Annotated in this window: 52 protein-coding genes and 1 pseudogene (1 of these 53 only partly in view); 35 read left to right on the forward strand and 18 right to left on the reverse strand. The window is 68.2% G+C overall.

Translation table 11 applies throughout. The features are described 5' to 3' along the window. The 4 genes from GV792_RS18930 to GV792_RS18945 all read right to left on the reverse strand — a co-directional run. On the reverse strand, positions 1-1,220 hold the 5' portion of the coding sequence (locus tag GV792_RS18930) for a non-ribosomal peptide synthetase (protein WP_163825482.1). Its footprint begins 11,953 nt before the window's first position; the window shows 1,220 of its 13,173 coding nt (coding positions 1-1,220); it begins with the start codon at positions 1,218-1,220; its stop codon lies beyond the left edge, outside the window. Between the two features lie 203 nt (positions 1,221-1,423). Further along, on the reverse strand, positions 1,424-1,882 hold the full coding sequence (locus GV792_RS18935; protein WP_163825483.1) for an AMP-binding protein: 459 nt from the start codon (positions 1,880-1,882) through the stop codon (positions 1,424-1,426). Between the two features lie 156 nt (positions 1,883-2,038). Next, positions 2,039-3,085, reverse strand: a complete 1,047-nt coding sequence (locus tag GV792_RS18940) for an ABC transporter substrate-binding protein (protein ID WP_375154335.1) — start codon at positions 3,083-3,085, stop codon at positions 2,039-2,041. A 69-nt stretch (positions 3,086-3,154) separates the two neighbouring features. Then, on the reverse strand, positions 3,155-3,958 hold the full coding sequence (locus GV792_RS18945; RefSeq protein ID WP_163825484.1) for a VOC family protein: 804 nt from the start codon (positions 3,956-3,958) through the stop codon (positions 3,155-3,157). 298 nt (positions 3,959-4,256) lie between these two features. Between GV792_RS18945 and ctaD the strand changes: the two genes are divergently transcribed. From ctaD to GV792_RS18995, 10 genes are all read left to right on the forward strand, one after another. Next, a complete protein-coding gene (gene ctaD, locus GV792_RS18950; RefSeq protein ID WP_138447082.1) occupies positions 4,257-5,996 on the forward strand; it encodes an aa3-type cytochrome oxidase subunit I in 1,740 nt (579 codons plus the stop codon). A 152-nt stretch (positions 5,997-6,148) separates the two neighbouring features. Further along, positions 6,149-7,366, forward strand: a complete 1,218-nt coding sequence (gene serB, locus GV792_RS18955; protein ID WP_163825485.1) for a phosphoserine phosphatase SerB — start codon at positions 6,149-6,151, stop codon at positions 7,364-7,366. A gap of 6 nt (positions 7,367-7,372) precedes the next feature. Further along, positions 7,373-8,182: an aminoacyl-tRNA hydrolase gene (locus GV792_RS18960; protein WP_163825486.1), complete on the forward strand. Its 810-nt coding sequence runs from the start codon at positions 7,373-7,375 to the stop codon at positions 8,180-8,182. A gap of 65 nt (positions 8,183-8,247) precedes the next feature. Beyond that, positions 8,248-9,081, forward strand: a complete 834-nt coding sequence (locus GV792_RS18965; protein ID WP_163825487.1) for an ABC transporter ATP-binding protein — start codon at positions 8,248-8,250, stop codon at positions 9,079-9,081. 44 nt (positions 9,082-9,125) lie between these two features. Further along, positions 9,126-9,329: a hypothetical protein gene (locus GV792_RS18970; RefSeq protein WP_163825488.1), complete on the forward strand. Its 204-nt coding sequence runs from the start codon at positions 9,126-9,128 to the stop codon at positions 9,327-9,329. A gap of 8 nt (positions 9,330-9,337) precedes the next feature. Next, the gene (locus GV792_RS18975) at positions 9,338-9,646 is read left to right on the forward strand and encodes a type II toxin-antitoxin system PemK/MazF family toxin (RefSeq protein WP_175584546.1); all 309 of its coding nucleotides are present in this window, start codon (positions 9,338-9,340) and stop codon (positions 9,644-9,646) included. Between the two features lie 33 nt (positions 9,647-9,679). Continuing rightward, on the forward strand, positions 9,680-10,489 hold the full coding sequence (locus GV792_RS18980; protein WP_163825490.1) for an NUDIX hydrolase: 810 nt from the start codon (positions 9,680-9,682) through the stop codon (positions 10,487-10,489). Positions 10,490-10,522: 33 nt separating this feature from the next. Beyond that, complete coding sequence (locus tag GV792_RS18985) at positions 10,523-11,299, forward strand: enoyl-CoA hydratase-related protein (RefSeq protein ID WP_163825491.1); 777 nt, start codon at positions 10,523-10,525, stop codon at positions 11,297-11,299. A 71-nt stretch (positions 11,300-11,370) separates the two neighbouring features. After that, positions 11,371-12,348, forward strand: coding sequence for a class I SAM-dependent methyltransferase (locus tag GV792_RS18990; protein WP_163825492.1), 978 nt, complete (start codon positions 11,371-11,373; stop codon positions 12,346-12,348). Then, positions 12,348-13,640, forward strand: coding sequence for a class I SAM-dependent methyltransferase (locus tag GV792_RS18995; protein WP_163825493.1), 1,293 nt, complete (start codon positions 12,348-12,350; stop codon positions 13,638-13,640). The genes GV792_RS18990 and GV792_RS18995 overlap by 1 nt, the downstream gene beginning before the upstream one ends. A 14-nt stretch (positions 13,641-13,654) precedes the next feature. Here GV792_RS18995 and GV792_RS19000 read toward each other — a convergent pair whose 3' ends face one another. Beyond that, positions 13,655-14,203: a DUF1697 domain-containing protein gene (locus GV792_RS19000; protein WP_163825494.1), complete on the reverse strand. Its 549-nt coding sequence runs from the start codon at positions 14,201-14,203 to the stop codon at positions 13,655-13,657. A 39-nt stretch (positions 14,204-14,242) separates the two neighbouring features. After that, positions 14,243-14,983: an acyltransferase gene (locus tag GV792_RS19005; protein ID WP_175583100.1), complete on the reverse strand. Its 741-nt coding sequence runs from the start codon at positions 14,981-14,983 to the stop codon at positions 14,243-14,245. A 245-nt stretch (positions 14,984-15,228) separates the two neighbouring features. On the opposite strand from GV792_RS19005, the gene GV792_RS19010 reads away from it, so the two are divergent. Beyond that, positions 15,229-16,518 (forward strand): outer membrane protein assembly factor BamB family protein, encoded by a 1,290-nt coding sequence (locus GV792_RS19010; RefSeq protein WP_163825496.1) that lies wholly within the window; start codon positions 15,229-15,231, stop codon positions 16,516-16,518. A 9-nt stretch (positions 16,519-16,527) separates the two neighbouring features. Here the strand turns inward: GV792_RS19010 and GV792_RS19015 are convergent, their stop codons facing one another. From GV792_RS19015 to GV792_RS19025, 3 genes are read right to left on the reverse strand one after another with little or no spacing between them, the layout of a single operon-like run. Further along, entirely contained in the window at positions 16,528-17,790 is a 1,263-nt protein-coding gene (locus GV792_RS19015; protein WP_163825497.1) for a glycosyltransferase family 4 protein, read from the reverse strand. Then, positions 17,787-19,325 carry a 1,4-alpha-glucan branching protein domain-containing protein gene (locus GV792_RS19020; protein ID WP_163825498.1) on the reverse strand — a complete coding sequence of 513 codons (1,539 nt, stop codon included), beginning with the start codon at positions 19,323-19,325 and terminating at the stop codon, positions 17,787-17,789. Before GV792_RS19020 ends, GV792_RS19015 begins: the two co-directional genes overlap by 4 nt. Further along, positions 19,322-20,086: a class I SAM-dependent methyltransferase gene (locus GV792_RS19025; RefSeq protein ID WP_163825547.1), complete on the reverse strand. Its 765-nt coding sequence runs from the start codon at positions 20,084-20,086 to the stop codon at positions 19,322-19,324. The genes GV792_RS19020 and GV792_RS19025 overlap by 4 nt, the downstream gene beginning before the upstream one ends. A 244-nt stretch (positions 20,087-20,330) precedes the next feature. Between GV792_RS19025 and GV792_RS19030 the strand changes: the two genes are divergently transcribed. From GV792_RS19030 to GV792_RS19040, 3 genes are all read left to right on the forward strand, one after another. Continuing rightward, positions 20,331-21,116 carry an electron transfer flavoprotein subunit beta/FixA family protein gene (locus tag GV792_RS19030; RefSeq protein ID WP_163825499.1) on the forward strand — a complete coding sequence of 262 codons (786 nt, stop codon included), beginning with the start codon at positions 20,331-20,333 and terminating at the stop codon, positions 21,114-21,116. 35 nt (positions 21,117-21,151) lie between these two features. Next, complete coding sequence (locus tag GV792_RS19035; protein ID WP_163825500.1) at positions 21,152-22,108, forward strand: electron transfer flavoprotein subunit alpha/FixB family protein; 957 nt, start codon at positions 21,152-21,154, stop codon at positions 22,106-22,108. Positions 22,109-22,258: 150 nt separating this feature from the next. Then, the gene (locus GV792_RS19040) at positions 22,259-23,188 is read left to right on the forward strand and encodes an aminoglycoside phosphotransferase family protein (protein ID WP_163825501.1); all 930 of its coding nucleotides are present in this window, start codon (positions 22,259-22,261) and stop codon (positions 23,186-23,188) included. Between the two features lie 16 nt (positions 23,189-23,204). Here GV792_RS19040 and GV792_RS19045 read toward each other — a convergent pair whose 3' ends face one another. Further along, complete coding sequence (locus GV792_RS19045) at positions 23,205-24,062, reverse strand: LysR family transcriptional regulator (protein WP_163825502.1); 858 nt, start codon at positions 24,060-24,062, stop codon at positions 23,205-23,207. A 133-nt stretch (positions 24,063-24,195) separates the two neighbouring features. On the opposite strand from GV792_RS19045, the gene GV792_RS19050 reads away from it, so the two are divergent. The 4 genes from GV792_RS19050 to GV792_RS19065 all read left to right on the forward strand — a co-directional run bounded on the left by GV792_RS19050 (position 24,196) and on the right by GV792_RS19065 (position 28,461). After that, positions 24,196-25,500 (forward strand): NAD(P)/FAD-dependent oxidoreductase, encoded by a 1,305-nt coding sequence (locus GV792_RS19050; RefSeq protein WP_163825503.1) that lies wholly within the window; start codon positions 24,196-24,198, stop codon positions 25,498-25,500. Positions 25,501-25,687: 187 nt separating this feature from the next. Further along, a complete protein-coding gene (locus GV792_RS19055) occupies positions 25,688-26,515 on the forward strand; it encodes a GNAT family N-acetyltransferase (protein ID WP_163825504.1) in 828 nt (275 codons plus the stop codon). After that, positions 26,512-27,444, forward strand: coding sequence for a lysophospholipid acyltransferase family protein (locus tag GV792_RS19060; protein ID WP_163825505.1), 933 nt, complete (start codon positions 26,512-26,514; stop codon positions 27,442-27,444). Before GV792_RS19055 ends, GV792_RS19060 begins: the two co-directional genes overlap by 4 nt. A gap of 75 nt (positions 27,445-27,519) precedes the next feature. Continuing rightward, positions 27,520-28,461, forward strand: coding sequence for an alpha/beta fold hydrolase (locus GV792_RS19065; protein ID WP_163825506.1), 942 nt, complete (start codon positions 27,520-27,522; stop codon positions 28,459-28,461). A 124-nt stretch (positions 28,462-28,585) separates the two neighbouring features. Here the strand turns inward: GV792_RS19065 and GV792_RS29105 are convergent, their stop codons facing one another. Then, the gene (locus GV792_RS29105) at positions 28,586-28,960 is read right to left on the reverse strand and encodes a hypothetical protein (RefSeq protein ID WP_175583097.1); all 375 of its coding nucleotides are present in this window, start codon (positions 28,958-28,960) and stop codon (positions 28,586-28,588) included. A gap of 240 nt (positions 28,961-29,200) precedes the next feature. Here GV792_RS29105 and GV792_RS19075 point away from each other — a divergent pair, with 240 nt between their 5' ends. The 9 genes from GV792_RS19075 (at position 29,201) to GV792_RS19115 (ending at position 39,704) form a co-directional block, all read left to right on the forward strand. Next, on the forward strand, positions 29,201-30,427 hold the full coding sequence (locus GV792_RS19075) for a cysteine desulfurase family protein (RefSeq protein WP_163825507.1): 1,227 nt from the start codon (positions 29,201-29,203) through the stop codon (positions 30,425-30,427). Next, positions 30,427-31,527 (forward strand): tRNA 2-thiouridine(34) synthase MnmA, encoded by a 1,101-nt coding sequence (gene mnmA / locus GV792_RS19080; protein WP_163825508.1) that lies wholly within the window; start codon positions 30,427-30,429, stop codon positions 31,525-31,527. Before GV792_RS19075 ends, mnmA begins: the two co-directional genes overlap by 1 nt. Before the next feature lie 91 nt (positions 31,528-31,618). Then, entirely contained in the window at positions 31,619-32,662 is a 1,044-nt protein-coding gene (locus tag GV792_RS19085) for a methionine synthase (protein WP_163825509.1), read from the forward strand. A 243-nt stretch (positions 32,663-32,905) separates the two neighbouring features. Next, complete coding sequence (ligA, locus tag GV792_RS19090; RefSeq protein WP_163825548.1) at positions 32,906-35,017, forward strand: NAD-dependent DNA ligase LigA; 2,112 nt, start codon at positions 32,906-32,908, stop codon at positions 35,015-35,017. A 55-nt stretch (positions 35,018-35,072) separates the two neighbouring features. Further along, positions 35,073-35,657: an MFS transporter gene (locus GV792_RS19095; protein WP_163825510.1), complete on the forward strand. Its 585-nt coding sequence runs from the start codon at positions 35,073-35,075 to the stop codon at positions 35,655-35,657. Positions 35,658-35,904: 247 nt separating this feature from the next. Next, on the forward strand, positions 35,905-37,383 hold the full coding sequence (locus tag GV792_RS19100; protein ID WP_163825511.1) for an FAD-dependent oxidoreductase: 1,479 nt from the start codon (positions 35,905-35,907) through the stop codon (positions 37,381-37,383). Between the two features lie 146 nt (positions 37,384-37,529). Next, positions 37,530-38,774 (forward strand): AAA family ATPase, encoded by a 1,245-nt coding sequence (locus GV792_RS19105; RefSeq protein ID WP_163825512.1) that lies wholly within the window; start codon positions 37,530-37,532, stop codon positions 38,772-38,774. 37 nt (positions 38,775-38,811) lie between these two features. After that, positions 38,812-39,159, forward strand: a complete 348-nt coding sequence (locus tag GV792_RS19110) for a hypothetical protein (RefSeq protein ID WP_163825513.1) — start codon at positions 38,812-38,814, stop codon at positions 39,157-39,159. A gap of 38 nt (positions 39,160-39,197) precedes the next feature. Then, complete coding sequence (locus GV792_RS19115; protein ID WP_163825514.1) at positions 39,198-39,704, forward strand: GNAT family N-acetyltransferase; 507 nt, start codon at positions 39,198-39,200, stop codon at positions 39,702-39,704. Between the two features lie 17 nt (positions 39,705-39,721). On the opposite strand, the gene GV792_RS19120 is transcribed toward GV792_RS19115, so the two are convergent. Further along, positions 39,722-40,372 carry an amino acid-binding protein gene (locus GV792_RS19120; protein WP_163825515.1) on the reverse strand — a complete coding sequence of 217 codons (651 nt, stop codon included), beginning with the start codon at positions 40,370-40,372 and terminating at the stop codon, positions 39,722-39,724. Positions 40,373-40,788: 416 nt separating this feature from the next. On the opposite strand from GV792_RS19120, the gene gatC reads away from it, so the two are divergent. After that, entirely contained in the window at positions 40,789-41,088 is a 300-nt protein-coding gene (gene gatC / locus GV792_RS19125) for an Asp-tRNA(Asn)/Glu-tRNA(Gln) amidotransferase subunit GatC (RefSeq protein ID WP_163825516.1), read from the forward strand. After that, positions 41,085-42,611 (forward strand): Asp-tRNA(Asn)/Glu-tRNA(Gln) amidotransferase subunit GatA, encoded by a 1,527-nt coding sequence (gatA, locus tag GV792_RS19130; RefSeq protein ID WP_256671607.1) that lies wholly within the window; start codon positions 41,085-41,087, stop codon positions 42,609-42,611. Before gatC ends, gatA begins: the two co-directional genes overlap by 4 nt. Before the next feature lie 87 nt (positions 42,612-42,698). Here gatA and GV792_RS19135 read toward each other — a convergent pair whose 3' ends face one another. The 3 genes from GV792_RS19135 to GV792_RS19145 form a co-directional block, all read right to left on the reverse strand. After that, positions 42,699-43,142, reverse strand: a complete 444-nt coding sequence (locus GV792_RS19135) for an SRPBCC domain-containing protein (protein WP_309138585.1) — start codon at positions 43,140-43,142, stop codon at positions 42,699-42,701. A gap of 42 nt (positions 43,143-43,184) precedes the next feature. Then, the gene (locus GV792_RS19140) at positions 43,185-44,567 is read right to left on the reverse strand and encodes an alpha/beta-hydrolase family protein (RefSeq protein ID WP_163825518.1); all 1,383 of its coding nucleotides are present in this window, start codon (positions 44,565-44,567) and stop codon (positions 43,185-43,187) included. Positions 44,568-44,786: 219 nt separating this feature from the next. Beyond that, a complete protein-coding gene (locus GV792_RS19145; protein WP_256673849.1) occupies positions 44,787-45,587 on the reverse strand; it encodes a hypothetical protein in 801 nt (266 codons plus the stop codon). A 162-nt stretch (positions 45,588-45,749) separates the two neighbouring features. Here GV792_RS19145 and GV792_RS19150 point away from each other — a divergent pair, with 162 nt between their 5' ends. The 3 genes from GV792_RS19150 to GV792_RS19160 all read left to right on the forward strand — a co-directional run bounded on the left by GV792_RS19150 (position 45,750) and on the right by GV792_RS19160 (position 50,289). Continuing rightward, the gene (locus GV792_RS19150) at positions 45,750-47,003 is read left to right on the forward strand and encodes a sensor histidine kinase (RefSeq protein ID WP_163825519.1); all 1,254 of its coding nucleotides are present in this window, start codon (positions 45,750-45,752) and stop codon (positions 47,001-47,003) included. Positions 47,004-47,083: 80 nt separating this feature from the next. Next, positions 47,084-47,749: a response regulator gene (locus GV792_RS19155; protein WP_163825520.1), complete on the forward strand. Its 666-nt coding sequence runs from the start codon at positions 47,084-47,086 to the stop codon at positions 47,747-47,749. A 143-nt stretch (positions 47,750-47,892) separates the two neighbouring features. Continuing rightward, a complete protein-coding gene (locus GV792_RS19160; RefSeq protein WP_163825521.1) occupies positions 47,893-50,289 on the forward strand; it encodes a serine/threonine-protein kinase in 2,397 nt (798 codons plus the stop codon). A gap of 97 nt (positions 50,290-50,386) precedes the next feature. On the opposite strand, the gene GV792_RS19165 is transcribed toward GV792_RS19160, so the two are convergent. The 3 genes from GV792_RS19165 to GV792_RS19175 all read right to left on the reverse strand — a co-directional run bounded on the left by GV792_RS19165 (position 50,387) and on the right by GV792_RS19175 (position 53,988). After that, entirely contained in the window at positions 50,387-52,879 is a 2,493-nt protein-coding gene (locus GV792_RS19165; protein ID WP_163825522.1) for an FtsX-like permease family protein, read from the reverse strand. Next, positions 52,876-53,583, reverse strand: a complete 708-nt coding sequence (locus GV792_RS19170; RefSeq protein ID WP_163825523.1) for an ABC transporter ATP-binding protein — start codon at positions 53,581-53,583, stop codon at positions 52,876-52,878. The genes GV792_RS19165 and GV792_RS19170 overlap by 4 nt, the downstream gene beginning before the upstream one ends. Positions 53,584-53,667: 84 nt before the next feature. Next, entirely contained in the window at positions 53,668-53,988 is a 321-nt protein-coding gene (locus GV792_RS19175; RefSeq protein ID WP_163825524.1) for a hypothetical protein, read from the reverse strand. A 205-nt stretch (positions 53,989-54,193) separates the two neighbouring features. Between GV792_RS19175 and GV792_RS19180 the strand changes: the two genes are divergently transcribed. From GV792_RS19180 to GV792_RS30460, 3 genes and pseudogenes are all read left to right on the forward strand, one after another. Next, positions 54,194-55,585, forward strand: a complete 1,392-nt coding sequence (locus GV792_RS19180) for a sensor histidine kinase (protein ID WP_163825525.1) — start codon at positions 54,194-54,196, stop codon at positions 55,583-55,585. A 29-nt stretch (positions 55,586-55,614) separates the two neighbouring features. Continuing rightward, positions 55,615-56,265 (forward strand): response regulator, encoded by a 651-nt coding sequence (locus tag GV792_RS19185; protein ID WP_163825550.1) that lies wholly within the window; start codon positions 55,615-55,617, stop codon positions 56,263-56,265. 78 nt (positions 56,266-56,343) lie between these two features. Beyond that, a pseudogene (locus GV792_RS30460) lies at positions 56,344-57,192 on the forward strand (serine/threonine-protein kinase); the annotation flags it as partial. Positions 57,193-57,671: the final 479 nt, after the last annotated feature.

Raw genomic sequence — 57,671 nt, forward strand, 5'->3', positions numbered from 1 at the left:
TCGATGTGGGTGCTCTCCCCGCCGACACCTGGATACAGGTTGACGAACAGGTCGTCGATCAACCCCGAGGTGAGCACATGCAGCCTGCCGACGACGGCGCCGAGCGCGATCCTGGTGTCGGCCATCATCAGGTTCACCGTCGGCCCGAACGACACGGCCTCATCCATGGACCAGCCGAGATCGCGGATGATGTCCTCCTGCCGGTAGCGCTGCCGTCGCAGCGCACCGGTCAGCTCGCTCTGCGCGGCCAGGATCGCGGCGCCGACGGTCATCGTCGGCGGCAGGGTCAGGCGCAGCGGGACGACATTGGCGATCATGCCGCCCGACCGTCGCAGGGCGGCGGTGATGCGCGCGGAGACCGGCAAACTCAGCACCACCTCGGGCGCGCCGGTCATCGCCGCCAGGTAGGCGGCGAACGCGGCGACCACCGTCGGCGCCATCCCGGAGCCCGCCGCCTCGGCGACATCATCCAGCTGTGCGGACGTCTCGGCGGGCAGCGCGCCCGCGACCCGCGTCGGATGTGCGTCGACGTCGGCTGTCCGCCCGGCCAGATTCACCGGGTCTGCCATGCCTGCCAGGTGCTCGCACCAGTAGTCGCGGTCGGCGGTGAACCGATCCGAGCTGCGGTAGGCCAGATCGGCGTCGACAATCTTTCGGAGGTCCTGCGCCTTGGCCTGCGGCGGCTGTTTGTCCTCGATCGCCGCGTTGTAGAGCTCGGCGGTGCGTTGCACCATCGCCAGCGCACCCATGCCGTCGAGCACGATGTGGTGGATCCGCGAATACCAGAACCAACGATCGTCGCCCAACCGCAGCATCGCCATCCGCACGAGACGGTCGCGAGCCAGATTCAGCGGCGCGGAGTACTCGGCGACCATCCAGGCATGCGCCGCCGCCTCCGGGTCCGGTTCCCTCCGCAGATCGAGTTCGATGATGCTGTCGTCCAGCGTGGCGTCGACGACCTGGAACGGATGCCCGTCGACCTCGACCAGCCGCAGATACCCGGTACCGAACTCGCGCCCCGCCTGCCGGGCGGCGGCGGCCAGCGCAGTCGCGTCGACCTGCCCGGCCAGTTCGATGTACTGGGCGATGGAGATCGGTGTCTCGCCCGCGACATGCTGGGCGAACCAGATACCGCGCTGCGCGGCCGAGAGCGGGAACGCCTCGGCGGGCAGGCCGGTGTCGGTGTCGGTGTCGGTGGGTGACGGTGATGGCTGTGGCATGGAAGTCCTACGTTCCGACCGCGCTGTAGCCGACCGAGGCAGTCGCCCCCCGTAGCTACCGCGGTGGTGGTAGTACTCGCCGCGCAGCAACAACACGGCAAGTCCAGTGTGAACCGGCGCGGCGTGCGCCGTGGGCGTATCGGCCACACTGCGCTACCCGTTTTTCCGGGACCGGGTAGCGCAGGTGGCGGTGAAACCGCAGATCAGGCCGATCGTGCGATGACCGCGAAGTCGGCCTCGGTCAGCGGGTCATCGGACCCTGCCAGATAGCGCTGCAGAGTCGAGCGGTCATCGAGGACCAGCCAGTTGATCCGGTCGTCGAGCTGCGGCCGCTCCTCCTTGGTGGTGACGCCGATTCCGGTGCCGAAGACCGTCGAGTCGCCGGTGTTCATCGGCATCGGGACACCGCCGATCTTGACGATGGCGCGTTCGGCGACCACGGCCTCCACCGGCTCGTCGACGGCGATCGCGACGCGGATGCCCGGACCCGCGCCGAGCTGCAGCAGCAGCCGGGCCAGCCGATTCGACCAGCTGTCGAGCTCGGCGTAGGACAGCGAGACATCGGCGGCCGACACCACAACGGCCTGCGGGTCGACCGCGGCGGGCCGAGCCACCGGCAGCACGGCGATGTTGTCGGTCTGCGGTGCGGCGGGAGTGTGCATGCTGTCGATCTCCTCGGGAGCGAAATGGAAGGCGCTGTTCTTTGTTCTTCCACTGTCGCGGTCACGAGGGCGCGGCGGCAGTAACCCAAGGCGCTGGCCCGGGCACTCCGAGGGTGCCGGTTTGCCCACCCCAGGGTGCGTCGACCGGTCTCGCGGTCAGTCGGTGACGTAGGCGTTGAGGGTATTGCGCAGGTCGGTGACCACGGCGCGCGCGGCAGTGAGGCCGCGGGTGTGCCATATGGTGTCGTCGACGGCGAAGACGCGGCGGTCGGTGGCGGCGCCGAGCTCCTTCCACGCATCCGAGCGCAGCACGGATTCGCCGTGCTCACGCCCCTCGGGTCCGGCGAACATGACGTAGATCAGATCGCCCTCTACCGGCAGCAGCTCGGACTCGTCGACATCGAACGAGCCCTCCCGCTGCGCGGTGGGACGGTGGGCACCGGTGGCAGCGAGGACCTGCGCGGCCATGGTGTCGGTACCGAGGACTCGGGTGCCGTCGGCGGTGAACCGAACGATGGAGGCCTGAGTGAGGTTGGCCGACACCGCGTTTCCGGCATCGGCCGCCTCGGTCCGGTAGTTCTCCAGCGCCGTCTCGGCCGCTCCGGCGCGACCGAGACTCGCCGCGACGGCGGTGAATTCGTCCTGCCAGCTGCCCTCGCGACCGACCAGCACGGTGGGTGCGATTCCGGACAGGGCGCCGAAATCCGCGCCTGTCGCGGGAACGTCGCCGATGATGAGGTCGGGGTTCAACGCCGCGATCAGGGCCGGGTCGGGCTGGGTCACCGGGCCGACGCCAGGGATCTCGGCGATCCCCGTCCCGAGGTAGCCGGGCTGCGGACTCGGTCCGTCGACGGTGGCCGCACCGACGACGCTTTCCCACGACCCCACCGCGCACACCGCGTCCAGCGCCGCGGTGCTGAGCACAACGATGCGCTGAGGGTCGGCGGGAACCTCGGTGACACCGAAGGGGTGGGTGATGGTGCGGGTGGCGCCTGCGGCCGGATCGGGCGCGGTGGGCAGGCTGCACGCCTGCGCGGTGTCGCGCTCGATCCCGACCACACCCGCGCCCGCGATATTGGTGGTGGTGCGGACGATCGAGGCCGAATCATCGGCAGGCGTCGAACAACCCGCGACGACGAGCGCCGCGCAGCCGACGACGACGGCACCCATGATCGTGCGGATTCGGGTGCGTCCATGAACCATCGCGCTCACCGGCATGCCGGTGAGGGTACATGCGCGCACCCTCGATCCGCAGGTGAGGTCGGCCGGTGCTCAGCCCTTGTCGCCCCCGAGACTGAAGCGCGCGCCGTTCGGGTCGATGATCGTGGCCATCCGGCCGTAGGGGGTGTCCTCGGCGGGTGCGGTCACCGACGCGCCCAGTTCCACCGCCTTCGCGATCGTCGTGTCGACGTCGTCGGCGCCGAAATACACCGACCAGCCACCCGGCGAGCCCTCCGGAAGGAAACTCGAACCATCCATGACGCCACCGAGCATCGGGCTGGTGGAGTGCAGCGTGCTGTACCGGAACTCTGGTGAGTCGGAGATCGGGAACAGGTCGTTCCAGCCGAACACCGCACGATAGAAGTCGACCTCGCCGGTGAAGTCGCGGGTGGTCAGTTCGAACCACGACGGTGCGCCGTGGTGATCGCGCCACTGCCCGCCTTCGACGAGCCCGGCGGTCTCGAACCCGCCGAAGGTGCCGGCTTGCCAGATGCCGACGCCCGCACCCGCGGGATCGCCGAGGATCGCCATCGACCCGAGATCATCGACCTCCATCGGCGGTACGACGACCTGCCCGCCGCGGGCGGTGGCGGCGTTCGCGGTGGCCTCCGCATCGTCGACCGCCAGATAGATGGTCCACTGATCCGGACTGTCCGGATCGTCGGGCATGCGGCCCATCCCGCCGCCGACGGCCTTACCGTCCTTGCGGAAGGTGATGTAACCGCCGAAGTCCTCGTTGCGTTCGGCGGTCCAGCCGAACAATTCCCCGTAGAAGGCGATCGTGCGATCAGGGTCCGAGCTGTAGACGTCGACCCAGCAGGGATCGCCGACCCGGTGCGCTGCGTTCTGTGCCATGAGCGGTCTCCTCCGCGCCTGTGCCACCGCCGGAACGGGCAGCGGCCTCATCGATGCAGACGAGGGCGGCGAACAGAACTCATCGGTGGCCGCCCGGGCCGACACACCACGCCGAGGCAGCGAAAACGAGTGTCGGCGGGCCGCGAATACGACACAGAGTAGGACCCGCTCGGTCCGCTGCGGCAGCACGGTTTACGATTCGAAGAGCGCAAGCTAACCGTCGTCTGTCCGGACGCCCCCGGACCGATGCTGACAGTGGAGCCTGCGGAGCGACCTAAAGGCACCTTCAGGAGGATCAGTGACTGCCGTAGAGCCCCAGCCAGTCCCTCAATTAGAAGCGACTCGGCCTTTTCCGGCGCGGACCGGTCCCAAGGGGTCGTTCATCTACAAGATGGTCACCACGACCGACCCGAAGGTCCTTGGCGTCATGTACCTGACGACGTCTATGGTCTTCTTCCTCATCGGTGGCCTGATGGCGCTGATGATGCGTGGCGAGCTGGCGCGACCGGGCCTGCAGTTCCTCTCGCCCGAGCAGTTCAACCAGCTGTTCACCATGCACGGCACGATCATGCTGCTGTTCTACGCGACCGCGATCGTGTTCGGCTTCGCCAACATCATCCTGCCGCTGCAGATCGGCGCCCCCGACGTCGCCTTCCCGCGCCTGAACGCCTTCAGCTACTGGCTGTACGCGTTCGGCGCGACCATGGCGACCGCGGGCTTCATCACCCCGGGTGGTGCCGCGGACTTCGGTTGGACGGCCTACGTGCCGCTGACCGACATCCTGCACTCGCCGGGCGTCGGCACCGACCTGTGGATCCTCGGCCTCGCCGTCTCGGGTCTCGGCACCATCCTCGGTGGTGTCAACATGCTGACCACCGTCGTCTGCCTGCGCGCACCGGGCATGACCATGTTCCGGATGCCGATCTTCACCTGGAACATCGCCGTCACCAGCGTCCTGGTCCTGCTCGCCTTCCCGCTGCTGACCGCCGCCCTGTTCGGCCTGGCCTACGACCGCCACCTGGGTGGCCACATCTACGACCCGGCCACCGGCGGCATCCTGCTCTATCAGCATCTGTTCTGGTTCTTCGGCCACCCCGAGGTGTACATCATCGCGCTGCCGTTCTTCGGCATCGTCTCCGAGATCTTCCCGGTCTTCAGCCGTAAGCCGATCTTCGGTTACACCACGCTGGTCTACGCCACGCTCGGTATCGCCGCCCTGTCCATCGCGGTGTGGGCGCACCACATGTACGCCACCGGCGCCGTGCTGCTGCCGTACTTCTCGTTCATGACCTTCCTGATCGCGGTCCCGACCGGTGTGAAGTTCTTCAACTGGATCGGCACCATGTGGAAGGGGCAGCTGACCTTCGAATCACCGATGCTGTTCTCCATCGGCTTCATCGTCACCTTCCTCTTCGGTGGTCTGTCCGGTGTCATCCTGGCCAGCCCGCCGCTGGACTTCCACGTCACCGACTCCTACTTCGTGGTCGCGCACTTCCACTACGTGCTCTTCGGCACCATCGTGTTCGCCACCTACGCGGGCATCTACTTCTGGTTCCCGAAGATGACCGGACGCATGATGGACGAGCGCCTGGCCAAATGGCACTTCTGGACCACCTTCATCGGCTTCCACACCACCTTCCTGGTGCAGCACTGGCTGGGCGCCGAGGGCATGCCGCGTCGTTACGCCGACTACCTGCCCAGCGACGGCTTCACCACGCTGAACACGGTCTCCACCATCGGCGCGTTCGTGCTCGGTGCCTCGATGCTTCCGTTCCTGTGGAACGTGTTCAAGAGCTACCGTTACGGCGAGGTCGTCACCGTGGACGATCCGTGGGGCTACGGCAACTCGCTGGAGTGGGCCACCACCTGCCCGCCGCCGCGGCACAACTTCTACGAACTGCCGCGGATCCGGTCCGAGCGTCCGGCCTTCGAGTTGCACTATCCACACATGGTCGAGCGGATGCGGGCCGAGGCCCACGTCGGCTGGGGTTCGGGCAAGCATGCCACCGAAGTGCATGAAGGCGCCCTGACCAAGTAGACGGCGGAAGACAGCATTCCGGATGAGTGTGCACCTGCTGGGGTGACCAGCGGGTGCATGCGCACCGACCATTCGTAGTTGCGGCGTCGGCGGCCCCCTCGGGGTGATCCGTTGTACGCCGCTTCTGCGTTGCACAGACTGGAGCGCAGGTTTTGGCAGACACCACAGTTCTCGTCACCGTCACCGGTCCCGACCGGCCCGGTGTGACGTCGGTGCTACTCGCGGCGTTGTCGCGACACGAGGTCAGCCTGCTGGACGTGGAGCAGGTCGTCATCCGAGGTCGGCTGACCCTCGGCGTGCTCGTGACCTGCCCGAACGATCCTGAGGAACTGCAGGACGAGCTCGAAGAGGCGATGAACACCGTCGGCATGCATGTCGACGTGGACATCGACGCCGAGCCTGTCCGCGCGCCGGTCCCCACTCATGCGGTGGTGATCCTCGGTGCCCCGGTGACCGCCCGTGCGTTCAGCGCCGTCTCGAGCCAGCTCGCGGCACTCGGCGCGAATATCGACGCCATTCGCGGTGTCGCCGACTACCCGGTGACGGGTATGGAGCTGATGGTCTCCGCTACCGACACCGGCGACGACACCGATTCCCGCCTGCGCACGGCACTGGCCGACGTCGCGGTCGCCGAGGAAGTCGACGTCGCGGTGGAGCGGGCCGGGCTGGCGCGGCGCGCCAAGCGGCTCATCGTGTTCGACGTCGACTCCACGCTGATCCAGGGCGAGGTCATCGAGATGCTGGCCGCGCACGCGGGCGTCGAGGACGAGGTCCGCAATGTCACCGAGGCGGCGATGCGCGGCGAGATCGACTTCGGCGAATCGCTGCGCCAGCGGGTGGCGACGCTGGCCGGTCTCGACGAGTCGGTCATCGAGGAGGTCGCCGAACGCATCGAGCTGACCCCCGGTGCCCGCACCACTATCCGCACCCTGCGCAGACTCGGTTTCCGCTGTGGCGTGGTCTCCGGTGGATTCCGCCAGGTCATCGAGCCGCTGGCGCACGACCTGGAACTGGACTTCGTCCAGGCCAACACGCTCGAGATCGTCGACGGCAAGCTCACCGGACGGGTCGTCGGCGATATCGTCGATCGGGCCGCCAAGGCTACGGCGTTGCGTAAATTCGCCGCCGAGGCGGGGGTGCCGATGGAGCAGACCGTCGCGGTGGGTGACGGCGCCAACGACATCGACATGCTCAATGCCGCCGGGCTCGGTGTGGCGTTCAATGCCAAACCCGCGTTGCGGGAGATCGCCGATGCGGCGCTGTCGCACCCCTACCTGGACGCCGTGCTGTTCATCCTCGGCGTCACCAGGGACGAGGTCGAGGCCGCCGACGCCAAGGACGGACTGCTGCGTCGCGTACCGCTGGGCTGAGGCGCGATGACGAACGCTCAGGAGTCCGTCGACCCCGTTGACGCTGCGGACCCGGTACCCGCCGAACCGGTTCGGGTGACCGACGGCGACTTCGCCGCCAGGCATGCCGAACTCGCCGCCGGATACGGCGGAAACGGCGATCCGGACGATCCCACACAGGTGCAGGCCATGCAGATGGTGCTGTATCTGCCCAAAGCCGATCCACCCGCCCGCAGTGCGCTGCTGGCCGCGGCCGCTGCCTCCGCCGTGGCGTTGTGCCTGGATCCGCGGGTCGGTGCGGGCGGGGAGTGGGAGCCGCGATATCTGACGTGGAAGCGGTCGCGGATCCGCAAGGTCGCCCGCCGTGCGCGTGGCGCGCAATGGGCCGCGGCCAACGAGGTCGATGGCGTCACCGTCGAGCTCGACGGCGCTCAGGCGCGCGCATTGGTGCCCGGTCCGGTCGGCGAGATCGATCAGCGGATTCGCAAACTCCAGATCGGCGGCACCGACCTCGACCACGACGACCCCGGCCCGCCCGCTCCCGAACTGCCTGTGCTGTGGGTCAATTCGGCGCTCGGTATGACGCTCGGCAAGGCCGCGGCGCAGGTCGGGCACGCGAGCATGCTGCTCGCGGGTGCGCTGCCGGCGCGTGCTGCGCGAGTGTGGGCCGAGCACGGTTTTGCCTGTGCGGTACGAGAATCGGGCCCCGAGCAGTGGGCCGAGCTCAGCCGTGCGGTCGCGACGGGAACCGCCGTCGCGGTGCGTGACGCCGGATTCACCGAAGTGGCACCTGGTTCGATGACGGTGATCGCCACCCCCGGCCTGCTCACGCGCTGAAGGGGCGGTATCTGTCACCGCGGGTACGCGGGCCGGTCGTACGCGTCGCCGAGTTTTGAGCCAAGATGGAGCGCGTGCCGCAACCGGATCCCGATCTGCTCATCGACTTCACCGACGTCACCATCCGCCGCTCGGGGCATACCCTCGTCGGCCCGGTCACCTGGCAGGTCGAGCTCGACGAACGCTGGGTCGTGCTCGGCCCCAACGGCGCGGGCAAGACCTCGCTGCTGCGGATGGCCGCCGCGGAGGTGCATCCGACCTCCGGTCACGCGCATCTGCTCGGAGAAATACTCGGCAAGGTCGACATCAACGAACTGCGGCCGCGCATCGGTTTGTCCTCTGCCGCAGTGGCCGGCCGGGTGCCGCGCGACGAGAAGGTCAGTGACCTGGTGGTCTCGGCCGGATACGCGGTGCTCGGTCGCTGGCGTGAGCGCTACGACGATATCGATACCGACCGCGCCATCGACATGCTGGAAAGCCTCGGTGCCGAACATCTGGCCGACCGCACCTACGGCACCCTGTCCGAGGGCGAGCGCAAACGAGTGCTGATCGCCCGCGCGCTGATGACCGACCCGGAACTGCTGCTGCTGGACGAACCCGCCGCCGGGTTGGACCTGGGGGGACGTGAGGAGCTGGTGGAGCGGCTCGGTGATCTGGCCGCCGATCCGGACGCGCCCGCGACAGTGCTGGTTACCCACCACGTCGAAGAGATCCCGCCCGGGTTCACCCATGGTCTGCTGCTCAACGAAGGCGCCGTCATCGCCCAGGGGCTGTTGTCGGACGTGCTCACGGCAGAGAACCTGAGCGAGGCCTTCAGTCAATCCATCGCGCTCGATCGCGTCGACGGGCGGTATTTCGCGCGGCGAGCCCGCCGCTTCGGCAGTCACCGCTCGCGCTGAGCGGGAATAGAGCGGTTGCGTTTAACGAATGTTAAACTTGCTGTATGGGCACGATTGCATTCCGGGCGACCGAAGCCGACCAGGCGCTCGTTCAAGAGCTGGCTCGTGAGGGCGAAACGACCAGTGATGTGTTGCGGCGTGCGCTACGGGTTCTGGAACGGGAGCGCTGGCAAGCCAATATGCAGGCCGATGCGGATCGGATCGAAGCCAAGGGCGAGGACCTCAACGCCGAACCTGATGCCTGGTGATCCGGGGAATGGTGTACCGAGTCGATCTGGGGGACGCCAAGCGCGGACATGAACAGCGCGGCCGACGCTATGGCGTAGTGCTGTCGCGCACCAACTGGTCGATGGTGACCATCGTTCCGACATCGACAAGCGCGGCCGCGTCTCGATCGCGAGTGGAGGTCGATGTGGCGGGCCGGTCGACGCGGCTACTTGTCGATCAGATCAGGTCGATCGACGCCGGCTACCTGGTTGGCGACCCGGTCGGATTTCTGAGCGTCGAGGACATGCAGCGCCTCGACGCGACCATCTGTCACTATCTCGGACTCGGGCGGCCGTAACAGGCGCAACCAAGCGGGCGTTAGGGTGCAGGAATGAGTGATGTGGTGCTGCCAAAGGACGCTTCGACGGTGATGCTGGTGCGCGACGGGGCCGCCGGTCCCGAGGTGTTCCTGCAGCGCCGCGTGGGAGCCATGGCCTTCGCCGCGGGAATGACCGTATTCCCCGGCGGCGGGGTCGACCCGTCCGATGCCACCGCCGATATCGCCTGGGCCGGTCCGGAACCGGCCTGGTGGGCCGAGAAGTTCGGCACCACCGAACCGCGCGCGCAGGCGTTGGTCTGTGCGGCCGTGCGCGAAACCTTCGAAGAGTGTGGGGTTCTGCTCGCCGGACCCGCCGCCGACCAGGTCGTCGCCGATACCACCAGCTACCGCGACGCCAGGGGCAAGCTGGAGCGGCGTGAGCTGTCGCTGGCCGAATTCCTGGTCCGGGAGAACTTGGTCGTGCGCGCGGACCTGCTACGGCCGTGGGCCAACTGGATCACTCCGGTCGTGGAGCCGCGCCGCTACGACACCCGTTTCTTCGTCGCGGTGCTGCCCGAGGGCCAGCTGGCCGACGGCGCCACGACCGAGGCCGCCGAAGTGCAGTGGCGCACGCCGGCCGAAGCGCTCGACCGCTGGCGGGCTGGCTCCGACATCCTGCTGCCGCCCACCTGGGCCCAGCTCGACGCGTTGGCCGGATTCGCCGACACCGCCGAGATCCTCGCCGCCGAACGCGCTATCGATCCGATCGAGCCCGTCTTCAGCGCCGCCGAGGGTAAGAAGGCGCTGAGCTTCCCCGACGCCGCGCGCTACTTCGACGACCTGCCCGATCAGCGCAAACTGCAGGGCTCCACGCGCGAATGAGAGATCCGGCGCGCACCCGGTAGCGTGCCAGCCATGGCCGAATTCGTGACCGTGGACGAGCTGGACGGCGAGACCGAACGCCGGGTGGCGGTACTGCGTATCGCCCGCGCCCCGATGAACCTGCTGAACATCCAGGTGGCGCGGGAGCTGGCCGCAGCGGCCGCGGCGGTGGCCGAGGACTCGCGGATCGCCGCGGTGGTCGTCTACGGCGATGAGCGGGTCTTCTGCGCGGGCGACGATCTCGCCGAACTGGCGGCGCTCTCACCCGAGCAGGCCACCGCCGTCGCCGCGGACCTGCAACACGCGCTCGGCTGCCTGGCACGGCTGCCGCAGCCGACCGTGGCCGCGATCAGCGGCTATGCGCTCGGCTCGGGCCTGGAACTCGCGCTGGGCGCCGACCGCCGCATCATCGGTGACAACGTCAAGTTAGGGCTGCCGCAGATCAAGGCGGGGCTGATCCCGCTGGCCGGTGTCCGGCGGTTGACCGCGCTGATCGGACCGGGCGCGGCCAAGGATCTGGTGTTCACCGGGCGCTTCGTGGAAGCGGACGAAGCGCGCACACTCGGTCTGGCCGACGAGGTCGTCGCACCCGATGACGTCTACACCGCGGCGCTGCGTTGGGCGCGCGGCTTCGTCGACGGCCCGGCCCGTGCCCTGGCTGCGGCGAAAGCCGTTTTCGAGGCGGGCCCGCACGGCCATGATCGGGCTCGGATCGAGTGGTCGGAGCTGTTCCGCACCGAAGATCGCCTGATAGGAACACGTTCTAGTTTGGCCGACGGTCCCGGCTCCGCGGAGTTCGTCGGACGCTGAGTCCAGAGGCACCGGGGTGATCGCTACCCTCTGGTATGAACAGGCAAGATCGGGCATTAGGCTAGGCGACCATGACGGTACGCCACGACGACCCCGCGCCGAACCCGCATGCCACCGAGGCCGAGGTCGAAGCCGCGCTCAAGGACACCAAACTCGCCCAGGTGCTCTACCACGACTGGGAAGCCGAGACCTACGACGACAAGTGGTCGATCTCGTATGACGAACGGTGTATCGAGTACGCGCGCGGCCGCTTCGACGCGGCCGTCGGGCCGGCGCCGCTGCCGTACGGCCGGGCGCTGGAGCTGGGCTGCGGTACCGGCTTCTTCCTGCTGAACCTGATGCAGGCCGGGGTGGCAAAGAGCGGCTCGGTGACCGACCTGTCGCCGGGGATGGTGAAGGTCGCGCTGCGCAATGCGCAGAACCTCGGCCTCGACGTGGACGGTCGCGTCGCCGACGCAGAGACCATTCCCTACGAGGACAACACTTTCGACCTGGTCGTCGGCCATGCCGTGCTGCACCACATCCCCGATGTCGAACTCGCGCTGAAGGAATGCCTTCGCGTGCTCAAGCCGGGCGGTCGTCTCGTCTTCGCGGGTGAGCCCACCACCGCGGGCAACTTCTACGCCCGCTGGCTCGGACGCATCACCTGGGGCGCCACCACCAAGGTCACCAAGCTGCCAGGTCTGGCGAGCTGGCGGCGTCCGCAGGAGGAGCTGGACGAATCCTCTCGCGCCGCGGCCCTCGAGGCCGTCGTCGACCTGCACACTTTCACCCCCGACCAGCTCGAGGCGATGGCGCGCTCGGCCGGTGCCGTCGAGGTGGCCGCACACACCGAAGAGTTCGCCGCCGCGCTGTGGGGCTGGCCGGTGCGCACCTTCGAGGCCGCCGTGCCCGCCGAGAAGCTGACCTGGCGGTACCGCATGGCCATGTACAAGGCGTGGCTCGGCCTGAGCTGGGTCGACGAGAACGTCATGAGCCGCGTGGTTCCGCGCCAGTTCTTCTACAACGCCATGATCACCGGTGTGAAGCCGGGCGCCGCGGACCAGTAGTGGGCTACGGCTTCAGCCATGAGGACGTCGTCTTCCTGGCCGGTGCGGCGGGTGCCGCCGCGCTGGCCGACGTGGACCGGCTGGAGTTGACCCCGGCGACGCACCTGCGCGATCTGGAGCGGGTGCGTCGCGATCACGGTGACCGGGCGGCGCCACTGATCGAGACCGTGCGGTTGCGCCGTCGCGCTGCTGCCAAACTCGCCGACGCGGGGGAGTGGCTGTTCACCGATGACGCCCTCCAGCAGGCCACGCCGACACTGGTGGCGCGACATCGGGCAGCCCGGCTGGCCGGACGTGCGGTGCACGACGTGACCTGCTCGATCGGTGCCGAGCTGACCGAACTGGCCCGGGTCTGCCCGGCAGTGGTCGGTAGTGACCTGGACGAGGTTCGCCTCGCGATGGCACGGCACAATGTCGTTCGTGCCGCCGCTGTTCCCGCGGCCGTAGTGGATTCAGCGGCCGGAGCCGAACGCGGGGTGAATCCCGCTGCGGCAGAAGGCGTGTTGCCGCACGATGCCGGCAAGCCGAGCGGTTCGGCCCGCGACCGGAATGTGGTGCTGGTCCGCGCCGATGCGCTGATCCCGTGCAGTCGTGACACGGTGATCATCGCCGACCCCGCCCGACGGGCCGACGGCAAACGCACCCACGATCCGGCAAAGCTGCAACCACCGTTACCCGATCTGCTTGCGGCCTATCCCAACCGCGATATGGCCGTGAAGTGCGCTCCCGGACTGGATTTCGACGCTCTCGAATGGCCGGGCGAAATCGAGGTGGTGTCCCTGGACGGTTCGGTGCGTGAAGCCTGCCTGTGGACGCCGGGACTCACCGAGTCCGATGTCACTCGCCGTGCGACCGTGTTGTCGCCCACGGGTCGGTCCAGTGTCCTCACCGACGCCGAATCCGATGAGATCCCGGAGCGGGAGCCGGGTGAATGGATCATCGACCCGGACGGTGCCATCGTCCGCGCGGGCCTCGTCCGTCACTACGCCGCGAAACACGGCTTGTGGCAGCTGGACCCGCGCATCGCCTACCTCACCGGCGACCGAGTGCCAGCTGGTGTCCGCGGCTTCCGCGTGCTCGACCGGCTCGCCTTCCGGGAGAAGTCGCTGCGCGCCGAATTGCGTCGCCGTGATTGTGGCGCATTGGAAATCCTGGTGCGCGGCGTCGACGTCGATCCCGACCAGTTGCGTCGCCGCATGAAACCTGCGGGCTCGCAGCCGCATACGCTCGTGATCACCCGCATCGGCCGCGACGCGACGGTTTTCCTGTGCGAGGCCGCATCCGCTCGATGACGCGCCCGCCTCCGTCAGGCGATCGCCTCCATCTTCTTCACCACGCGCTGCACCGTCAGCCAGGTGCGGGTGGTGATGTCCTTGCCATAGGTGCGTTCCAGCCACGCCATGAAATCGGGGGTCCGGGGCGTGCTGTTGTCGACGACGAACAGGAAGACCCGGGCAGCGGGGTCGTAGCCGACGACGCGGGTGAGCGGATCTGGATCGTCGGGCAGCTCCACCCGAGCGTCGTCGGTGGTCTTCCGGAAGGTCGCGGTCAAGTAGGTGCCGCGCCCGTGGGTGAGCCCGTCGAATGGGTCGGAGTCCAGCAGCGCGCGCAGTGCGTCGTAGTCGCGGATGATTGTGCCGCCCGGGATGCCGAGCTCCCGGTTGAGGGCCTGCTGGATCCGGTCTTCGAGTTCGGTCGGATCGGTCTCGTCGGTGCGGAAGACGATATTGCCGCTCGACACCACCGACGCGACCGCCTCGAAGCCGAGTCCGGTGAACACACCACGCAATTTGTCGTTGGTCATGTTCGGGTTCATCGGGGCGATCCCGCGCAACAGCGCCGCGTACCTCGTCATGGGCCGACCGTAGCCGACCCGACCGACAGCTGGGGCTTCTCAGGCCTGAGCAGTGGCGCCGTTCTTCTTCCGTTCGATGTCCTCGAGCGCGGCGAGGTAGGCGGCGCGCTGCTCGGCACCGGACTCCCACGCGGCCTTGCGGTTCTTGACCACCTTCGCCGGTGCGCCGACGGCGATGGAGTAGTCGGGGATCTCACCTTTGACCACCGCATGCGCGCCGAGCACACAGCCGCGCCCGACGCGGGTCTCGCGCAGCACGGTCACCTTTGCCGCGATCCAGGTGTCGGGACCGATGCGGACCGGGCTCTTCACGATGCCTTGATCCTTGATCGGCAGGGTGATGTCGTCCATCTTGTGGTCGAAGTCGCAGATGTAGCACCAGTCCGCGACCAGCGTGGATTCGCCGATCTCGATATCGAGGTAGGTGTTGACCACATTGTCCTTGCCGAAGACCACCTTGTCGCCGATGCGCAGCGAACCCTCATGGCAGCGGATGGCGTTGCCGTCGCCGATGTGTACCCAGCGGCCGATCTCCATCCGGCCCAGCTCCGGCGTCGCGTGGATCTCCACCCGGCGGCCGAGGAACACCATGCCGCGCAACACGATATGCGGGTTGGTCAGCCGGAACTTGAACAGCCGGTAGTACCGCACCAGGTACCAGGGCGTGTAGGCGCGGTTGGCCAGCACCCAGCGCAGCGAGGCAAGGGTAAGGAATCGCGCCTGCCGAGGATCACGGCGACGCGATCCCCGCCACCGTGAACGCAACGGTGCGCCCCACATGCTCGTCACGAACTGTTCTCCTGTCGTGTGTCCGGGTACTGCCAGGTCGGTCGTCGCTGACAGGTTGCCCTGTACCGCGCTCACAGCCTACTGACGTGCTGCCCATGGCGGACCGATACCCGTGGGCTAACCTCACTGGCACGCGCGGGCGCGCGGGGAGACGACCACGGCAGAACGCGTGAGAGGGAGAGCAGCAGGTGCGAATCGGCGGCGTACGAGCTGTATCCGGACGGCCACGGTCGCGAGTGACCACGGTGGCGGCCGCGCTACTGGCCGTCGGCGCAGTGGTCCTCACCGGCTGCGGTACCGACGTCGACGACATCACCGTCGGTCCGGGCCTCGGCTGGCCCGGTCCGCACCACGACGGCCACAACAGCGGCACCAGCCCGGTCACCGGTGCACACGACCTCACGTTGAGCTGGTCGCGTCCGGTCGGCGGCCCGATCGCGACACCGGTCGGGGTCGCGGCAGAGGGGCAGATGTTCGTCACGACCCGGACGCCGACGGGCTGCAACATCTTCTCCCTCCAGATGCCCACCGGTCGCAAGCGGTTCTGTAATCCGCTGGGGCCGAACGCGATCTCCTCCCCGACGGTGATCGATGGACTCAACAATGTGTACGTCGGTGACGACAGCGGCGTGAGCTCGATCAACTACCTCGGTCAGCCGCGCTGGCGCACCGCGGTAGCAGGCGTACCCGTCTCATTGCAGTTCACCGGCGACAGCAATCTGCTGACCATCACCCAGACCGGCCAGCTCGACGTGCTGTCGCGGCAGACCGGTAGGCGCCTGGTGCCCACCATGCAGCTGCTCGGCCAGCCCGACTATCTCGAACTGCCCGCACTCAGCTGGCCTGCCTCCGGCGACGGCCTTGTCGACTGCCGCGACGGCGGCCCGCAGTGCGCGGTGGCCAACGTCTCGCCCATCGATACCTCCTCCGGACGCTTCTACGTGACGGTATGGCGCCCCGGTGAGGCACGCGCGTCGCTGGTGGCATTGCGCTACGGCGACGGCGCGGTGGAACAGCTGTGGAGCACGGAGATGCTCGAGGGTGGCAGCGCGACCAGCCCCGCCCTGTCCGCGGACGGCAGCACCGTCTACGTCGGTGACAACAGCAACCGCCTCATCGCCGTCGACGCCGTCGAGGGCAGCACCAAATGGGTACATCCCCTGGAGTGGACGCCGCGCCGCGGCATCTCCGTCTCCGGCGACGGGCTGATCATTCCGGCGGGTGACGAGGGCTATCTGCTCGCGCTGCGTGACAACGGCGACTCGGTCGAATCAGTCTGGGAGCGTAAGGATCTCACCCAGCGCGGTACCCCGGCGCAGACCGCGGGCCACACCGGCTACACCGTCGCGGCCATCGGTGAGGGCCTCGACCTGATCACCTTCGACACCGAAACCGGCGAGACCCTCGATTCCGACGCCCTGCCCGGCGCGTCCGGGACCACCACCGGAACCTCGGTCAGCGCCGACGGTGAGGTGGTCGTTGCCACCCGGATCGGCGAGATCTTCGTCTTCGCGCCGCAGGGGTGAGCGGACAGGTCAGACGGGCTGGCCGGGATCGCGTTCCGGTAGCGGACGCATGGTGATGACGGGACGGCCGAGCGGGCTCCGCACGCGCCGTTTCGCGGCGGTGTACACCTGCGCGGTCTCGGCGGCGACGACGTCCCAGGCGAAATCGGCAGTCAAACGCTCACGCGCGGCGTAGGCGCGTTCCTGAGCGGCGGCCGGATCGTCGAGCACGGCGCGCACCGCTTGCACCAGACCATCCACATCGGCCGGTTCGAACGACGCACCGGTCACGCCGTCGATCACGGCCTCGCCGAGCCCGCCCGCCGTCGAGGTGACCAGCGGGGTTCCCGCGGCCGCGGCCTCCAGCGCGACGATCCCGAACGGCTCGTAGCGGCTTGGCAGCACGATGGCATCGGCGCCGTGCAGCCAGCCGAGCAGTTCGGTGTGGTCGAGCTGGCCCGCGAAGGTGACCGCGCGCGCGACCCGGTGCACCCTTGCCCGCTCGCGCAGCCATTCGAATTGGGTGCCGACACCGGCGATGGTGAGTGTGGTGCCGGGGTGGGCGCGCCGGATCCGTGGCAGTGCCGCGATCGCGTCCTGCACGCCCTTCTCGTATTCGAGCCTGCCCACATACAGCAGCCGCGGCGGACCGCTGCGCGGTGGACGCGGCCGGAAGGTCCAGGCGCCGACATCGATGCCGTTGCGGATGACGGTGAGCGGGATCCGGTCGGGGCCGTAGAGCCGCTCCACCTCGTCCTGCATGGACGCCGAACAGGTGATGAGGGCGTCGGATTCGTTGGCCAGCCACCATTCCACCGAATGCACCTGCCGGTTCACCCGGCCCGACACCCAGCCGCTGTGCCGGCCGGCCTCGGTGGCGTGGATGGTCGATACCAGTGGTACGTCGTAGTACTCGGCCAGTGCGATGGCCGGATGCGCGACCAGCCAGTCGTGCGCGTGCACCACATCGGGGGTCCAGCCGTCGCCGATGCCGGGCTTGCCCAGCGCGACACCTGCTCGCACCATGGCGTGGCCCATCGCCAGCGTCCACGCCAGCATGTCCTCGCCGAAATCGAAGAACGGCGGGTCCTCGGCGACGGCGACCACCAGTACGCCGTCGGCGATGTAGGAGTGCGTGGGATGGGTCGACGGATCGGTGCCGGTGGGGCGGCGCGCCAGTACGACCACCTCATGGCCGGCGGCGGCGAGCTCGGTGGCCAGGTGATGGACGTGTCTGCCCAGCCCGCCGACGACGACCGGCGGGTATTCCCACGACACCATCAAGATCTTCATGTATGTCCTTCTGAGGTGGCAGCGCGCAGCCGACGCGCGTCCAGGGCCGGGAAGAATCCGTCGGCCGCCCCCCATCCTGCCGCCAACTGCCGTGCTTTGGCGAGCTGACCGGCCCCGACGGCCGCTGCGATCTCGCGCACCGCGTGCGCATGCTGGTGTGCGCGTTCGCGCGCGTATCCGGCGGCGGAGTCCTTGCTGACCATGAACGCCCAGTCGCTGGACACGGTCAGGATCGCCTCGCGCAGCAGCTGGTCTGCCACTCGGTCGCGGCCGGTCATCGGTCCGCTCGCACGCATCTTGTCGACGGTGTCCAGCGCGAGGGAGACGATGTCATCGTTGAGTTCCACCAGGTCACGCACCTGGTCGCCGGCCCAGACCCGCCAGTCCTTGCCCGAACCCCAGGACGAATCGGTCAGCTGCACCGGTTCGCCGACGTAGCCGCGTGCCCTGGCGTCGGCGAGCGTTCCCACGGTGACGCCTGCCTCGGGTAGCGCCCGCAGCACCTGGGCCAGCCATTGCGGTCCCTCATGCCACCAGTGCCCGAACAGTTCGGTATCGAATGCGGCGACCACCAAGGCGGGTCTGCCGATCCGCTCGGATTCGGTGACGAGTCGTTCCCGGACCGTCGCGACGAAATCGTCGACGTCGGCGCGCACGGCCGCGGACGCCAGCTCCGGGTCGTAGGGCGCCTTGTCCGGTCCCGCGACCGATTTGCCGGTCACCCGAGCCGGTTTGAGACCGGTGGCGTGGTCGTAGTGATGGAAGTCGCGGTAGGCGCTGTGGCCCGGATAGCCGGACTTGGGCGACCACACCCGATAACTGACCTGCAGATCACGCCCGAATGCCACCACCTCGGACTCGCGCACCGGCCGTCCGAGGGAGGAATCACCGCGCAGTGCGGGACCATCCACCATGAAATGCGTCACACCGGCGGCGTCGTAGCCGACCTCCATGCCGGGGGTGTAGCCACACTCGGGCGCCCAGATTCCGGCCGGGGTGTGACCCCAGCGCAGGCGGGCATCGGCCAGTCCCTCGGTCAGCTGGAATTCCCGCAGCCTCGGGTTCAGCAGCGGCTGGAACGGATGCGCCAGCGGACCGCCGAGCAGCTCGATCGCTTCGGCGTCGATCAGCTGGCGCCACACTGGTGCGGCACCGTGGCGCCAGTGCTGTTCGAATTCGGCCAGCGCGGCGGCGGCCAGCTGGTGTTCGTGGCGGCCGAGTGCGATATTGCCCGCCATCGCGGCCTCATCGGCGCGCAACTGCCAGTTGCCCAGCCAGTGATGCATACCGGCCAGGCAGTGCGGATCGTCGAGCTGGGCCGCGAGCACCGGCGTGATGCCGAGCGTCAGCAGGTGCGAACGACCTTCGGCGGCAAGGGTTCTCAGTACTTCGACGACCGGAAGGTAGGACGCGGCCCAGGACTGGTAGAGCCATTCCTCGCCGACCGGCCAGCGTCCGTGATGCGCCAGCCAGGGCAGATGTGAATGCAGGACCAGAGTGAACTGGCCCGGCACGGGTTGTGCGTTGTCGGTCAAGGCTTCACCGCGATGGCCACCAGATCCAGGCTCGCATCGATATCGTCGGGGGTCAGGGCGAAATCGTCGATGCTCACCGCGGCGACATCGGCGGTGAGCTCGGCGGGCCAGGGCTGCCCGGCCAGCGCACGTTCGATCTGGGCGTCGATGAACGAGCCACCGTGCTTGGCGTCCAACGCTTTCAGTGTCGCGCCGTGGTGCACACCCGTCATCAGTGAGACCTCGAAACCGGCCTCGACCAGCAGTTCGGTGAGCTCGGTGGCATTGAGTTCCCTGGTGTGGAACGGGTTGAGCGGGGTGTCGCGGCCGGGGGAGAAGGTGATCCGGTTCGGGGTGCTGATCAGCAGCTCACCGCCGGGACGCAACACCCGCAGGCATTCGCGCAGGAACTGGCCCTGATCCCACAGATGTTCGATCACTTGGAAATTCACCACGACGTCGACCGAGGAATCCTCCAGCGGCAGCTCGGCGAGGTTGCCCTGGATCATCTCCACGCGCGGGTAGCGCGCGCGTACGTGTTCGACCGCGCTCGCGTCGTAGTCAAGGCCGATGACGCGGGTGGCGACGCCGGCGATCATGTCGGCGCCGTAGCCCTCACCGGAACCCGCTTCGAGCACGGTCTTGTCCGCGCAGCGTTCGAGCAGGCGCGCGTAGACGATCTCGTGCCTGCGGAACCAGTAGTTCTCCTCGGCGATTCCGGGCACGGTGCGCTCGCCGGTCAGCGGCAGCGGGTCGAGGGCGCCGGGCGTCTCGGCGGTCATGGGTGCCGGTTCGCCTACTGCGGCAGGAATCACAGCCTCGCTCATCGTCCTGACGTTACTGGTACGGCCAGGTGAACTTGTTCCCGGTCTGGTGTTCATGACCCTCGCGGAGTAAGTTACCCATCAGTAACTTAACGTAGGGTAGTGTCACGCCCTGAGCGACTCACATGGACGTACGGCCCGCCGGATCGTGCGACCGACCGCCCATACCCGTGTACCCAGAACAGGAGGTCGACGAAGACCGATGCCGAACATCGTCGTACTCATCAAGCAGGTTCCCGACACCTGGTCCGAGCGCAAGCTCTCCGATGGTGACTTCACCCTCGACCGCGAGGCCGCTGACGCGGTGCTCGACGAGATCAACGAGCGCGCCGTCGAGGAAGCGCTGCTGATCAAGGAGGCGCAGGGCGGCGAGGTCACCGTGCTGTCGGCCGGACCCGACCGCGCCACCGAGGCCATCCGCAAGGCGCTGTCCATGGGCGCCGACAAGGCCATCCACATCAACGACCCGGCGATCCACGGCTCCGACGCCGTGCAGACCGCATGGGTGCTGGCCGGCGCGCTCGGCCAGGTGGAAGGCGTCGAGCTGGTCATCGCCGGTAACGAGGCCACCGACGGCCGCGCCGGTGCCGTGCCCGCGATCATCGCCGAGTACCTGGGCATCCCGCAGCTCACCCACCTGCGCAAGCTGACCGTCGATGGCGAGAAGATCACCGGCGAGCGTGAGACCGACGAGGGCGTGTTCAAGCTCGAGGCCACCCTCCCGGCCATCGTCTCGGTGACCGAGAAGATCAACGAGCCGCGCTTCCCGTCCTTCAAGGGCATCATGGCCGCCAAGAAGAAGGAAGTTCAGACCTTCACCCTGGCCGACCTTGGCATCGACCCCTCCACCGTTGGCGTCGCCAACTCTGGCACCGCGGTCACCGCGTCGACCCCGAAGCCTGCCCGTACTGCGGGCGAGAAGATCGCCGACGAGGGCGACGGCGGCACCAAGATCGCCCAGTACCTCATCGGTCAGAAGATCATCTGATCCGCCCGCACGAGACTGCTTAGGAGACAGAACAAATGGCAGAAGTACTTGTGCTCGTCGAGCACGCCGACGGTGCGGTCAAGAAGGTCAGCACCGAACTGATCACCGCCGCCCGCAGCCTGGGCTCGCCGTCCGCCGTAGTGCTCGGCGCCGCGGGCACCGGTGAGAAGCTGGCCGACGCGCTCGCCGCCGCCGGCGCCGAGAAGATCTACATCGCCGAGTCCGACGATGTCGACAACTTCCTGGTGACCCCGAAGGTCGATGTGCTGGCCGGACTGGTCGAGGCCGCCTCGCCCGCCGCCGTCATCGTCTCCGCCTCCGCCGAGGGCAAGGAGGTGTCGGGCCGCCTCGCCGCGCGCATCGGCTCCGGCCTGCTGGTCGACGTCATCGGTGTCAACGGCGACGGCTCGGTCGTGCACTCCATCTTCGGTGGCGCCTTCACCGTGGACGCCAAGGCCACCGGCGACGTGCCGGTGATCTCGGTGCGCCCGGGTGCCGTCGAGGCCGCCCCGCAGGCCGGTGCCGGCGAGAAGGTGACCGTCGAGGTTCCGGCGCAGGAAGAGGGCGTGGTCAAGGTGACCTCGCGCGAGCCCGTCGTCGGCGGCGATCGTCCGGAGCTCACCGAGGCAGGCATCGTCGTCTCCGGTGGCCGTGGTGTCGGTTCGGCCGACAACTTCTCGGTTGTCGAAGCGCTGGCCGACTCGCTGGGTGCCGCCGTGGGCGCGTCCCGCGCCGCGGTCGACTCCGGCTACTACCCGGGCCAGTTCCAGGTCGGTCAGACCGGTAAGACGGTGTCCCCGCAGCTCTACATCGCCCTCGGCATCTCCGGCGCCATCCAGCACCGCGCCGGTATGCAGACCTCGAAGACCATCGTCGCGGTCAACAAGGACGAAGAGGCCCCGATCTTCGAGATCGCGGACTACGGCATCGTGGGCGACCTGTTCAACGTCACCCCGCAGCTGACCGAAGCGGTCAAGACGCACAAGGGTTGAGCACCCGCGCCCTGAGCGCATCCCCGTGGCCTCGGCTGGAAACAGCCGAGGCCACGGGCGTTTCCGGACTACATGCGGATCGCGGGGTGGGAGCGCTGAGGGACGGGAATCGGGTTGCCGGATCTCGCCCCTACTCCGCAGGATGGCAGCGTGACGATCTCACTGCCGCCGGAAGTGGCCGAATCGATCCGCGACTTCTTCGACGACGAGGGTGAACGCTGGCTGGCGGCGCTACCGGACATGGTGGCGGCACGGTGCCGCGACTGGGAACTCGAGCTGATCGGTGAACCGTTCGGTGGCGGCACCCATTCGTTCGTGGCACCGGTGCGGCGTGGCGATGGTTCGGTCGCGGTCCTGAAGATTCCGTTCGTGGACGAGGAGAATGCCGGCGAGCCCGCCGGGCTGCTGCGATACGACGGCGATGGCGCAATCCGGTTGTACGACTTCGATTCCGGCAGCGGCGCCATGCTGCTGGAATGGGCGCGGCCGGGTATTCCCTTGCTGCGGCAGCCGACTCCGCCATGGGAAGGTGAGCCCGAGAACGCCGGGAAGGTGCTGATCGCCGCCGAGTTGTATCGGAGGCTGCGCCGCGAACCCGGAGATCTACCTACCGGATACCCGACGCCGCCGTCGACCGCCCTCTCGGTGGCCGAATGGGCGCAATGGCCCGAGGACGACGACATCGTCGCCGCGGTCCCGGCGTCGCTGGTGGATCAGGCCGGCCGCTGGTGCGCCGAACTGGCCGAACTCGACGGCCCGCTGCTGATCGTCAACCGGGACACCCACCTGGGCAATATCGTTGCCGCCGAACGCGAGCCATGGCTGCTGATCGACCCCAAGCCCTATCTCGGGGAAGCGGCCTTCGATGCCGGGTTCCTGATCCTCAAACAGGTCCAGAGCGACCCGAACCCCGAAGGCGCGCGCCGGATGGTCGCCTTGACCGCCGACGCGCTCGGCGTGGACCGGGAACGCGCACGAGGCTGGGCGTTCATGCGCGCACTGGAGCAGGTGGTCTGGTCGATCGAAGACGAGCGCACACAACTGGAACGGGATCTGGCTGTCGCGCAGGCACTGTCCTGATCGGATCGGCTCCCGCTCACGCGCAGTGCAATGCCGCCAGCAACGTCGTGAGAATCGCTGAGCGACGGGCGCCGGTGCGCAAGACCGCGGACACCGGCACCCGCAACGGGTGGCCTGCCAATTCGAGCGTCGCGATGCCCTCCGTCGGGCTGTTCGCATAGAGGATGGTCCAGGCGCTCGGATGGTTGATCAGCTCCATGGTTGCCGTATGGTCCGGCGGAATCGGCGGACCATACGTCGGTCCGGACGGCTGATCGGCGAAGGCCGCGCGCACCACATTGTGCAGCAGCACCTGCTCGGATTCCGGGGGCAGCAGCAGCGGGTAGGCGCTGAGATCGGTCAACGTGACATCGGTGCGTCCGGCCAGCGGATGTGACGTGGCGGTGGCGATCATCAGGTCCTCCACCCACAGCTGCTCCACCGTCAACCCGGGCTGGTCGACGCTGCCGCGGATCAGCGCCAGATCACAGTCACCATCGGCGACGGCGGCGATACGCTGGCGGAAGGGTTTGATGACGAACTCGATCTCCGCGCCGGGATGGCCGTCGCGCGCGCCCGCGATCGCCGACAGCGATCTGGTCGCGAACGACATATTCGCGGCGAGCCGGATGCGTGGGCGCGAGGTGCGCACGGCGGCCCGAATGGCCGACTCCAAACTCAGCATCTGCTTGGCCAGCGGAAGTAGCCTGGTGCTCGCGTCGGTGGGCACGACCGATCGGGTGGACCGCTCGAAGAGCTGGACGCCGAGGTCGTGTTCGAGCCGGGCGATCTGATGACTGATCGCCGACTGGGAGATGAAACATCGGGTCGCGGCCCTGCTGAAGCTGAGCTCCTCGCATACCGCGACGAAGTAGGTGAGCTGCCGGAGCTCCACCGTTACCTCCATTAATGAGTGATACAGATAAGAGTCATCTAAATTATGCGCCCTGACGGGTGAAATATCTTCCCACCCGATCACGGTTCTTCATGAGAGAAGAGCTTTCATGATCAACAGGGGTGTTGTGAGGATGCGTAACAACGGTGCCGTACAGGCAGTAGAGACCGAGTTCGCCCAGGTCGTCATCGTCGGATCGGGATTCGGCGGGCTGGCCGCGGCCAAGCAGTTGGCCAAATCGGGCGTGAACTATGTTCTTATCTCGAGCACGCCGGAACATCTGTTCCAGCCGTTGCTCTATCAGGTCGCCACCGGCGTGCTGGCCGCCGACGAGATCGCACCGCCGATCGCGTCGATCCTGCGCAGGCACGACGAGGCAGATGTGCGGCTGGGCAAGGTCAGCTCGATTGATCCCGACGCCGCCGAACTCGTCTACGAGACTGCCGACGGGCCGCGCCGCATCCGCTACGGATCGCTGATCGCCGCCACCGGCGCCAACCAGTCGTACTTCGGTCGCGACGACTTCGCCGAGAAGACGTTCTCGCTCAAGACCATCGACGATGCCAAGCGCCTGCGCGCGCAGATCGACCGGGTATTCGCCGAGGCCGAGCACGCCGACAAGGAAACCCGCGAACGCCTGCTCAGCTTCGTTGTCGTCGGCGCGGGCGCCACCGGTGTCGAGGTGGCCGGCCAGCTTGCCGAACTCGCCAAGCGCTACTACCACCAGGCGGTGTCGGTCACCTTGGTCGAGGGTGCGGGCGAGGTGCTGCCGCCCTTCGGCGGCGGGCTGTCGGAATACGCCAAGAAGTCGCTGACCGATGGTGGCGTGGACGTGCTGCTCGGCACCTTCGTCACCGATATCGAGCCCGGCAAGGTGACCGTCAAGGACACCGAAGGTGTGGAACGCCGCATCGCCGCGGAGACCGTTGTCTGGTCGGCCGGCGTGCAGGCCAGCGGTTTCACCAAGATTCTTGCCGAGGCGACCGGTGCCGAGACCGACCGTGCCGGACGCCTGCTCATCAATCCCGACCTGACTGTTGGCGGCTACGCCGATATCTACGCCATCGGCGATATGACCTCGCTGAAGGGCTACCCGGGACAGTCGCCGGTCGCCATGCAGGAAGGCAGGCACGCCGCCGACATCATTCGGCGCAAGAAGCTGCCGGGCACCGAGTTCGAGTACTGGGACAAGGGCAGCATGGCGGTCATCCGTCGCCGTAGCGCCATCGCCAAGGTCAGCGACAAGATCAAGTTCAAGGGTCTGATCGCCTGGTACATGTGGTTGGCGGTACACCTGTTCTATCTGGTCGGATTCCGTAACCGGTTCATGGCCGTGATGGGCTGGCTTGTCGCCTTCACCGGCAACGGGCGGCCGGGCTTCGCCGAGATCGACAAGGATCGGCCCGCCGCCGAGGCGCGCGCACGCGTGGCCGCCTGACCTGGCGCGATCGCGCTGTCCCGCGGTGAGGGCAGCGCGATCGGTTGTGTGCGGCCGACGTCGCAGGGAACGCTCGTCGACGCGGCGGTGAACGTCCGGTGTGATGGGCGTCTCGTTCACCGAACGGGCATACACGCGACACTCGGCGGTCGCTCCGGCGCAGTCTGCGGCTGGCCTCATAACGGATATGACTATTACGTCCGTGTTGACGGCCCCGGCTCGACCGACGGACACCGGGGTGGAACGGTCTCGGTATTCACTGGTCGTCTCCTCCGATACCGACCATCGCACCGCCGCCCAGCGCCTGCGCTACGACGTCTTCGCCGGCGAACCCGGCTTCCAGATCCCCGACGACGGAACCGGTCTGGATGCCGACCGCTTCGACGAGCACTGCGATCACCTGCTGGTCCGTGACGAGCTGACCGAACAGTTCGTCGGCTGCTACCGGATGTTGCCGCCGGACAAGGTCGCTGCCGCGGGCGGCTACTACACCGCCACCGAATTCGACCTCACCCGGCTCGATCCGACCGGCCATCGAATCGTGGAAATGGGGCGGGCCTGTGTGGTGCCCGACCACCGCAACGGCTCGGTGCTGACCCTCATGTGGGCGGGCATCCTGCACTACATCCAGCTCACCGGATACGAATGGGTGATGGGCTGCGTCTCGGTGCCGATGCGCGACAACCCGGACGATCCTGCCGGGGTCAATGTGCGTGGCGTGCGCGACCTACTACTCGGCAGGCATGCCTGCGACCCCGAGCGACGAGTGGATCCTCATCGGCCGGTCGTGGTGGACGGCAAATCGCTCGACGACCTCGAACCGCCCGCCCGCCCCAAGCTTCCGCCGCTGCTGCGCGGCTACCTGCGTCTGGGTGCGGAGATCTGCGGTGAACCAGCCCACGACCCCGATTTCGCGGTCGCCGACTTCGTTGCGCTGCTCGGCCTCGACACCATCAACACCCGATACCTGGAGCGGTTGCAAGGCGCCGCCGCCGGGTTGGACAGCGGGCGGTGAGCGCGATGGTGTTCGACGCTCCGCCCGCAACAGCAGCACATTCCTGGATGCCGATCAGTCCGTGCAGCACAGGATGTGTCCAGCCGTCCGATGCCGCGGGCACGGCCCGGGTCGTCGGCCGGGCCCTGCGGCTGGCCGGACTGCTGGCCAGCTACCCGGCCGCGCATGTGTTCACCCCATCGGGCCGCCGGGAGCGGTTGCAGCGTGAGTACGCGCGCGGCGTCCTGCGCGGCTGCGGTATCGAACTTCGCGTGATCGACAACCGTGGCGAGGCGGCCGGGGGCGACGCGCGCTACGGCGCACCCGGTGCCGGTGTGCTGGTCGTGGCCGGTCATATCGGCTGGTCGGATGTGGTGGTGCTGGCCGCGGTCCAACCGTTGAGTTTTGTGGCACGGGCCGATCTGATCGATTGGCCGATGCTCGGCGGGCTGGCCAAGCTGATGCGGATCATCCCCATCGAACGCGAGCGGTTGCGGGCGCTGCCGGGTGTGGTCGCGCAGATCGCCGAACGCCTCGCCGCGGGTGAGCGAGTCGCGGCCTTTCCCGAGGGCACCACCTGGTGCGGGCGTGCCTACGGCAAGCTGCGCCCCGCGCTGTTCCAGGCGGCGGTCGATACCGGAACACCCGTCCAGCCCATCCGGTTGCGCTACCTCGACGGGCACGGTGAGCGCTGCACCGCACCGGGTTTCGTCGGTGACGACACCTTCGCCACCTCCGCCCGGCGGGTGCTGCGTTCGCGCGGCATCATCGCCGAGATCGTGCTCGAGCCGGTCCAGGAACCGGGCACCGACCGCCGCGATCTTGCCCGCCGCTGCGAGGAATTGATGCGCACGCCGGACCTGTCCGACGGCGCCCGCTCCGCGCTGGCCGCTGCGACGCTGCACCTGGCGGATACGGCCGCCCGGTCGACGCAGCCGGAAAGGGTGTAGGCAACCGCCGTCACGTTTCCGGGCGCAGTCTCGTCTACCGATCGAAGGGATCGATGACCACGAAAGGTAGATGGCATGAAGTGTGGAATCCTCGGTCGACGGCTGGCTCTCGGCATCACCGCCGGCGGCCTGGTGGCCGCGGCACTCGTAGCTCCGGTGAGCCACGCACAGGTGCCTGAGGTCTCGACGTATCAATCGAGGTACCTCGAACGGGTCGAATCGCACTACGTCGACACTGATCTCGCCCGCTTCCACTACACCCGAGCCGGGAGCGGTTCACCCGTTGTGCTGATTTCCGGCGGCGGGCTATGGGGGTATTCCTGGCGGGACGTGATCGCGCCACTCGCCGCCGAGCACACTGTGTACGCAGTCGACCTGCCAAGCCAGGGATACACCGAACTGCGACGCACGGACTTCGCCTACGATCTGCCTGCGATGGCGGATGCGATCGGGATATTCCTCGACGCCGTCGGGTTGGACCGTACGGCCCTGGTCGGCCACTCCTGGGGCGGGGCGTGGAGTCTGTATTTCGCCCAGCAGTATCCGCAGCGCACCGACAAGCTCGTGCTGCTGGACTCGCCCGGGCTCAACGCGGAAAAGGCCCCGTCCACACCGTTGTTCACCACGCCGCTGCTCGGTGAAGTGGCAACGACGCTTACCACTCGCTCGCTCTACGCGGACAACATCCGCGGCACCTTCCGAAACGAACATCTGGTCACCGAGGAAGTGGTCGACGAACTGTACGCGCCGTTCTCGAGACCCGAGAATCGCGCGGGCTTCCTCGCACTGTGGCGCAACCTGGACTATCGCCGCACCGACGACGCACTCGAGCGGGTTACCGCACCAACGCTCATCCTCTGGGGCGGCGACGACACCTGGCTGCCGCCATCGCAGGCCACCACCCTTGCCGACCGGATTCCGGCAGCCGCCGCGACCATCCTCCCCGGCTGTGGACACACCGTGCATGAAGATTGCCCTGCGCAGACCAACCCGTTGCTCATCGAATTCCTCCGATAGCAACCGTGTCGTCCGCGAGCCATGATGTGGGCCCGCGGACGACAACCCGCTCGGACTTCAGTGCCTGAACCATTATCCGGATCAGCCGTGGACCGAGCAGTGCGTACAGCCGCTCGATGTGGGGTCAGAAAGCGCTGCCGGTCGAAGGCAGTGGGAAGGAGCCACGGCCGTGATGGCCACGGTCCCAGTCGTGCCTGCTGTGGCGGCCGCGATCCCAGTCGTGGTCATGGCGCCCGCGGTTCCAGTCGCCGTGACCGCCGCGGTTCCAACTGCCATGGCCGCCGCGGTTCCAGTCGCCGTGACGGCCATGGCCGTGACCGTGCCGTCCGTGACCGGGACGATTGACGGTGTCGAGTCCGTCGGTCGGCTCGAGGACCGCGGGTGCGGCGAAGGCGGGCACCGCGAGCGCGGTGACGGGCGCGAGGGCGAGAGTGGCGGCGACGGCGACGCGGGTCAGGGTGCGTCGGGTTCGGCCGTGCTGGTGAGTGTTTCGGCTCATCGGAGTTACCTCATTCGATTCTGTCGCCGCACCGGAGCGGTCCGGCGTTTCTGATCACCTGGACTGGGTCGCATCCGGCGATCATCTGTCGCCATCGAATGTACCGCTAAATAACGGCGCATTCAATAGGTATATGATCAGGCGGAAGTTCGCGGGCCGCGCAGTGGGCCAACTCACCGGGAGGTGGCGGTGAGCGGCCGGGAATAACCGCGTTTCGGTGACGGCTATCCTTTACTGGTCATGAAGTCGGCTTTCCCGGGCCCGGTCATCGGTGCGCCCAAGACGGTCTACCTCGATCATGCGGCGACCACTCCCATGCTGCCTGCCGCCATCGAGGCGATGACGGCTGCCATGGGGCTGGTCGGTAACGCCTCCTCCCTGCACGGTTCCGGTCGCGCGGCGCGCCGCCGGGTCGAGGAGGCGCGCGAATCCATCGCCGCCGACCTGGGTGCACGCCCGTCCGAGGTGATCTTCACCGCCGGTGGCACCGAAAGCGACAACCTCGCGGTCAAGGGCATCTACTGGGCCCGCCGCGATGCCGACCCGCGCTGCACCCGCGTCATCGCGAGTGCGGTCGAACATCACGCCGTGGTCGACGCCGTCGAATGGCTGGAACAGCACGAGGGCGCCCAGGTGACGTGGCTGCCCGTCGACGCCGACGGTGTGGTGTCGGTCGGTGCGCTGCGCGCGGAGCTGGCCGAGCATCCCGACGAGGTCGCGCTGGTGAGCGTCATGTGGGCCAACAACGAGGTCGGCACAATCCAGCCGATCAGCGAACTGGCCGCGGTGGCACAGGAATTCGACGTGCCCATGCACAGCGATGCGGTGCAGGCGGCCGGCCAGGTCCCGATCGACTTCGGCACCAGTGGGTTGTCGGCGGCGAGCTTCGCCGGGCACAAAGTCGGTGGGCCACACGGGATCGGCGTGCTGCTACTTGGCAGGCAGGTGCCGTGTGTACCGCTGCTGCACGGCGGCGGACACGAGCGTGATCTGCGCTCCGGCACGGTCGACGTCGCGAGCTCGGTCGGACTGGCCGCCGCGATGCACGAGGCCGTCGGTGAACTGTCCACGCGCACCGTCGAACTGACCCGCCTGCGTGACGAATTGATCGCGGGCGTGCACGATCTGGTCCCCGACGCTGTCCTGAACGGTCCGCACGACGAGCGCAGGCTACCGGGCAACGCGCACTTCACTTTCTCCGGCTGCGAGGGCGATTCGCTGCTGATGCTGCTGGACGCCGCGGGCATCGAATGCTCGACCGGTTCGGCATGCAACGCGGGGGTCGCTTCGCCCAGTCATGTGTTGATCGCGATGGGTGTCGAGCCATGGCAGGCGCGCGGATCATTGCGTTTTTCGTTGGGGCACACCACCACCGGCGCGGAGGTCGGTGCATTGCTGGAGGTGCTGCCACAAGTGGTCGAACGAGCCAGGGCCGCTGGTCTGGCCGGCGCGAAGGGAGGTGTCTGATGCGGGTACTCGCCGCGATGAGCGGTGGTGTGGATTCGGCGGTGGCCGCTGCGCGCGCCGTCGAGGCCGGACATGAGGTGGTGGGAGTCCATCTAGCGCTGTCCGCGACACCGGGCACTCTGCGCACCGGGTCACGTGGATGCTGCTCGAAGGAGGACGCGGGCGACGCCCGGCGCGCCGCCGATGTGCTAGGCATCCCGTTCTACGTCTGGGATTTCGCCGACCGCTTCAAAGAAGATGTCATCGACGATTTCGTCGCGGCCTACGCGGCGGGGGAGACCCCCAACCCGTGCCTGCGCTGTAACGAGAAGATCAAGTTCTCCGCGCTGGCCGACCGCGCGGTCGCGCTCGGCTTCGACGCCGTGGTCACCGGCCACTACGCCCGCCTGTCCGATGGAGTCCTGCGCAGGGCCGTCGACGCGGACAAGGATCAGTCCTACGTGCTGGCCGTGCTGACCGCCCAGCAGCTCTCGCGCGCCATGTTCCCCGTTGGGGACACGCCGAAGCCGCAGATCCGCGAGGAAGCCGCCGAGCGTGGTCTCGCCGTGGCGAACAAGCCCGACAGCCACGACATCTGCTTCATCCCCTCCGGTGACACGCGTGCGTTCCTCGGCGCCAAGATCGGTATCCGGCCGGGTGCGGTCGTCGATGCCGACGGCACCGAGCTCGCCACCCATGACGGCGTGCACGGTTTCACCATCGGCCAGCGCAAGGGCCTGGGATTGCCCGGCCCGGCCGCCGACGGCAAGCCGCGCTACGTCACCGATATCGACCCCGATTCCGGCACCGTCCGGGTGGGTTCGGCCGACGAGCTGCAGGTCTGGACCATCGAGGCCGAGCGCGCGATCTGGACCTCCGGTGCAGTGCCCGAGGGCCCGATCGACTGCGTGGTGCAGGTGCGCGCGCACGGTGGCACCGCACCGGCCGTCGCGGAGGCCGTTGGTTCGGGGCTGACGGTGCGGCTGCGCGAGCCGCTGACCGGTGTGGCGCGCGGCCAGGCCGTGGTGCTGTATCTGCCGGATTCGGCCGGTGATCAGGTGATCGGCAGCGGCACGATCTCGGCCACCGCGCGGACGGCACCGTCCGGCGTGAATCAGTGAGCGGACACATTTCCCACCAGACGATCGGGCTGGTTCGGAGCGAGTCCGCGCAGTTCGGCGGCGCAACCGTGATTGTCGTTCGGGGCGTGGTGTGAGCGCCTCGGCCGGGAACCGGCGGCTGCCGTCCGGTATCGCGACCGCGATCGGGTCCTGGCCCGGCACCGATCCGCGCGAGGCCGCCGCGATCGCGGTCGGTGAACTCCCCGGGTTACCGCATCTGGTCGAACTTCCGGCACGCGGTGTCGGTGCGGACCTGATCGGGCGAGCGTCGGCACTGCTGGTCGACCTGCGCTTCGACACCACCCCGCGCGGGTACCGGCTGGCCGATCGGCCGGGTGCGGTCTCACGGCGAGCCTCCGACCTGCTGCGCACCGATATCGACGCGCTCGACGAGGCATGGGAGGTGGCGGGCCTCCAGGGGTCGGGGCGAGTGGTGAAGGTGCAGGCCGTCGGTCCGCTGACACTCGCGGCCGAGGTGGAGCTGCGGGCCGGGCATCGAGCGCTCACCGATCCGGGCGCACTGCGTGATCTGTCGGAATCGCTTGCCGAAGGTTTGATCCAGCATGTGGCCGAGGTGGGTAAACGCCTCGATGCCGAGGTAGTGCTGCAATTGGACGAACCGGACCTGACTGCGGTGCTGAAGGGATCGCTGCGCGGGGCCAGCGCGCTGAACACAGTTCGCGCACTGCCGGAACCCGAAGCCCTGGCGGTGGTCGACGCCGTCATCGCCGCGCAGGACGTACCGGTCCTGATCCACACCTGTGCTGCCCCTCCCGCGCTGAACTTCCTTCGGCAATCCGCCGCGTCCGCCGTCGGATTCGATATGGCGACCATCGGTACCGCCGAACTCGACGCCATCGGCGAAATCCTGGACAGCGGCAAGCAAGTGGTGCTCGGCTCGGTGCCGACCACGCCCCCGGCGACCCCCGTCACCTGGCGTGATATCGCCGAACCCGGCGTTCGGCTCATCGACCGCCTCGGCTTCCCCCGCCGCACCCTCACCACCCAGATCGCGGTGTCCCCGGCCTGCGGCCTCGCCGGTGATTCGGCGGAATGGGGGCGGCGGGCGCTGCGGCTGGCCGCGGAGGTCGCGGACGCGTATTCCGACGATCCGGAATCGTTGTCACTCACCTGATTCAACGGTCGCCGAGCGTCCTCACGCGTCGTTCCGACGACCTTCCAGGCCGTGTGCGACACCCGGTCTCGAGCGCGTGTCGTTGGCGGGGTAGCACGGCGCGGGCCGGTCCGCACAAGGGCGTCGACAGGGCGTGGACGTGCGGGAACGTAGCGAGAATTGTCGGTGGGCTCCGCTAATGTTCGAGTCGTGAGTGACACCGGAAGCCCCGCCACGTCAGCGCCCGAGGAAGCCGTATCGGCGATGGATGCCGCCGCACCGGCCGCCGAATCCGCGAGCTCGCAGCAGCGGCTGGAGTGGCAGCAGCTGGCCGACGAGGTGCGCGAGCACCAGTTCCGCTACTACGTGCGGGACGCGCCGATCATCTCCGACGGCGAGTTCGATGTGCTGTTGCAGCGGTTGATGGCCATGGAGGAGCAACATCCGGATCTGCGCACCCCGGATTCGCCCACCCAGCTGGTCGGCGGCGGTTTCGCCACCGATTTCACCGCGGTCGACCACCTCGAACGCATGCTGTCGCTGGACAATGTCTTCGACTTCGACGAGATGCGGGCCTGGGCTGCGCGTGTGGAGGCCGAAACCGGTCCCGGCCTGCACTATCTGTGTGAGGTGAAGATCGACGGTGTCGCGCTGAACCTCGTCTACGAGAAGGGCAAGCTGGTGCGCGGCGCCACCCGTGGCGATGGGCGCACCGGTGAAGATGTCACCCTCAACGCCCGCACCATCGACGACATCCCCGGCGAGCTCACCCCGCACCCGGACCATCCGATTCCGGATCTGCTCGAGGTGCGCGGCGAGGTGTATTTCCGGCTGGAGGACTTCGAAACCCTCAATGCCGCCATCGTCGCCGAAGGTAAACCGCCGTACGCGAATCCGCGCAATACCGCTGCCGGTTCACTGCGCCAGAAGGATCCCTCGGTCACCTCGCGGCGGCGGCTGCGCATGATCTGTCACGGCTTCGGCCGCATCGAGGGCTATACACCCACCTCGCAGCACGAGGCCTATCTGGCACTGGCCGCGTGGGGTCTTCCGGTGTCCACGCACACCAAGCTGGTGCAGGGGGTCGACGCGGTGCTGGAGCGGGTGGCCTACTGGGGTGAACATCGCCACGATATCGAGCACGAAATCGACGGTCTGGTCGTCAAGGTCGACGAGATGGCGTTGCAGCGCCGACTCGGGTCCACGTCGCGTGCTCCGCGCTGGGCGATCGCGTACAAGTACCCGCCAGAAGAGGCGACGACGAAGCTGCTGAATATCGAGGTGAATGTCGGGCGTACCGGCCGCGTGACCCCGTTCGCGGTGATGGAACCGATCTCCATCGCCGGCTCGACCGTCGCGATGGCCACGCTGCACAATGCCTCGGAGGTGCAGCGCAAGGGTGTGCTGATCGGCGACACGGTCACTATCCGCAAGGCGGGCGATGTGATTCCCGAGGTGCTCGGCCCCGTTGTCGACGCCCGCACCGGCGACGAACGCGAATTCGTCATGCCGACCCACTGTCCGGAATGCGGTACCGAACTCGCGCCCGAAAAGGAGGGCGACGCCGACATCCGTTGCCCGAACCAGCAGTACTGCCGCGCGCAGCTGCGTGAGCGGGTGTTCCATATGGCCGGGCGTGGCGCCTTCGATATCGAGGCGCTCGGGTACGAAGCGGCCGTCGATCTGCTCAAATCAGGCGCCATCACCGACGAGGGTGATCTGTTCGACCTCACCGAGGAGCGTCTGCTCACCACATCGCTGTTCGTCAACAAGAGCGGCACCCTGTCCACCAACGGCCGCAGGCTGCTCGACAATCTCGCCGCCGCCAAGGATCGGCCACTGTGGAGGGTCCTCGTCGGGTTGTCCATCCGCCACGTCGGTCCCACCGCGGCCCGTGCTCTCGCCGCCGAATTCGGCAGTCTGGAACGCATCGGCACGGCGTCGGGGGAGGAACTGTCGGCGACCGACGGCGTCGGCCCAACCATCGCCGTCGCTGTCGCCCAGTGGTTCACCGTCGACTGGCACCGCGCGATCGTCGACAAGTGGCGCGCCGCCGGTGTGCGCATGGCGGACGAACGCGACGAGTCCATCGAGCGCACCCTGGAAGGCTTGTCCATCGTCGTCACCGGCTCGCTCGAGGGCTTCTCCCGTGACGGCGCCAAGGAAGCGATCCTCGTCCGCGGCGGCAAGGCCGCCGGCTCGGTGTCGAAGAAAACGGCCTTCGTGGTGATCGGCGATTCGCCCGGCTCCAAGGCCGCCAAGGCCGAGGAGCTCGGCGTGCCCATCCTCGACGAGGACGGTTTCCGCACCCTGCTGGAATCGGGCCCCGACGCGGTCCGACCCGAACCAGCCGATCTCGAGACTCCCGCCGAATAGCGCGGGTGGGGGGGGGGACAACTGGATCGGAGGACGCAGCCGTCCCGGGTTCGGCGTGCTCACCTACGCCCAGCTGTGCGCCGTGGTCACGGTTCAAACCCTGTGCGCGATCTTCGGTGGCTCCATCATGCTCACCACGCCGCTGCTCGCGCTGCTCATGCTGCGTGAACTCGGCTTCGCGCCATGGCAATACGGGCTCTCACTCGGACTGCCGTGCCTCGGTGGTCTGGTTGGTTCGCTGTGCGCACCCAGGCTCGTGGCCGCGTTCGGCGAGCGTGCGGTCCTGCTCGGCTTCGGCGCGCTGCGCACGTGCTGGCTGGTGCCGTTGCTAGTAGCGGGACCCGACCTGCTCGGCCTGATCGTCATCATCACCACCGAAACCGTGCTGCTGTTCTGCGCGGGAATCTTCAACCCGGTGTTCACGACGTTCCGCATGAACAACACTGCCGACGACCACATGGCCCGCGTGGGCACCGCCTGGTCCGTCAGCTCCAAGTGCGCGCAGCCTGTGTTCATCGCGTTCGGCGGTGTCCTCGCCGCCGCGACCAGCTTGCGCTTCGCCATCGGATTCGCAGCGGTCACCGTCATCGCCGGCTCGCTGATGCTTCCGTGGCGCCACATCGAGCGCTCCGACCGCTGACCCATTCGAACAGACGTCGATATCGCGTTCCATGAGTGGTACATCAGCGAGGGGGCTACCCGCACGACGCCGCGGCATGCACCACTCGGCGGCCGCAGCCGAATACCGTCCCGGGCCCGGCCGGCCGCGCTGAGCAGCAGCTCACCGCATCCGTCCCGCTGACCGGGCAGGGGCCGCCACAGCGGAAGCACGCGGCCCTACTGTGACCCGCGCCACTTACATCCAGTGTTGAGCGCAGGAGAACCGGATGAGCACACGCGTACCCGTCACACCGATCGACGCCGCCGATATCGAGGCCTACGACCACGAAACCGATGTCCTGGTCGTCGGATACGGCTGCGCGGGCGCAGCTGCCGCCCTCGACGCCGACGCCGCGGGCGCGCAGGTGATCCTGCTCGAACGACAGAGCGGTGGCGGCGGATCGTCGGCGATGTCGGGCGGCGAGATGTACCTCGGTGGCGGCACACCCATCCAGCAGGCGTGTGGATTCGACGACACCGCCGAGGACATGGAGAAATTCCTGCTCGCCGCACTCGGACCCGACGCCGACCGGGAGAAGGTTGGCCTCTACAGCCGCGACAGCGTCGCGCACTATCAGTGGCTTGTCGGCCATGGGGTGCCCTTCAAGCCGTCGCTGTGGGATTCGCCGACCTGGGTGCCGCCCACCGATGACGGCCTGATGTGGATGGGGGAGAACGCCTATCCGTTCCATGAGATCGCCACACCGGCACCGCGCGGTCACCGTGTCACCTCCGACGGCTTCGGTGGCAAGGTCCTCATGGCGGTATTGAGCGAAGCCGTCGCGAAAACGGGCATCGACGTGCATATCGACACCGGCGCGCTGCGGCTGATCGTCGACGGTGACCGCGTGGTCGGTGTCGTTGCCCGGCACTTCCAGCAGACCGTCACCTACCGTGCGCGCCGCGGCGTCGTGCTCACCACTGGCGGCTTCGCCGACAATGCCGAGATGCTCGCCCAGCACGCACCACAGCTGGTGGGGCTCGGAGTCAACAGCGACGGCGGCGACGACGGCCGCGGCATCGTCATCGCGCAGGCGGTCGGCGCGGCGGTCAAGCACATGTCCGCGGGTCAGGTCGGTATCTCGCTGGTGCCGGGAATGATGGTGCGCGGCATGATCGTCAACGATGTCGGCCAGCGGTTCATCAACGAGGATGTCTACCCTGGTCTGGTCGGACAGGCCGCCCTGTTCAAACACAACCTGCGGGTGTGGGTGATTCTCGACGAGCAGGCCTACGAGGAGGTGCCGGTCGACGAACGCTGGGGCGTACAGCCGCATTTCGTCGCCGAAACCCTCGCCGAGCTCGAGCGTGAGATCGGCATGCCCGAGGGCGCTCTGGAGAGCACTGTCGGCGAGTACAACCGTTTCGCCGAGCGCGGCGAGGACCCGTATTTCCATAAATCGGCGCGCTGGCTGCGGCCGCTGCGCCCGCCGTTCGCCGCGATCGACGTCCGACGCGGTATGGCCCCTCCCGAGTACGGCGACGGCGGGACAAGTGGCGGCGGTGCCGAGGTGTTCACCATCGGCGGCCTGCGGACCAGCGTCGATGGCCACGTCCTCGACTTGGACGGCGAGCTGATCCCCGGGTTGTTCGCGGCCGGCCGCGCGACGTCGGGGCTGCATTCCTGGGGGTATATCAGCGGGACCTCCCTCGGCGACGGCACCTACTTCGGCCGCCGCGCGGGTGGCGCCGCTGCGAGGCAGTAGCGGGGCGGCTGCGACCGGGTAGCGGCATAACCGTCGGCGAGCACTGCTGCCGGACAGCGGTGCCGCGGTAGTTCGACGACGGCGATCCGGGATCCCAGCCGGAGCCGGTGTCGCGAGAACCGAGCAGAGCGGGAAGGATTACCCGCATGCTGCGGAGTTTTCAGGTCACCAATCACCGATCGCTGGCCGAACGGCAGGAGTTGCGGTTGACCCGGGGTGCCGGACCGGTGGCAGTGCCGGTGACGGCGGTGCACGGTGCCGCGGCGGCCGGGAAGACGAGTCTGATCGACGCGCTGGGGCAGATGCGCGACGCGGTGCTGCATTCGGTGACCGGATGGGATCCGTATGCGGGCCCGGTGCGTTCGCCGCACCTGGGGTTCGTGGAGCGGCCGACGGAGTTCGTCGCGTCGTTCGTGGCCGAGGGGTGCCCGTACACCTACGGATTCCAGCTCGACAACGCCGATGTCGTCGCGGAATGGCTGTACGCGCATCCCCGTTCACGCAAGCGGATCGTGTTCGAGCGGGCCGGTGAGCAGATCAAGATCGGGCCGATGTTCGAGGCGGCCCGCTACGGCATCACCGCGCTTGCCCCGCTGGTGCGACCGAACTCGCTGCTGCTGAGCCTGGCAGGACAGATGTATGCCGAGGCGCTGGTGCCCGCCTATCGCTGGTTCGAGTCGATGCTCGAGGTGCAGCGCGGATCTGCCGACGCCGAGCGGGTCGAGCATCTGGTGGGCGGGCACATCTCCCGTTCGGCGGAGAACGCTGCCCGTCTGCTGACGCTGCTGCGGACCGCCGAGCTCGGCATCACCGATCTGCTGATCGCCGAGAACGATCCCCTCTACGCCGACTACCTGCGCGAACTCGACGCCGATATCGCCGGGCTCACCGAGCAGGCCGAACGCGCGGTGTCCTCGCCCGCCTATGCGGACGCGCTGCTCAGCGATAACGGCGTCACGCCGGTGCTGCTCGACCGCGAGCTGACCAATCTGAAGAATGCCCGTGACGCCCTCTACGAGCGGATGGTGGCGCGGCGCGGGGTCGGGCTGCGGCTGGTGCACGAGGGGATCGACAATCCGTTCCATATCGGCGACGAGTCCACCGCCACCCTTACGATGCTGCGGCTGCTGCCGACGATGCTCGACGCGCTCGACGCGGGCAAGGTGCTCGCCGTGGACGATATCGGCGCGCAGCTGCCCGCCGAGGAAACCGATCGGCTCATCCAGCTGTTCCAGAATCCGGAAACCAATGCCCGTGGCGCCCAGCTGATCTTCACCACCAACAACCGCGCCTTGATCGATCGGGGCAACGGTCGTTCGCACCGGACCCGGACCTCGGTGTGGCAGTTGCGTCGCACCGAGCACGGCACCAGTGAACTCACCCCGCGCTGAGCGCGGCCATGGGCACGACCGGCACTAGCATGGGGTGATGCTGGAATTCGCGATGCTGGTGATCATGATCGGCGCCCTGGCCGGGATGATTGCGCTGTATATGCGCGGCCGACGCGGAGTCCGGTTGTCCGAGCCCGAGGTGGGGACGCTGTACGTCACCGGGGTGAGCCCGCGTCCGGATGATCTGACCGGTGAGCAGTACGTGACCATCACCGGCAATCTGACCGGGCCAATGGTCGACGGCGCGGTGGTCTACGGCCGTTTCGCCTGGGATGTGAACAATTGGCCCGCCGTCGGCGATACCTTCACCGTCGCGTACCCGCCGGGCAAGCCGGATAAATGGCAGCTCTTCAGCCCTGGTGCGACGGACACTCCCGGCGCCTGACCCGGCGCGGCTCCTTCCTGCGATGGCAGGATGCGGGCATGGGTGTGAACGCCGAACTGACCGTCCGGGACGTGCGAGCGACCGAGTACGAGGCGGTGACGGAGCTGACCGTCGAGGTGTACGTCGGAGAGGGCTACGTCCCCGTGGATGACCCGTACGTCCACGAACTCGCCGACACGGTGCACCGCGCCGAGTCCGCGCAGGTGCTGGTGGCGGTGCACGAGGATCGGGTGGTCGGCTCGTTGACGGTGACCCGCGCCGGCATGCCGTATGCGGAGATCGCGCGTCCCGGCGAGTTGGAGTTCCGGATGCTCGCGGTCGCCAAACCTGCCCGTGGGCTCGGTGTGGGCACGACGCTCGTCCGGACGGTCATCGACATGGCCGTCACCGAGGGGCTCGGCGCGGTGGTGTTGACCACGATGGCGCCGATGGTCGACGCGCGTCGCATCTACGACCGCTTCGGTTTCGTCGCGGTGCCGGAACGGGATTGGCGCACCGACGACGGACAGCGTCTCACCGTGCTGCGGTTGCCGCTCGATTCCTGAACCGGCAGGGTGTCGGGTCAGCCGAGGACGGTCGCGACGATCCCCGCCAGGTAGCCGAGGCGCGCGACCTCGGAGGGACGGAAGTCGGGTCCGCCCGGACGGCCGAGCAGCAGCACTTTGCTGGAATCGCCGAGCGGTGCCGCCGCGAGTTTGGTGTCCATATCGCGCCAGATCTCGGGCACCCACTCGGCCTCGGGATCGAGCACGGCCGGTTTGTTCAAAGGCATCCACGGCGCCGAAGACGCCTGCGTTTCCGGCGCGCTCTGGCTGCCGACCACCCGGTAGGCGCCCTGCGGGCCGAGGTCGAGCACGGTGCTCCAGCCGACGCGCAGCACCCGGGGTGCACCGTCGACCAGCACCTGTAATCGGTCGTCGCGGGCGCTGGCGACGTGGTCGATCAACTCCAGCTCGCGATGGGTGTCGAGGACGCCGGAATACGGCCGGATCGAATCGACGACCACGTCGCCGATCGATTCGGCGGCAGTGATCAAGGTGTCGGGCAACGCCCCTGGCGACACCTCGACAACAAGATCGTCGACCGCGAAGCCCGCCCCGCGTTCCACGACATCCAGCGAGAGGATGTCGGCGCCCACGGAGCCCAGTGCGAGTGCGAGTGCACCGAGGCTTCCCGGACGATCCGGAAGTTGCACGCGGAGCAGGTAAGACACGTGCTGTCCTTTCCTTGGCGGCCGAGCCTGGCGAACGTATACCCGGTCTGGCAATCCTTACACCCTCGAGCGACGGTTATCGAGTCGAAAATTGGCGGGATCCACTCGGTTCGCGGGCGTTTCAGGTGATTACGGCATGTCTATCGAGTGGATAACATCTGTCGCGGAGATGAACCAGAGATGAATGCCATCGTGAGGCGTCCGCTCCGTGCGAGGTCGCTGTCGTGCATCGCGTAGTCGGCCGGACGCACCAGCCACCGACTGTCGCGGCTCCAGGCGGGATATGTCCTGGGCCCGGTCAGCGGTGTCCGGGCTGATCGCTAGGCTAGGTGCGCCTGTTGCGTAGAGCGAAGTGTCGTCCACTGCGCCGCACGCAAGTCATGCCGTCCACGCGCAACTTTCGAAAGGGGTCCGCGGTGCCCGCCATCTCCCGCGACGAGGTCGCCCACCTCGCCCGGCTGTCCAGGCTCGCCCTGACCGAGGGCGAACTGGATCAGTTCGCCGGTCAGCTGGATTCGATCCTCAGCCACGTGCGGACCATCTCCGAGGTCGCGGCCGCGGATGTTCCCGCCACCGCCTCGCCGAACCCGGCGACCAATGTCACCCGACCCGACGTCGTGGTCCCCGGCCTGACCCCCGGTGAGGCGCTGTCGGGCGCCCCGGCGGAGGAAGAGCAGCGGTTCATGGTTCCGCAGATTCTGGGGGAGGCAGAATGAATTCCGCATCGCAGGGCGATTCCATGCGGGGTGGCGGCCGGGCGACGGGTGGGCACGAGTTGACCGCGCTGTCGGCGGCGGAGCTGGCAGACAAGATCCACACCCGCGAGGTCACCTCCACGCAGGTCACCCAGGCGCATCTGGACCGCATCGCCGAGGTCGACGGCGAATACAACGCGTTCCTGCACGTCGCCGGTGAGCAGGCGCTGGCCGCCGCCGCGGCGGTGGACACCGCGCTGGATGCCGGGCAGGCGCCTGCCTCGCCGCTGGCGGGAGTTCCATTGGCACTCAAGGACGTGTTCACCACGACCGATATGCCGACGACCTGCGCGTCGAAGATCCTCGAGGGCTGGGTGTCGCCCTATGACGCGACGCTGACCACGCGGCTGCGCGAGGCGGGCATCCCGATTCTCGGCAAGACCAATATGGACGAATTCGCGATGGGGTCGTCCACCGAGAACTCCGCGTACGGCCCGACCAAGAACCCGTGGGACACCAGCCGCATCCCCGGCGGTTCCGGCGGTGGTTCGGCGGCGGCGCTCGCGTCCAACCAGGCGCCGTTGGCGATCGGCACCGACACCGGTGGTTCGATCCGTCAGCCGGCCGCCGTGACGGCGACCGTCGGCACCAAGCCGACCTACGGCACGGTCTCGCGATTCGGCCTCGTCGCCTGCGCGTCATCGCTGGATCAGGGCGGACCGTGTGGCCGCACGGTGCTCGACACCGCGCTGCTGCACGAGGTGATCGCGGGCCACGACCCGCGCGACTCCACGTCCCGCGATGTGCCCGTCCCTCCGGTGGTCGCCGCTGCCCGCGCCGGTGCGAGCGGTGACCTGCGTGGGGTGAAGATCGGTGTGGTCAAGGAACTGCATTCCGACAGCTACCAGCCCGGTGTGCTCGAGTCGTTCGACGCCGCTGTGGCGGTGCTGAAGGAACTGGGCGCCGAGGTGGTCGAGGTGTCGTGCCCGCACTTCGAGTACGCGCTGTCCGCCTACTATCTGGTCATGCCGAGTGAGGTGTCGTCGAACCTGGCGCGCTTCGACGCCATGCGTTACGGCCTGCGTGTCGATGACGACGGCGCGCACAGCGCGGAGCAGGTGATGGCCGCGACCCGGGCCGCGGGCTTCGGCCCCGAGGTCAAGCGCCGCATCATGATCGGTACCTATGCGCTGTCGGCCGGCTACTACGACGAGTACTACGGCCAGGCGCTCAAGGTTCGCACGCTCATCGCCCGCGACTTCGATGCCGCCTATGCGCAGGTCGACGTCCTGGTCTCGCCGACAAGCCCGTTCACCCCGTGGAAGCTGGGCGAGAAGGTCGACGATCCGCTGGCCATGTACCTGTCGGACCTGTGCACCCTGCCCACCAACCTGGCCGGTCATCCGGCCATGTCGGTGCCGTCGGGGCTGAGCAAGGACGACGGGATGCCGGTCGGCTTGCAGATCATGGCGCCCGCACTGGCCGACGATCGGTTGTACCGGGTCGGCGCTGCGTACGAGGCGGCCAGGGGGCCGATCGCCTGAGTTCGGAGCTCCGCACCGGCCACCTCGGATGGTCGGTGCGGGGGCCGCGGCTCGGGTGCCGATGATCGACCGGCACAGCCGTGGTCGTCAGGACGCGTGCAAGCTCTCCGCCCGTCGCACGACACCCTCGGTCATTCCGGTGAATCCGCGACGCAGCGCCTTGCCGAGTGCGAGTTCTACGACGGGCCTCAGCCAGCCGCCGAGTTCGAAATGGGACTCGTAGCGAGCGCGGTCCGGGCCGAGCGCGGTGACGGTGTGAGTGCGCCTGCTGTGCAGCGCGCCGAACGGCACCGGCTTCATCGAGTAGCTGAACTCCTCGCCGGGCGTGACGCTGGTGATGAATTCGCGCTGGTGTCGTGGCTTCGACCCGGTCAGGTGCACCACCATGTCGATCGGCGCGCCTACCTCGAAGGTGGACCGGCATTGGCTCACGAACGGATTCCACTGCCCGTACCATTCGAATCCGGTGATCACACCCCACACCACATGGGCGGGTGCGGCTACTTCGACTGTTCCGTCTACGACAAACACACCCAAAACTAGAACCTGTTTCATCACGGGGTCAACCCCGGATCAGCAGTCGGGCAGTGCGGTGCCCTGGTCCACGCCGTAGCGGTGACCGTGACCGGGCGGCGCGTCAAGGGCGGCGAGCAGATCGGCGGTCGTCTGTACGAAGCTGACGACGGGCAGCCAGCGCGGGATCGGGGCATCGGCCCGCGCACCGCGCAGGTCCGGGGCGCGCCACAGCAGCGACGGCGACCAGTGCACCACCGGATCGGAGGTATTGGCCAGCACGGTCGCGCCGGTGCGGTGGACGTCACCCGCGGGCGGTCCGGCCCACAACACCGAGCAGGTGCGACGATCCTGATCGGCGTCATCGGTGAAGATGGCGCTGCCACCGAGTGCGCCGAGACTCTGTCCGTAGATGTGCAGGCGCGGCTTGATCTCCATGGTGGCGATGCGTTGCTCGACGGCGGTGAACAGGGCGCGTGCCGAGGTGACGGCGGCCTCGCGACCGAAGGCGAACGTCACCCAACTCGGTGCGTAGGAGTACTGCAAGCCGACCAGCGCGACGTCGCCGTCGAAACGTTGGTCGAGACCGCGGATCGCGTTGGCATCGATCCAGCCCGACCCGGTCGGCACCGCGATCACCACATGCGAACGTCGCAACCCACCGGAGCGCTCCAGCTCGTCAACGGCAAGGGCGACGCGGGATTCCAGATCGGGCGCCGACGCCAACCCGACATACACGCGGACGGGCCCCTGCGGTGCGCCGGAGACGAAACGCCTGCCCTCCGCACCCAACGACGGCCAGCTGACCGCCGAGTCGGCACTACCCGATCGGGTCGCCGAGACCGGCCGCGCCACGGTCGGATCGATGGTGGCATTGGCCGTGGCGTAGGCACCGCGCCGCCAGTCGACGGCCGAGGGCACACCGACGAACCCCAGCACCGCCGCTGCTACCACGGCAGCCGCTAGGGCGCGCGTGCGCCCGAGAGTGCGCACCACCCAGCCGATCCCGCGGGTGACGCCATAGAGCACACCGGCGATCACCGTCGCCCCGACCGCGCACCGCAGCCAGTAGTCCGGCCCGATCGCCGCCGTGCCCATCGCGGTCCGCAGCTGGTTCTGCCAGTGACCCGCGTGCCCGGCGGCACCGATCACGAGTAGTGCTGTCACTCCGAATACGGGCGTCCGCAATCGAGGCCGGGCCCATGCCGCCCCGCACCGCCGCATGACGAACCGCACCACCCCAGTGATCCCGAGCATCGCCGAGATCAGCAGCCCTGTCAGGACCGCCTGCGCTATCGGCGTGCGCGGCAGCAGGCCAGGGGCGAGCGACATCAACGCACCGATGCCGATGGCGATCGTGGTGCCGACGCGTGGTGCGCGGGTGGATTCGCCCAGCTTGCGGAGTAGGAGGCGCCCGCCGAGAACTCGATTCCGACGGCGCATGTACGCAGCTGTTCGAGCGCGATCGGATCGTACGGACGCCCGATCCAGCCGAAGCGAACTCTGATGTTCGACACCGGCATTCGGGGCGGCGAACCGGTGATCACCATTGCCTGGACGGTTCAGTGTTGTGGAATCGCTCATCGTGCAACCTCTGCTGTGCCGATAGTGATGTCGGTATGCGTTCGGTGGAGCCGGAAAGGTCCGGTCGTGGGTCGGTTGTCAGGTCACCGGTACGGCAACCGCGGACCACGACCGATGTCCGGTCGACCGATGGTGTGTGGCACCGCGACGCCCACGGGCGACCACGACCGCACCGGCCGCCGAGATGGCTGCGATCGCGGTCCCGCCGATCAACCACGGCCGGACAGGGGAATCCGCCGCCCCCGCACCGAGAAACGATTCGGTGACCGGCACCCCGTAGTCCTGGCGGCGCGAGTTCAGGTCGACGACGGTGTCGGCGACGCCCGCCATGACGTGGCACCGGCCGCGGGCGAACGAGCCGGTGCGCGCGTCGCACGCCAGGCTCATGCGGTCGCCGAGCGTTCGGTCGAGGGCCTGCCGAGCCCACGGTCCGAGCGGTGCGCCCTGTCGATTCGCGTAGCGCAACAGGTCGTAGCCGAGATCGTGTGCCTTGCAGGCAGTCTCGAACTCGGCAGGCAGCGGCACCGGCGACGAGCAGTCACCGTGCGGGTTGAGCAGCAGACCGTCGACGACCGCAGGGCGGTAGCCCATCACCGCGGCGAACTCATCGGGGATGGCTGCGGCGGAACCGGGGCCGCCGGAGGTCAGGTCGGCGACGGCGTCGGCGGCCGAAGTGTTTTCCTGGGCAGGCGCCTCACTGGCTGCCTTGGTGGCGGGCGCCAGCATGACGGTCGCCGCCATGGTCGTCAGCGCGGCGGCGGTCAAGGCGGCGACGCGGCCCATCCGTGGCCGTGCGGATCCGGGGGCCGGATGGGCTTGTTCGGCCGGCGTCGACGGGCGGATACCGCGACGGGCGCTGGTCGGTGTGCTCATGATCATCGACGCTAGGAATGGGCGGCCTACCCGGGCGTCCCGCCGAGGAGCGGTTCGCCACCCGTGCCACCGGGGGAGCATCGGCAGGCCCTACCACCGGGGTAGGGGGTCGGAATTCACCCGCGAGTATGAGGCCGGGCGGGGCCTGGAGTTCCTAGGGTCGTAGCTATGACGGACCAGACTGTCGCTACGACCGACCTCAGCACTCCCGCCGCCCGGCGCCGCGCCTGGATGCGGCAGCTGAACGGCCGGATGTGGTTCGACCTGTTCACCGTGTTCGCGGCGCTGGTGCTGTTCACGGTGGCCTGGCCGACGCTGCATCTCACCCATGACGTACCCGGCGCGGTCGAGCCGTTCCTCGCCGCGCTCGCGGCCTTCCCAGTGCTGCTGGTCCGGATCAACCCGGCCCTCGGCTGGGCGATCTCGGCGGGTTCGGCGCTGGTGATCGCACTGGCCATCCCGAATCAACCAGGCAACGACCTCCCCTTCCAGGTGGTGCACATCATCGCCTTGCACGTGCTGCTGTTCGCGGTGGCGTTGCGGGCGTCGGTGCCGATGATCGCGGTGGTGTGGGGTGCGACCTCGCTGCTGCTCGGCACCACCATGGCCGACGGTGCGTTCTCGGAGTCGGTGTGGGCGTGGCCGGTGTCCTTCGGCGCGATCGTGCTGTTCGCGCTGCTCATCCGGTGGCTGGTGCAGTCGCGCAAACTGCTGACCCAGCAGGAAGAGGCCAATGAGCTGGAACGGGCGCGACGCGCGATTCTGGAGGAGAAGGCCCGCATCGCGCGTGACCTGCACGATGTGGTGGCCCACCATATGTCGCTGGTGGTGGTTCAGGCCCAGACCGCGCCGTACCGGGTCGCGGGTGTCACCCCCGCCGCGCGGGACGAGTTCGAATCCATCGGCGCCACCGCACGCGAAGCGCTCAACGAGATCCGCGGCATGCTCGGGGTGCTGCGCAGCGACGGTCAGCTGCCCGAGCACGCACCGCAGCCCACCGCTGCCGATGTCGAGGCGCTGTTCATCGGTGCGAGCCGCGCCGGTGTCGCGATCGACTGGAATATCGACGGGCTGCTGTCGGCGGTCTCCGACACCACCGGCCTCGCGTTGTACCGGATCGCGCAGGAATCGCTGTCCAACGCATCCAGGCACGCACCCGGCGCCCCCGTGCACGTACAGATCACCGCGGCCGCCGACGTGGAGATCGTGGTGACCAACGATCCCGGCGCCACCCCGGCGCGACCGGTCGGCAATGGCGGGCACGGCATCACCGGTATGCGCGCACGGGCACTGGCCGGCGGTGGGGAACTGACCGCCGGTCCGCGCGCCGACGGCGGCTTCGAGGTGTGTGCCCGGCTGCCGCTCGTCGCGGGTGGGGTGCTCGGCGCGATGGAACTGGGCGACGTCACTTCGGCCGGTTGATCGCGACGCGTGCTCGGCCGGAGAGGAGTGGAGATCCCCACGGGTGACATCGGCTCGCGCGCGGGAATTAGGGTGGGCGCGTGGCTATAACGGTTCTGATCGCCGATGACCAGGCGATGGTGCGCCAGGGCTTCGGCGCCCTGCTCGCCGCCCAACCCGATATCAGCGTGATCGGTGACGCGCCCGACGGGAAGGTCGCGGTGGCGGAGGCCAAACGGCTGCGGCCCGACGTGGTGCTGATGGATGTGCGCATGCCCGAGATGAACGGCCTCGACGCGGCCCGTGCCATTCTCGCGGCCGGGTTCGATCCGCCGGTGCGTGTGCTGATGCTCACCACCTTCGATATCGACGACTACGTCTACGAGGCGCTCAGCATCGGCGCCAGCGGATTCCTGCTCAAGGATGCCCCCGCCGACGAGCTGGTCCGGGCGGTGCGAGTGGTGGCCGATGGTCAGGCTCTGCTCGCGCCGACGGTCACCCGCCGCCTCATCGCCGATGTCACCAGCAGGCGCGCCGCTGCCCGCGTCAAACCCGCGCCCGCCCTGGCCGGGTTGACCCCGCGGGAGCGGGAGGTGCTCGAGCTGATCGCCAAGGGCATGTCCAATACCGAGATCGCCGAGGCCCTCTTCGTCGCCGAGCAGACGGTGAAGACGCACGTATCGAAGGTGTTCGCCAAACTCGATCTGCGCGACCGGGCACAGGCGGTGGTGCTCGCCTATGAATCGGGACTCGTCACCCCCGGCTGATCCGGTCGGCCCGGAGGCCGTTGTGAAGCGTCACCATGTAGTGCCCCGGATCAGCCGCGATCGGGCGCTGCTGATCTGTGCGAAATATCCGCCCCGATGCCCGGTAGGCTCACGGGGCCGTCTGTCACCGGAAGGGGGTCGCATTGCTCAACAGCGGTGACGTTTTCGCCGGGTTCACCATCGAGCGACTGCTCGGCCAAGGGGGTATGGGATCGGTCTACCTCGCCCGTCATCCCCGGCTGGACAAGCAGACCGCGCTCAAGCTGCTGAACCGGGACCTGTTCGCCGATGCCTCCGTGCGCGCGCGTTTCGAGCGCGAGGCCGATTTGGCCGCGCAGCTGGATCACCCGAGCATCGTCGCCGTCTACGACCGCGGTACCGAGGCCGACCAGCAGTGGATCAGCATGCAGTACATCGATGGGGCCGACGCGTCATCGGTGAATGCGGTGACCCTGCCGCCCGAGCGCGCGGTGCAGATCATCGAGGGAGTAGCCGATGCGCTGGACTACGCCCACGGCATCGGCGTACTGCACCGTGATGTGAAGCCCGCCAACATCTTGCTCGCGCGTTCCGTCGCCGGGCACGGCGAACGGGTGTTCCTCACCGATTTCGGCTTGGCCCGGTTGCGTGCGGAAACCACTCAGCTCACCCAGCAGGGTATGTTCACCGCGACCCTCGCCTTCGCCTCGCCCGAGCAGATGACGGGCTCAGCACTCGACCATCGCTCGGACCAGTATTCGCTGGCGTGCACGCTGTACTGGCTGCTCACGGGTATGGCGCCGTTCGATTCGCCGAACCCGGCCGACATCATCCACGGCAACCTGCAACTGGCGGCCCCACCACTCGCGGTCAAACGCCCCGGGCTGTCACCGTCTCTCGACGCGGTGCTGGCAGTGGCCATGGCCAAGCATCCAACCCACCGTTTCGGCACCTGCGCCGAGTTCGCCGCGGCCGCGCGCCACGCACTGAGCAATCCGGGGTATCAGCCGGTCCCGGCCCGCGGCGCGCCACCGGCGGCCTATGGTGCGCCGGGCGTCTCCGCATATCCGGCTGTGCCGCAGGCCGGGGGAGTACCGGGCAACGCGCCGATGCCGCATTATCCGCAGGCGGTGCCGCCGGGGCACCCGGCCCAGCCGGTGATTCCGCCGGCACATCCGGGCCAGCCGGTCGCCGCGCCTGCGCCCGCCGCCTACGCGGCCCCGCCGGCCGGTTCGATGCCGCCCCCGGAAGCTGTCGTGCCGCCTCCTGTCGTCGTGCAACCGCCTGCGGACACCTATGGGGAGGCCGATGTCGTCGTGCCGGACGGACATCGCGCGGGATCAGTGCTCGCGGCCGGGTCGGAGTTCGCAGTGTCGCCCGAGCCATCTGATGCCAGGGGGCAGCAGGACGGCGTTGGTTCTTCCGTGGAAAGCGGCGGGCAACACGCTGATTCGGCGTCGGCTGCGGAATCTTCCGGGCCGCGGGCGATGTCGGTGGGCGCCGGTCCTGCGGGTGCATCCGATGCGCGACCCGAAACGGTGAGCCCCGGATCCGACAGCGGACCAACCGCGAACGATCCCGTCGGTGGTGGCGTAGGCGGCGGTGCGGGTGGCGACGCTGGTGCCCGTGACGTCGACGAGGCCGCCGACCATCCGACTACCGAGACCGAGCACGCCGGTCAGGGTGGGTCGTCGTTGCGCATCACCGGCGAACCGCCGCAGATGGGCCCCGGGGGTGGCGCACCGGCGGGGAGCCCAGCCGTCCCAGGCGGTCAACCGATGGCCGCGCCGTCCGGACAGCCTCAGCCTGCGCCCAACGGCGGTCCGGGCTACGGCGGCCCGCCGCAATACCCGCCGAACCAAGTTCTCGGGCAACGCTTTCCGGTGAAGCGCGGCGCAAGCCCGGTGTTGATCGCGATCCTCTCGATTGCCGGCCTGCTCGTGGTCATGCTGGTGCTCGCCCTCGTGGTGATCGTCGTCGGCGGCGACGACGAAGGCGGCGAATCGGATTCGGCGGTCTCGACCTTCACCCCGGCGAAAGACATCACACCGCAGGAAGATCCGGTAGAGCGCAGCAGACGCGTCTTCCCGAGCCTGCTCCCGCAGGGCACCGCGGACAGTGGGCAGGGCTACCAGGGCGCGATGTGCACGGCCTACGAACCCGACGATCAGGTACGAATCGAGGACGACGCGCTGTCGTCACGGCCCTGGCAGACGGTGTGGGAATGCCGGCGCCGGGTCGAATCCGACGCGCATATGAGCTACACGATCGTGGTGTACGACAGCGCCGACGACGCGCGCGCCGTGCTGGGCGAGCTCCCGCCGAGTTCCCGCAGCACCGGCGCGAAAAGTGGTGCACCGTATACCGCCTACCACTGGATCGAGCCCGAACCACCCGGTCCGCTCACCACCACGCACATGGTCGTCGGCTTCGGCGGCGGTGACCCCATCCGCGCCAATGCCCTGATCACGGTGGGCTACACGGGCCCGATCGCCGACGAATTCGGCCGCCTGTCCGGGGAGAACGCGGTCATGCAATGGTGGGCCGACGCACCGCTGTAGGCGCGCCACGACGTGAGATCCCGATCCATCGACATGGGCGTCGCAGAAGAGCCGGCCCGATGCGCAATGCAGCGCACCGGGCCGGGTTCGTAGCGAATCAGTCGACTGCCAGCGCCTCGACGATCGGCATCCGCGCCGCGCGCAGCGCAGGCGGGATCGAGCCGAGCAACGCCAGCAGCATGGCGATCGTGCCGTAGACCAGCAGCAGCGGGCTCGGCTGCCAGACGATGTCGATGGTCATGGCGTGGCCGATGGCAGTAGTGGACAGATACTGAACCACGATGCCGACGACAAGACCGATCGCGGCGCCCGTGATACCGATGCCTGCCGCTTCGGCCAGCACCGAACGCAGCAGGAACTTCCGTCCGGTGCCCATAGCGCGCAGGACACCGAGTTCCCGGCGGCGATCCAGCACCGACAGCATCAGGGTGTTCAGCAGTGCGACGGTGGCTACCAGCACCACGATCCACAGGATGGCGTTACTCATCGAGGTGCCCTGGCGCAAGCTGGCCGAGATCGCGGCCACTGCTTCCTCGCCGGTCTGGATACTCAACTCGGGCCCGGCCAGCTCCCGGATCGCGGCTTCGGCCGCCGCGGGATCCACGCCCGGCTTCAAAGCGATACCGATGATCGTTTCTCCGGGCCGCTGGTACCACTCGTGCAGTCGCGAAATGTCCATTACGACGATGCCCGAGATGACCGAGAAGTACGGGATCACCTGTACCACCCGCACGGTGTGGTCGCCGGTCGGGGTCGGCAGTGTCAACTCGTCACCGACGTCGGCCCCCAGCGAGCGCGATACGTCCCGGGAGAGCACAACGCCCGCACCGGAACCCATCTGCGCGGCGCTGTCCGGGCTGATCGAACTCTGTACCTCGGTGACGACATCGGAGGGATAGCCCTGCAACATCACCCGCCCCGTGCCGAGGGTCGCGAATGCCATCTGCCCGGCGCGAGCCTCGTCGACCTCGGGCAGCGCCGCGATCTTGTCCACCAGACCTTCGGGCAGCAGCGGACCGGTCGGGAACTGCTCCATCGACACCGGGCTCACGTAGAGGTCGGTATCGCCGAGATCATCGAATGAGGCTGTCGCCGAGTCGACCATATTGCTCGATGCCCCACCCATCGCGACGGTGGCCGCGACGCCGATCATCACCGTCATCATCGTCGCCCACACTCGGCGCGGCGCACGCTCGAGCGTGGTCGCCCCCAGTGCGCCGGGTGCGCCGAACCAGCGCGACACCACTGCCGCAGCACGCACGATCGGACCGGTCGCGGCGAAACACAGCGCCACCGACGCGGCGAACGACATCGAGATGGCGGCCAACGAGTAGCGTCCGAGATCGGTCCGCGCGATGATCACCGCCGCGACGGCCAGCCCTACGCCGAGAACGGCGGCGCTCCAGCGCAACACCGGACTAGCCGCATCGCTGCGCCCGACGCCGATCGGCACCAGTGCCTCGATCGGCTGCACCTTGTACACCTGACGTGCGGCGATACTCGCCGCCGCAACACTGGCCAGCACGCACGCTGCGATTGCCAGCGGTACGGCGTAGCCGGGCACCATGTATTCCGTGCGAGCCTCGACCGATTGCACGATGGCGGCGGGCAGCTGCTCGATCGAGACCCGACCCATGAAGATGCCGACCACGGCTCCGACCGCCCCGCCGAACAACCCGAGCAGCGCCGCTTCGACCAGCAGATCGCGGACCATCGGGCCGCGTTTGCCACCGATGGCGCGCAGCAACGACAGGGTGGGTCTGCGTTGCGCCACGGCCATACTCATGGCGTTGTAGATCAGGAACGCCGACACGATCAATGCTGCTGCCGAGGCCATCAGCGTCGAATACCGCACGATCATGACCGCGCCGCCCGCCTGGGCGGTGCGCAATCCGGGGTCGGCGACCACCGCGCGGCCGTCGACCGTGTCGGTCAACGCCTCACGGAGGGCAGCGATATCGGTGTTCGGCGCGGCGAGGATCTGGATCGAATCCAGCCGGCCGGCCCGATCGGTGATCTTCTGCGCGAGTGGCAGCGGCGCGGCCACGATATGGCCGGAGTTGAGCTTGCTGGAGGTCTCGGCGTCGAGTACGCCCGCGACGGTGACCTCGACCGATCCCAACCGGAATCGCTCACCTTCCGATCGTCCGATTCCGGAGCCGACAAGCACACCGTTGGGGACCGAGAGCAGTTCGGCCGCTCGAGCGCTCATCGGACCGGCGAGTTCGCTACCGAGTGCGGCCACCGAGGCGTCGGAGCCGATCAGCATGGCCCGATCGTCACCGGTACCGATCTGCGTGCGCATCATCGGCACTGCCCGATCCACACCCGGTGTGGTGGCGATCGGTGCAAGTAGCTCCTGCTCGAAGCCCGCGTCGGTGACACCGGTGATCTCGAGGACGGCGTGGCCGCCGAGCCCGCGGGTCAGCTGGTCGACCGAGCCGGTCACCGAACCGGAGATGCTGAGCACCGACACCAGCAAGCCTGCCGATACTCCCATCACCGTCAGCGACATCAAGGTGCGGCCACGGTGGGCGAGTAGCTCGCCGATATTGAACAGCCGTAGCCGATCCCAGGCGGCGCCGATCATGCGTTGACCGTCCGCTCGGCGCGCTCGTCGGAGCCGATTGTGCCGTCACGCAGGGTGATCACCCGGTCGCAGTAGCGCACCGCGCCCATATCGTGGGTCACCATCACCACCGAGTTGCCCGCACCGGCGACGTCGCCGAGCAGTTCGAGGATGGAGGCACCGGTCTTGGAATCGAGGTTGCCGGTGGGCTCGTCGGCCAGGATCAGTGGCGGATCCATGATCAGCGACCGCGCCACCGCCACACGCTGCATCTGACCGCCGGACAGCTCCGCGGGCCGATGCTCGGCCCGCTCCGACAAGCCGACCCGCTCCAGCAGTTCCAGCGCGCGCGGCTTGGCCTTGCGCAGTCCGGTTCCGTCGAGCAACTTCGGGATGGCGACGTTCTCCCAGGCCGACAGCGTCGGTAGCAGGTTGAAGAACTGGAACACGAAACCCACGCGATGCCTGCGGAACTCGGACTGACGCTCTTCGCCGAGGCTGCCGATCTCTTCGCCCTGGAAGCGGATCGAGCCGGAATCGGGGCTGTCGAGTGCGCCGAGCAGATGCAGCAGAGTGCTCTTGCCCGAGCCGGAGGGCCCGATGATCGAGGTGAACTCGCCCGCGGCGATATTCAGGCTGATCCCGTCGAGGGCACGTACCACCTGGTCACCGACGAGATACTCCTTGTTGACGTTCGACAGTTCCAGCACGGCTGGTTGCGTCATCGCGTTCCCCGCCCTCTCTCTAGCGTGTATTCCGTTGGGTACGTGCGACTTCTCATCGCACATCCGGGATCGGCCGGTGCGACGCTACCGTGCCATCGCCGCGGGCGCGCTCGGGTGGCGTCGACTCGGTGCCTCGAGCAGTGCATGCAGTTCGGGCTGCTCCGTGCACAGCTCGAGGTACGCCTCGAGTGGGGACTGACCTCGGTCGAAGGCCCCGTCCAGCTTTGTCTCGAGGTGGAGATTCCACCGGTTGCGCAAAGCCAGCAGCAGTCCGGCCGGGCCGCCGAAGAGGCGGTCGAGGTCGGGCAGGCCGTCGAACAGATCGGGGCGGCTCGGGTCGGCCGCAGCGCGTGCGAGCACGGTGTGCATGATGTCGGTGCGGGTGTGATGGTCTTCCCAGGTCATGGCTTCTGGCCTTTCGTGAGCTGGGCCTTCGGTGGTCCGGTGTGGGGTCGATCCACGCCACTCGAGAGCGTGGATTTCACGCTACAAACGCGGCGTCGTCGTTGTCGTCGTGCCAGAGACGAGAATCTGTCTCCTACCGTGGGCGGAGCCGAGGACCGTTTCCGGGACGATGTACCGGCGGTGGCCGGGCGAATATCCTGACAGGATGAGTGCGAGCAGCGTCACACCCCCGCCGGGCTATGCCGGCCCGGTGACGCCGTTCCGGGAGAGCGGACGCGTCCGCGACCGGATCGTGGCGTTCGTGCGCAGTCCGCGGGCGGTATTCCGCCGCAACCTGGACGAGCTGCCCTACGACTATCCGCCCGCGGTGGTCATCAGTTCCGATGTGGCCTTCTTGGCCATCGGTATTGCCGCGTGTGTACAGCGCCACGAGTACTTCCCCTCTGTGCTGCCACTACTGGCGCTGCTGCTGCTGTTCAAACCGCTGCCGCTGTTCGCTTTCCTCGGTATCGTTCCGTCCCCGATGCAATTGGGCAGCACCGCGATGGTCGCGACCGCGCTGTATCTCATCCAACCCGTGCCCACCGATATCGCGCCGTTCGTGCTCGTCATCTCGGTCGGGGAGGTCGCGGCGATCTCGTCGAAACGGATGAGTGCGCTGTACGCCGCGCTCGCGATCGGTCTGCTGGTCGCCTTCGACCTCTTCGGCCGGGTGGGGTGGGACGCGAACCCGCAGCCGCTCGAGGGATTGCCCATGTACTCGCTCGGTATCCTGCTGGGCTGGATGGTCGGTGTGATGCTGCAATCGCAGCGCCGATTCCTCTATCAGGAACGCGAATACCAGGGCATCCGTGCCGCACAGGCAGCCGCCGAGGAGCGTCGGCGGATCGCGCGCGAGGTGCACGATGTCATCGCGCATTCGCTCAGCGTCACGTTGCTCCATCTCACCGCCGCGCGGCACTCCCTGCAAACCGATCGCGATGTCGACGAGGCGGTCGACGCGCTGACCGACGCCGAACGCCTCGGCAGGCAGGCAATGGCCGATATCCGGCGCACCGTCGGCCTGCTTGACGCCGGGCCGACCAAGCACCTGGCAGAACCGAGCGCCGAGGACATCGGCGCGTTGGTCGAGGATTTCGCGCGGGCCGGGCTGCCGATCGATGCCGAGATAACCGGCGACCTCGACGCGGTCTCCGCGGCCGTGGGGCTTGCCCTCTACCGCATCGGACAGGAGTCGTTGGCCAATGTCGCCAAGCACGCCCCCGGCGCGACGGTGCGATTCCACCTGACGGTCGACCCGGCCACGGTCACCATGCTGGTCGCCAACACCCTGCCCGAACGTTCGCTCGCACGGGTTGGCGCGGGAATGGGCCTGACCGGTATGCGACAGCGGGCCGAAATGCTCGGTGGCCGCATGACCGCAGGCCCTGACGGTGACGGCTGGTCGGTTGAGGTGCGATTCCCGCACACCCCCACTCGGCACGGTGTGATGTGCGAATGGCTGGCCGCCGGACTTCCGGTCCGGATGGAGCGGCCCGGCCGGCCCGGGCGTGATGTGGCGTTCGGCCCTGGTGCGACAAGTCAGGAGAACAGGTGACCTCTGCGGCAACGGAGACCACGACGGCGGTGCTCGTGGTCGACGACCAGGAGTTGGTCCGCGGCGGATTGCGCCGGATCCTGCGCCGCAGGGACGGATTCGTCATCACCGAATGCGCCGACGGCGACGAGGTGGTGTCCGCACTCGCTGCCGGGCGGCCCGACGTGATCCTGATGGATCTGCGGATGAAACGGGTCGGCGGTATCGACGCCACCCGGCTGGTGCGCGCCCGTCCCGACGCACCCCCGGTGCTGGTGCTGACCACCTTCGACGATGATCAGTTGCTCTCGGGTGCACTGCGCGCGGGCGCGGCCGGCTTCATCCTCAAGGACTCCCCGGCCGAAGATCTCATCCGTGCCGTGCGTACGGTGGCCACCGGTGGAGCCTGGCTCGATCCGGCGGTCACCGGCCGGGTGCTGTCGGCCTACCGCACGGTGCGCCCCGCGGCGCCGTCGGATGCCAGGCTCGCCGAGCTGACCGCCCGCGAGTACGAGGTGCTCGAGCTGATCGGCCGCGGCCGGGTCAACGCGGAAATAGCTCGTGAACTCGGCATCTCCGAGGTCACCGTGAAAAGCCATGTCGGACATATATTCGGCAAGCTGGATCTGCGTGATCGGGCTGCCGCGATCGTGTTCGCGTTTGACCACGGGGTGGTCTCACCAGGACAATCCACTGTTTGACGGGCAGGTTCCGGTTTCCGGCCGCGCGGTCGGAGGCGACAGCGACCACCGCCCGGGAGTGGAGGATTGACACCGGTGGTGGCACCTGGGTCCGAAGTGGGAAAACGGTTCGGACCGTACGAGTTGCGGTCGTTGCTGGGCAAGGGGGGTATGGGTGAGGTCTACGAGGCCTACGACACGGTCAAAGACCGGGTAGTCGCGGTCAAGCTGCTCTCCGACGAGCTGGCCCAGGATCCGGAGTATCAGGTCCGGTTCCGGCGTGAATCGCAGACGGCAGCGCGGCTGGCCGAACCGCATATTATCCCGATCCACGACTGGGGCGTGATCGACGGCCGGCTGTTCATCGATATGCGGCTGGTGCCAGGCTCCGACCTGCGCACCATCCTGCGGACCAGCGGTGCCCTGAACCCGCACCGCGCGGTCTCGATCATCGAGCAGATCGCCGCGGCCCTGGACGCCGCGCATGCCGACGGGCTCGTGCACCGCGACGTCAAACCGGCCAACATCCTGGTCACCGAGGCGGACTTCGCCTATCTCGCCGATTTCGGTATCGCCCACACCGAGGGTGACAGCGCCATCACCATGGTCGGTGTCGCCATCGGCTCCTACACCTATATGGCGCCGGAGCGCTTCGATATCGGCCCGGTGACCGGACGCGCCGATATCTACTCCCTCGCCTGTGTGCTGCACGAATGCCTCACGGGCGCGTCACCGTTCCCCGCGGCGAGTATGAGCGTGCTGATCCGCTCCCATCTGGCCGAACCACCGCCGCGCCCGAGTGTGCAGCGCACCGGTATCCCCGCTGCCTTGGACGCGGTGATCGCGCGTGGGATGGCAAAGGACCCGAAGGACCGGTATCCGACGGCGGCGGAACTGGCACGCGCCGCGCGGGCCGCGCTCCCCGCGGCGGCCGGATCTGCGGCCGCTGGTTCGGCCGCGCCCGGTTCGGCGCCCGCGACCGGTGGGTTCGCGCGATTGGTGGTGCGCCCGCCGGATCCGTCGCGGACCGGCGAGATGAGCGCGGTGACGCCGGAGTCGACCGGCGAGCTGTCCTTGCCCGTCATCCGCCCGAGCGGACCCACCGAGGTCAGCCTGACCGAAACCCAGTTCACCCTCCCCACCCAGGAAATTCCGGTCCGGCCCCGGGGCGCGTCGGGTACCGGTCCGGTACCGCAGGTGCGCACCTTCCCGGATGCGCACCTGTACGAGGGCGCGCAGTTGCATCCCGCGGTGGACCCGGCCGCGCGACCCGACGCAGACGACTACTCGGGCTCGGCCTTGTACCCGCCCAGCGAGACGACCCGCGTCTACGGTGCCGCCGAATCCGCGCCGACCGGAGGGGGACAACCCGGCCGCGACGGCGGCGCGTACCCAGCGGACCAGGAGACACGGTTCTACGGTGCCGG

Source organism: Nocardia cyriacigeorgica (assembly GCF_010868145.1).
Taxonomy (GTDB): Bacteria; Actinomycetota; Actinomycetes; order Mycobacteriales; family Mycobacteriaceae; genus Nocardia; species Nocardia cyriacigeorgica_D.

Coding starts and splice junctions, on each gene's coding strand:
- GV792_RS18935 (WP_163825483.1), bottom strand. CDS start 1,882: ATGCACACTCCCGCCGCACCGCAGACCGACAACATCGCCGTGCTGCCG.
- GV792_RS18940 (WP_375154335.1), bottom strand. CDS start 3,085: ATGGTTCATGGACGCACCCGAATCCGCACGATCATGGGTGCCGTCGTC.
- GV792_RS18945 (WP_163825484.1), bottom strand. CDS start 3,958: ATGGCACAGAACGCAGCGCACCGGGTCGGCGATCCCTGCTGGGTCGAC.
- GV792_RS18960 (WP_163825486.1), top strand. CDS start 7,373: ATGACGAACGCTCAGGAGTCCGTCGACCCCGTTGACGCTGCGGACCCG.
- GV792_RS18965 (WP_163825487.1), top strand. CDS start 8,248: ATGGAGCGCGTGCCGCAACCGGATCCCGATCTGCTCATCGACTTCACC.
- GV792_RS18970 (WP_163825488.1), top strand. CDS start 9,126: ATGGGCACGATTGCATTCCGGGCGACCGAAGCCGACCAGGCGCTCGTT.
- GV792_RS18975 (WP_175584546.1), top strand. CDS start 9,338: ATGGTGTACCGAGTCGATCTGGGGGACGCCAAGCGCGGACATGAACAG.
- GV792_RS18980 (WP_163825490.1), top strand. CDS start 9,680: ATGAGTGATGTGGTGCTGCCAAAGGACGCTTCGACGGTGATGCTGGTG.
- GV792_RS18985 (WP_163825491.1), top strand. CDS start 10,523: ATGGCCGAATTCGTGACCGTGGACGAGCTGGACGGCGAGACCGAACGC.
- GV792_RS18990 (WP_163825492.1), top strand. CDS start 11,371: ATGACGGTACGCCACGACGACCCCGCGCCGAACCCGCATGCCACCGAG.
- GV792_RS19000 (WP_163825494.1), bottom strand. CDS start 14,203: ATGACGAGGTACGCGGCGCTGTTGCGCGGGATCGCCCCGATGAACCCG.
- GV792_RS19005 (WP_175583100.1), bottom strand. CDS start 14,983: ATGTGGGGCGCACCGTTGCGTTCACGGTGGCGGGGATCGCGTCGCCGT.
- GV792_RS19015 (WP_163825497.1), bottom strand. CDS start 17,790: ATGAAGATCTTGATGGTGTCGTGGGAATACCCGCCGGTCGTCGTCGGC.
- GV792_RS19025 (WP_163825547.1), bottom strand. CDS start 20,086: ATGACCGCCGAGACGCCCGGCGCCCTCGACCCGCTGCCGCTGACCGGC.
- GV792_RS19030 (WP_163825499.1), top strand. CDS start 20,331: ATGCCGAACATCGTCGTACTCATCAAGCAGGTTCCCGACACCTGGTCC.
- GV792_RS19035 (WP_163825500.1), top strand. CDS start 21,152: ATGGCAGAAGTACTTGTGCTCGTCGAGCACGCCGACGGTGCGGTCAAG.
- GV792_RS19050 (WP_163825503.1), top strand. CDS start 24,196: ATGCGTAACAACGGTGCCGTACAGGCAGTAGAGACCGAGTTCGCCCAG.
- GV792_RS19055 (WP_163825504.1), top strand. CDS start 25,688: ATGACTATTACGTCCGTGTTGACGGCCCCGGCTCGACCGACGGACACC.
- GV792_RS19065 (WP_163825506.1), top strand. CDS start 27,520: ATGAAGTGTGGAATCCTCGGTCGACGGCTGGCTCTCGGCATCACCGCC.
- GV792_RS29105 (WP_175583097.1), bottom strand. CDS start 28,960: ATGAGCCGAAACACTCACCAGCACGGCCGAACCCGACGCACCCTGACC.
- GV792_RS19075 (WP_163825507.1), top strand. CDS start 29,201: ATGAAGTCGGCTTTCCCGGGCCCGGTCATCGGTGCGCCCAAGACGGTC.
- mnmA (WP_163825508.1), top strand. CDS start 30,427: ATGCGGGTACTCGCCGCGATGAGCGGTGGTGTGGATTCGGCGGTGGCC.
- ligA (WP_163825548.1), top strand. CDS start 32,906: ATGGATGCCGCCGCACCGGCCGCCGAATCCGCGAGCTCGCAGCAGCGG.
- GV792_RS19100 (WP_163825511.1), top strand. CDS start 35,905: ATGAGCACACGCGTACCCGTCACACCGATCGACGCCGCCGATATCGAG.
- GV792_RS19105 (WP_163825512.1), top strand. CDS start 37,530: ATGCTGCGGAGTTTTCAGGTCACCAATCACCGATCGCTGGCCGAACGG.
- GV792_RS19110 (WP_163825513.1), top strand. CDS start 38,812: ATGCTGGAATTCGCGATGCTGGTGATCATGATCGGCGCCCTGGCCGGG.
- GV792_RS19115 (WP_163825514.1), top strand. CDS start 39,198: ATGGGTGTGAACGCCGAACTGACCGTCCGGGACGTGCGAGCGACCGAG.
- gatA (WP_256671607.1), top strand. CDS start 41,085: ATGAATTCCGCATCGCAGGGCGATTCCATGCGGGGTGGCGGCCGGGCG.
- GV792_RS19140 (WP_163825518.1), bottom strand. CDS start 44,567: ATGCGCCGTCGGAATCGAGTTCTCGGCGGGCGCCTCCTACTCCGCAAG.
- GV792_RS19145 (WP_256673849.1), bottom strand. CDS start 45,587: ATGATCATGAGCACACCGACCAGCGCCCGTCGCGGTATCCGCCCGTCG.
- GV792_RS19150 (WP_163825519.1), top strand. CDS start 45,750: ATGACGGACCAGACTGTCGCTACGACCGACCTCAGCACTCCCGCCGCC.
- GV792_RS19165 (WP_163825522.1), bottom strand. CDS start 52,879: ATGATCGGCGCCGCCTGGGATCGGCTACGGCTGTTCAATATCGGCGAG.
- GV792_RS19170 (WP_163825523.1), bottom strand. CDS start 53,583: ATGACGCAACCAGCCGTGCTGGAACTGTCGAACGTCAACAAGGAGTAT.
- GV792_RS19175 (WP_163825524.1), bottom strand. CDS start 53,988: ATGACCTGGGAAGACCATCACACCCGCACCGACATCATGCACACCGTG.
- GV792_RS19180 (WP_163825525.1), top strand. CDS start 54,194: ATGAGTGCGAGCAGCGTCACACCCCCGCCGGGCTATGCCGGCCCGGTG.